The 55,858-nt window shown below is 62.6% G+C and carries 54 protein-coding genes and 2 tRNA genes (2 of these 56 only partly in view); 33 read left to right on the top strand and 23 right to left on the bottom strand.

The window, feature by feature from the left end:
• Positions 1-1,369 carry the 5' portion of a GumC family protein gene (locus tag AC1DVW_RS08965; RefSeq protein WP_477322466.1) on the bottom strand. Its footprint begins 1,061 nt before the window's first position, so only the first 1,369 of its 2,430 coding nucleotides appear in the window; its start codon is at positions 1,367-1,369; its stop codon lies beyond the left edge, outside the window.
• A 200-nt stretch (positions 1,370-1,569) separates the two neighbouring features.
• On the opposite strand from AC1DVW_RS08965, the gene AC1DVW_RS08960 reads away from it, so the two are divergent.
• Positions 1,570-2,865 carry a lipopolysaccharide biosynthesis protein gene (locus AC1DVW_RS08960; RefSeq protein ID WP_477322464.1) on the top strand — a complete coding sequence of 432 codons (1,296 nt, stop codon included), beginning with the start codon at positions 1,570-1,572 and terminating at the stop codon, positions 2,863-2,865.
• Positions 2,866-2,869: 4 nt separating this feature from the next.
• Here AC1DVW_RS08960 and AC1DVW_RS08955 read toward each other — a convergent pair whose 3' ends face one another.
• The 3 genes from AC1DVW_RS08955 to AC1DVW_RS08945 are packed head-to-tail and all read right to left on the bottom strand — an operon-like array spanning position 2,870 to position 5,756.
• Positions 2,870-3,796: a DUF6492 family protein gene (locus tag AC1DVW_RS08955; RefSeq protein WP_477322462.1), complete on the bottom strand. Its 927-nt coding sequence runs from the start codon at positions 3,794-3,796 to the stop codon at positions 2,870-2,872.
• Positions 3,793-4,587 (bottom strand): WecB/TagA/CpsF family glycosyltransferase, encoded by a 795-nt coding sequence (locus tag AC1DVW_RS08950; protein WP_477322460.1) that lies wholly within the window; start codon positions 4,585-4,587, stop codon positions 3,793-3,795. Before AC1DVW_RS08950 ends, AC1DVW_RS08955 begins: the two co-directional genes overlap by 4 nt.
• Complete coding sequence (locus AC1DVW_RS08945) at positions 4,584-5,756, bottom strand: glycosyltransferase (RefSeq protein WP_477322458.1); 1,173 nt, start codon at positions 5,754-5,756, stop codon at positions 4,584-4,586. The genes AC1DVW_RS08950 and AC1DVW_RS08945 overlap by 4 nt, the downstream gene beginning before the upstream one ends.
• A gap of 174 nt (positions 5,757-5,930) precedes the next feature.
• Between AC1DVW_RS08945 and AC1DVW_RS08940 the strand changes: the two genes are divergently transcribed.
• The 3 genes from AC1DVW_RS08940 (at position 5,931) to proC (ending at position 9,194) form a co-directional block, all read left to right on the top strand.
• A complete protein-coding gene (locus tag AC1DVW_RS08940) occupies positions 5,931-6,929 on the top strand; it encodes a glycosyltransferase family 2 protein (protein ID WP_477322457.1) in 999 nt (332 codons plus the stop codon).
• The gene (locus AC1DVW_RS08935) at positions 6,898-8,223 is read left to right on the top strand and encodes an O-antigen ligase family protein (protein WP_477322455.1); all 1,326 of its coding nucleotides are present in this window, start codon (positions 6,898-6,900) and stop codon (positions 8,221-8,223) included. The genes AC1DVW_RS08940 and AC1DVW_RS08935 overlap by 32 nt, the downstream gene beginning before the upstream one ends.
• Positions 8,224-8,378: 155 nt before the next feature.
• Positions 8,379-9,194, top strand: coding sequence for a pyrroline-5-carboxylate reductase (proC, locus tag AC1DVW_RS08930; protein WP_477322453.1), 816 nt, complete (start codon positions 8,379-8,381; stop codon positions 9,192-9,194).
• Position 9,195: 1 nt separating this feature from the next.
• Here proC and AC1DVW_RS08925 read toward each other — a convergent pair whose 3' ends face one another.
• From AC1DVW_RS08925 to AC1DVW_RS08910, 4 genes are all read right to left on the bottom strand, one after another.
• Positions 9,196-9,588, bottom strand: coding sequence for a type II toxin-antitoxin system VapC family toxin (locus tag AC1DVW_RS08925; RefSeq protein WP_477322451.1), 393 nt, complete (start codon positions 9,586-9,588; stop codon positions 9,196-9,198).
• On the bottom strand, positions 9,588-9,830 hold the full coding sequence (locus AC1DVW_RS08920) for a type II toxin-antitoxin system VapB family antitoxin (protein ID WP_477322449.1): 243 nt from the start codon (positions 9,828-9,830) through the stop codon (positions 9,588-9,590). Before AC1DVW_RS08920 ends, AC1DVW_RS08925 begins: the two co-directional genes overlap by 1 nt.
• An 82-nt stretch (positions 9,831-9,912) precedes the next feature.
• On the bottom strand, positions 9,913-11,226 hold the full coding sequence (locus AC1DVW_RS08915; protein ID WP_477322447.1) for an NAD(P)H-dependent oxidoreductase: 1,314 nt from the start codon (positions 11,224-11,226) through the stop codon (positions 9,913-9,915).
• 97 nt (positions 11,227-11,323) lie between these two features.
• Complete coding sequence (locus AC1DVW_RS08910) at positions 11,324-11,467, bottom strand: hypothetical protein (protein WP_477322445.1); 144 nt, start codon at positions 11,465-11,467, stop codon at positions 11,324-11,326.
• 122 nt (positions 11,468-11,589) lie between these two features.
• Here AC1DVW_RS08910 and AC1DVW_RS08905 point away from each other — a divergent pair, with 122 nt between their 5' ends.
• Positions 11,590-12,363: an SDR family NAD(P)-dependent oxidoreductase gene (locus tag AC1DVW_RS08905; protein WP_477322443.1), complete on the top strand. Its 774-nt coding sequence runs from the start codon at positions 11,590-11,592 to the stop codon at positions 12,361-12,363.
• A gap of 119 nt (positions 12,364-12,482) precedes the next feature.
• Positions 12,483-12,692, top strand: a complete 210-nt coding sequence (locus AC1DVW_RS08900) for a hypothetical protein (protein WP_477322441.1) — start codon at positions 12,483-12,485, stop codon at positions 12,690-12,692.
• A gap of 232 nt (positions 12,693-12,924) precedes the next feature.
• Here the strand turns inward: AC1DVW_RS08900 and AC1DVW_RS08895 are convergent, their stop codons facing one another.
• The 7 genes from AC1DVW_RS08895 to AC1DVW_RS08865 form a co-directional block, all read right to left on the bottom strand.
• The gene (locus tag AC1DVW_RS08895; RefSeq protein ID WP_477322439.1) at positions 12,925-14,769 is read right to left on the bottom strand and encodes an adenylate/guanylate cyclase domain-containing protein; all 1,845 of its coding nucleotides are present in this window, start codon (positions 14,767-14,769) and stop codon (positions 12,925-12,927) included.
• Between the two features lie 379 nt (positions 14,770-15,148).
• On the bottom strand, positions 15,149-16,027 hold the full coding sequence (locus tag AC1DVW_RS08890) for a hypothetical protein (protein ID WP_477322437.1): 879 nt from the start codon (positions 16,025-16,027) through the stop codon (positions 15,149-15,151).
• 56 nt (positions 16,028-16,083) lie between these two features.
• Positions 16,084-17,295, bottom strand: a complete 1,212-nt coding sequence (locus AC1DVW_RS08885) for a gluzincin family metallopeptidase (protein ID WP_477322435.1) — start codon at positions 17,293-17,295, stop codon at positions 16,084-16,086.
• A gap of 255 nt (positions 17,296-17,550) precedes the next feature.
• Positions 17,551-18,849: a TfuA-like protein gene (locus AC1DVW_RS08880; RefSeq protein WP_477248902.1), complete on the bottom strand. Its 1,299-nt coding sequence runs from the start codon at positions 18,847-18,849 to the stop codon at positions 17,551-17,553.
• A complete protein-coding gene (locus AC1DVW_RS08875; RefSeq protein WP_477248903.1) occupies positions 18,846-20,099 on the bottom strand; it encodes a YcaO-like family protein in 1,254 nt (417 codons plus the stop codon). The genes AC1DVW_RS08880 and AC1DVW_RS08875 overlap by 4 nt, the downstream gene beginning before the upstream one ends.
• A 52-nt stretch (positions 20,100-20,151) precedes the next feature.
• Positions 20,152-20,280: a hypothetical protein gene (locus AC1DVW_RS08870; protein WP_477322433.1), complete on the bottom strand. Its 129-nt coding sequence runs from the start codon at positions 20,278-20,280 to the stop codon at positions 20,152-20,154.
• 327 nt (positions 20,281-20,607) lie between these two features.
• A tRNA-Thr gene (locus AC1DVW_RS08865) sits at positions 20,608-20,682 on the bottom strand.
• Between the two features lie 153 nt (positions 20,683-20,835).
• On the opposite strand from AC1DVW_RS08865, the gene AC1DVW_RS08860 reads away from it, so the two are divergent.
• The 16 genes from AC1DVW_RS08860 to AC1DVW_RS08785 all read left to right on the top strand — a co-directional run bounded on the left by AC1DVW_RS08860 (position 20,836) and on the right by AC1DVW_RS08785 (position 32,569).
• Entirely contained in the window at positions 20,836-21,012 is a 177-nt protein-coding gene (locus AC1DVW_RS08860) for a hypothetical protein (RefSeq protein ID WP_477248905.1), read from the top strand.
• Positions 21,013-21,140: 128 nt separating this feature from the next.
• A complete protein-coding gene (gene murA, locus AC1DVW_RS08855) occupies positions 21,141-22,433 on the top strand; it encodes a UDP-N-acetylglucosamine 1-carboxyvinyltransferase (RefSeq protein WP_477322431.1) in 1,293 nt (430 codons plus the stop codon).
• Positions 22,434-22,796: 363 nt separating this feature from the next.
• Positions 22,797-23,231, top strand: a complete 435-nt coding sequence (locus AC1DVW_RS08850) for a DUF2948 family protein (protein WP_477322429.1) — start codon at positions 22,797-22,799, stop codon at positions 23,229-23,231.
• Between the two features lie 10 nt (positions 23,232-23,241).
• Positions 23,242-24,534 carry a histidinol dehydrogenase gene (hisD, locus tag AC1DVW_RS08845; RefSeq protein WP_477322427.1) on the top strand — a complete coding sequence of 431 codons (1,293 nt, stop codon included), beginning with the start codon at positions 23,242-23,244 and terminating at the stop codon, positions 24,532-24,534.
• A gap of 6 nt (positions 24,535-24,540) precedes the next feature.
• Positions 24,541-25,026 (top strand): UPF0262 family protein, encoded by a 486-nt coding sequence (locus tag AC1DVW_RS08840; protein WP_477248909.1) that lies wholly within the window; start codon positions 24,541-24,543, stop codon positions 25,024-25,026.
• Complete coding sequence (locus tag AC1DVW_RS08835) at positions 25,014-25,481, top strand: arsenate-mycothiol transferase ArsC (protein ID WP_477248931.1); 468 nt, start codon at positions 25,014-25,016, stop codon at positions 25,479-25,481. Before AC1DVW_RS08840 ends, AC1DVW_RS08835 begins: the two co-directional genes overlap by 13 nt.
• A 151-nt stretch (positions 25,482-25,632) precedes the next feature.
• Positions 25,633-25,851 carry a translation initiation factor IF-1 gene (infA, locus tag AC1DVW_RS08830; protein WP_006200926.1) on the top strand — a complete coding sequence of 73 codons (219 nt, stop codon included), beginning with the start codon at positions 25,633-25,635 and terminating at the stop codon, positions 25,849-25,851.
• 25 nt (positions 25,852-25,876) lie between these two features.
• Entirely contained in the window at positions 25,877-26,503 is a 627-nt protein-coding gene (locus AC1DVW_RS08825) for a Maf-like protein (RefSeq protein ID WP_477322425.1), read from the top strand.
• Positions 26,500-26,697 carry a DNA gyrase inhibitor YacG gene (yacG, locus tag AC1DVW_RS08820; protein WP_477248911.1) on the top strand — a complete coding sequence of 66 codons (198 nt, stop codon included), beginning with the start codon at positions 26,500-26,502 and terminating at the stop codon, positions 26,695-26,697. The genes AC1DVW_RS08825 and yacG overlap by 4 nt, the downstream gene beginning before the upstream one ends.
• A gap of 195 nt (positions 26,698-26,892) precedes the next feature.
• Positions 26,893-26,968, top strand: a tRNA-Phe gene (locus AC1DVW_RS08815).
• A gap of 361 nt (positions 26,969-27,329) precedes the next feature.
• Positions 27,330-28,343, top strand: coding sequence for a glycosyltransferase family 2 protein (locus AC1DVW_RS08810; protein WP_477322423.1), 1,014 nt, complete (start codon positions 27,330-27,332; stop codon positions 28,341-28,343).
• Positions 28,340-29,293, top strand: coding sequence for a glycosyltransferase family 4 protein (locus tag AC1DVW_RS08805; RefSeq protein ID WP_477322421.1), 954 nt, complete (start codon positions 28,340-28,342; stop codon positions 29,291-29,293). Before AC1DVW_RS08810 ends, AC1DVW_RS08805 begins: the two co-directional genes overlap by 4 nt.
• Positions 29,294-29,587: 294 nt before the next feature.
• Entirely contained in the window at positions 29,588-30,025 is a 438-nt protein-coding gene (locus tag AC1DVW_RS08800; RefSeq protein WP_477322419.1) for a hypothetical protein, read from the top strand.
• Between the two features lie 225 nt (positions 30,026-30,250).
• The gene (locus tag AC1DVW_RS08795; protein WP_477322417.1) at positions 30,251-30,529 is read left to right on the top strand and encodes a PilZ domain-containing protein; all 279 of its coding nucleotides are present in this window, start codon (positions 30,251-30,253) and stop codon (positions 30,527-30,529) included.
• A gap of 143 nt (positions 30,530-30,672) precedes the next feature.
• Positions 30,673-31,743, top strand: coding sequence for a DUF4432 family protein (locus AC1DVW_RS08790; protein ID WP_477322415.1), 1,071 nt, complete (start codon positions 30,673-30,675; stop codon positions 31,741-31,743).
• 73 nt (positions 31,744-31,816) lie between these two features.
• Positions 31,817-32,569 carry a pseudouridine synthase gene (locus tag AC1DVW_RS08785; RefSeq protein WP_477322413.1) on the top strand — a complete coding sequence of 251 codons (753 nt, stop codon included), beginning with the start codon at positions 31,817-31,819 and terminating at the stop codon, positions 32,567-32,569.
• A gap of 6 nt (positions 32,570-32,575) precedes the next feature.
• Here AC1DVW_RS08785 and AC1DVW_RS08780 read toward each other — a convergent pair whose 3' ends face one another.
• Together AC1DVW_RS08780 and AC1DVW_RS08775 are read right to left on the bottom strand one after the other, a co-directional pair.
• Entirely contained in the window at positions 32,576-33,151 is a 576-nt protein-coding gene (locus AC1DVW_RS08780) for a histidine phosphatase family protein (protein WP_477322411.1), read from the bottom strand.
• Positions 33,152-33,316: 165 nt separating this feature from the next.
• The gene (locus AC1DVW_RS08775) at positions 33,317-34,651 is read right to left on the bottom strand and encodes a dicarboxylate/amino acid:cation symporter (protein ID WP_477249594.1); all 1,335 of its coding nucleotides are present in this window, start codon (positions 34,649-34,651) and stop codon (positions 33,317-33,319) included.
• A gap of 238 nt (positions 34,652-34,889) precedes the next feature.
• Here AC1DVW_RS08775 and AC1DVW_RS08770 point away from each other — a divergent pair, with 238 nt between their 5' ends.
• The 3 genes from AC1DVW_RS08770 (at position 34,890) to AC1DVW_RS08760 (ending at position 38,596) form a co-directional block, all read left to right on the top strand.
• On the top strand, positions 34,890-36,749 hold the full coding sequence (locus AC1DVW_RS08770; RefSeq protein ID WP_477322409.1) for a sensor histidine kinase: 1,860 nt from the start codon (positions 34,890-34,892) through the stop codon (positions 36,747-36,749).
• A complete protein-coding gene (locus AC1DVW_RS08765; RefSeq protein WP_477322408.1) occupies positions 36,746-38,101 on the top strand; it encodes a sigma-54-dependent transcriptional regulator in 1,356 nt (451 codons plus the stop codon). Before AC1DVW_RS08770 ends, AC1DVW_RS08765 begins: the two co-directional genes overlap by 4 nt.
• 150 nt (positions 38,102-38,251) lie before the next feature.
• Positions 38,252-38,596 (top strand): hypothetical protein, encoded by a 345-nt coding sequence (locus tag AC1DVW_RS08760; RefSeq protein WP_477249589.1) that lies wholly within the window; start codon positions 38,252-38,254, stop codon positions 38,594-38,596.
• A 10-nt stretch (positions 38,597-38,606) separates the two neighbouring features.
• On the opposite strand, the gene ggt is transcribed toward AC1DVW_RS08760, so the two are convergent.
• The 3 genes from ggt to AC1DVW_RS08745 form a co-directional block, all read right to left on the bottom strand.
• Positions 38,607-40,346: a gamma-glutamyltransferase gene (gene ggt, locus AC1DVW_RS08755; protein ID WP_477322407.1), complete on the bottom strand. Its 1,740-nt coding sequence runs from the start codon at positions 40,344-40,346 to the stop codon at positions 38,607-38,609.
• A 141-nt stretch (positions 40,347-40,487) separates the two neighbouring features.
• Positions 40,488-41,780, bottom strand: coding sequence for an L-rhamnose catabolism isomerase (gene rhaI, locus AC1DVW_RS08750; RefSeq protein WP_477322405.1), 1,293 nt, complete (start codon positions 41,778-41,780; stop codon positions 40,488-40,490).
• 149 nt (positions 41,781-41,929) lie between these two features.
• Complete coding sequence (locus tag AC1DVW_RS08745) at positions 41,930-44,032, bottom strand: bifunctional rhamnulose-1-phosphate aldolase/short-chain dehydrogenase (RefSeq protein ID WP_477322404.1); 2,103 nt, start codon at positions 44,030-44,032, stop codon at positions 41,930-41,932.
• 187 nt (positions 44,033-44,219) lie between these two features.
• Between AC1DVW_RS08745 and AC1DVW_RS08740 the strand changes: the two genes are divergently transcribed.
• The 7 genes from AC1DVW_RS08740 (at position 44,220) to AC1DVW_RS08710 (ending at position 51,368) form a co-directional block, all read left to right on the top strand.
• Positions 44,220-45,029, top strand: a complete 810-nt coding sequence (locus tag AC1DVW_RS08740) for a DeoR/GlpR family DNA-binding transcription regulator (protein WP_258604708.1) — start codon at positions 44,220-44,222, stop codon at positions 45,027-45,029.
• Positions 45,030-45,084: 55 nt separating this feature from the next.
• Positions 45,085-46,080: a rhamnose ABC transporter substrate-binding protein gene (gene rhaS, locus AC1DVW_RS08735; RefSeq protein ID WP_477241818.1), complete on the top strand. Its 996-nt coding sequence runs from the start codon at positions 45,085-45,087 to the stop codon at positions 46,078-46,080.
• An 84-nt stretch (positions 46,081-46,164) separates the two neighbouring features.
• A complete protein-coding gene (locus AC1DVW_RS08730; RefSeq protein ID WP_477322402.1) occupies positions 46,165-47,706 on the top strand; it encodes a sugar ABC transporter ATP-binding protein in 1,542 nt (513 codons plus the stop codon).
• Positions 47,703-48,680 (top strand): ABC transporter permease, encoded by a 978-nt coding sequence (locus AC1DVW_RS08725; RefSeq protein WP_477322400.1) that lies wholly within the window; start codon positions 47,703-47,705, stop codon positions 48,678-48,680. Before AC1DVW_RS08730 ends, AC1DVW_RS08725 begins: the two co-directional genes overlap by 4 nt.
• Entirely contained in the window at positions 48,677-49,678 is a 1,002-nt protein-coding gene (locus AC1DVW_RS08720; RefSeq protein ID WP_477322398.1) for an ABC transporter permease, read from the top strand. The genes AC1DVW_RS08725 and AC1DVW_RS08720 overlap by 4 nt, the downstream gene beginning before the upstream one ends.
• The gene (gene rhaM / locus AC1DVW_RS08715) at positions 49,678-49,995 is read left to right on the top strand and encodes an L-rhamnose mutarotase (protein ID WP_477274942.1); all 318 of its coding nucleotides are present in this window, start codon (positions 49,678-49,680) and stop codon (positions 49,993-49,995) included. The genes AC1DVW_RS08720 and rhaM overlap by 1 nt, the downstream gene beginning before the upstream one ends.
• A complete protein-coding gene (locus AC1DVW_RS08710; protein ID WP_477322396.1) occupies positions 49,992-51,368 on the top strand; it encodes an FGGY-family carbohydrate kinase in 1,377 nt (458 codons plus the stop codon). The genes rhaM and AC1DVW_RS08710 overlap by 4 nt, the downstream gene beginning before the upstream one ends.
• Here the strand turns inward: AC1DVW_RS08710 and AC1DVW_RS08705 are convergent, their stop codons facing one another.
• The 3 genes from AC1DVW_RS08705 to galE all read right to left on the bottom strand — a co-directional run bounded on the left by AC1DVW_RS08705 (position 51,369) and on the right by galE (position 55,555).
• Positions 51,369-53,195 carry an alanine racemase gene (locus AC1DVW_RS08705; protein ID WP_477274946.1) on the bottom strand — a complete coding sequence of 609 codons (1,827 nt, stop codon included), beginning with the start codon at positions 53,193-53,195 and terminating at the stop codon, positions 51,369-51,371.
• A gap of 3 nt (positions 53,196-53,198) precedes the next feature.
• Complete coding sequence (locus AC1DVW_RS08700) at positions 53,199-54,449, bottom strand: D-amino acid dehydrogenase (protein ID WP_477322395.1); 1,251 nt, start codon at positions 54,447-54,449, stop codon at positions 53,199-53,201.
• 110 nt (positions 54,450-54,559) lie between these two features.
• The gene (galE, locus tag AC1DVW_RS08695; protein WP_477322393.1) at positions 54,560-55,555 is read right to left on the bottom strand and encodes a UDP-glucose 4-epimerase GalE; all 996 of its coding nucleotides are present in this window, start codon (positions 55,553-55,555) and stop codon (positions 54,560-54,562) included.
• 279 nt (positions 55,556-55,834) lie between these two features.
• Between galE and hemA the strand changes: the two genes are divergently transcribed.
• On the top strand, positions 55,835-55,858 hold the 5' portion of the coding sequence (gene hemA / locus AC1DVW_RS08690) for a 5-aminolevulinate synthase (protein ID WP_477322391.1). The gene runs 1,254 nt beyond the window's last position; 24 of the gene's 1,278 nt are visible here — the first part of the coding sequence; it begins with the start codon at positions 55,835-55,837; the stop codon falls past the right edge of the window.

Below are 55,858 nucleotides of genomic sequence, written 5' to 3'. Positions count from 1 at the left end.
GACGCGGCCCGAGCCGCACCGCGGCGCGGTCGGCCTCCTGCTTCAACGCCGCATATTGCGAGCGCAATTCGCTCATGGTGTTGGAGTTGATCTCCTCCGGCAAGGTGCCGTTGAGAACCGAATTGACATCGAGCGAGCGCGCCGACGCCGCCCGCGCGTTGAGTTCCAGCGTGCGGGCGCGGGCGATGGCGAGCTGCTCGTTGAGCTTCAGCATCTCATCGTCGCTGATCAAATGGCCCTGCGCGTCGACAAGGTCATGCGTCGCCCTGAAATCCTCGACCTTGCGTTCGGCCGTCTCGACGCCCTTGCGCAATTCATCGAGCCTGGCCGTCAGTTCGTCGGTGGCGCGGCCGGCAGTGTCGGACTGCATGTCGCGGGAAGCCTCGATGAAGACCCTCGTCACCGTGGTTACGATATCAGCCGACTTCTGGGGATCCTGCGTCGTCGCGCCAACGGTGATGACGAAGGTCTTGCCGCCGCGCTCGACAGACAGGCTTTCGGCCAGATTGCTGATGGCGAGCGACTTGCGGCGCGCCAGGTCGACCGCGCCGCCCTTGCTGTTTGAGAACAAAGAGTGGATCAGCGAGCGGATCGAGAGCCCACCCGAGCCCTGGCCATTGAATTCGGGATCGTTGACGAGATCGAGTTTGGGGTCGTCGACGACCTTGCTCAGAACGTTGCCGGAGGTCAGCAGACGCGCCTTGTTTTCGATCAGTGCCAGCGTAGCATCGGAGGCAACGACCGACTGGGTGAGATCGCGCTCGGTGAGCTTGAGGTCGCGCGGATCGACGACAATTTCGGTGGAAGATTCGTACTTCTTTGGCGTCGACAAAGCGATCGCAATGCCGAGTGCTGCGCCCAGTATCGTCGTCGTGACGATCAGCATCTTCGACCTGGCAATGCCGCCGATCACCTTCATCGGATCGATCAGCGGCTTCCATTCCTGGTTGTCGGCATCGTCGCGGGAAGACCAATGCTCGCCACCAGCGTAGCGGGGCTCATATGCGGCAGCACGAGGACGGTAGGCCTCGGAGACGCCGGCAGGCTCGTCGCGCAGCCTGGCTTGCGGGTAGCCTCCTCGAATGGCCTTGTCTGCCTCCAGCCGTGCCTCAGCCTCCGAAACGGGGCCACTGCCAGTTTGAACTTGGGATGTCTCCGCGGTCCAAGTGGGCGGCGGATTGGCGCGCGCCTCGCGTTGCGAGCGGGCGACGCGATGGCGCGTGGCAGCATCCTCGCGCCATGACGCGTCTGTGCGGTCGCCGAGCGAAACCAGCGAAGCGTCGGTCTCGTCCTCGCCGCGCACAGCCTGGCCAAGCGCGAGCAAGGAGCGCTCACGCTTCCAGTCTTCACGGTTTTGCCTGTCGACCATTGTCTTGGAGCTTACTCTCTGGCGGCTTGGAAGCGGCAGTCGGCCAATCGTTAAGCCACGCTAAACAGGCATAGAAAACAAAAGGTTAATTTTGGCGATTTGAGGACGCAGTTTCTCTCTTCGGTTGTATGTTTTCGGAGGCCAATCCGAAGGCTCAGAACCGCACGTTAAGCTTTCCGCGCTAAGGCTTTGCGCGAGATATGACGCAGGCCAATCACATACCGCAAAGGCGGCCCCTCGCCCGGATCGGCAGCTTTCTGGCCGAAAGACGGGGGCTGGTTCGCGACTATCTTTCAGCCATCAGCGGCGCTGGCGGACGACTGGTGTTTTCGCTCGCCTATTTCATCGCGCTGGCCAACACGCTGTCCATCGCCGAGTTCGGCATGTTCGCCACCGCATCGGCGGCCGGCGTCATGCTGTCGCGTATCCTCGCCTTCGGCTTCATCTCGGCGCTTTACCGCACCGCCACCATCCGCCCCAACCTGATCGGCACTTTCACCGCCGGCTTCCTGCTGCTTGGCGTCATCTCACTGCCGCTGCTGGCCGCTGCCTCATATGGCGTCTACCTGATCTTCTTTGCCAGCAATGTGCCGTTGGCGGTCTTTGCGGCGATCGTCTTTGCCGAAGCACTTTTGTGGCGGCCGGTCGAGGTGGTGCTCATCGTCAACAACGGGCTCGGCAAATTCGGCCGCGCCGCCGTGCTGGCAATCGTGACGACGGCCTTCCGCGCACTCGGCGCGGTGCTGTTCATGCTTTCGGGACAGCACAGCGTCTGGGTCTGGTCGTGGTTCTACATCGGCGCCAATGCCGCCTCGCTGCTGCTCGCCTTCGGCTTCTACTATCCACGCCAGCGGCTCAGGCTGCGCATCGAGCTCTATCTCAGGCGCCTCGCCGATTCGATCTATGTCGCCGGCGCCGAAGTGCTGTTCTACCTGCAGTCGGAATTCGACAAGCTGCTGGTGCTGGCGATCGGCGGGCCGCATCTGGCCGGCATCTATGCCATCATCATGCGGCTGGTCGACCTGACGGCGATCCCGATCCGCACCTTCTCGATGATGCTGGTGCAGCGCATGATGCGGGCGCCGGAACTGCTGTCGCGCCTGGTGGTCAAGAGCGGCATCGAAGGCGGCGTCTTCCTGGTCTCGACACTGGCACTGGCGACGCTTGGCGTCGTGCTGCATTTCTTCCCCAACGCGCTGGGCAAGAATGTCGCGGAGGCAGCCCCCTTGGTGGCACTGGCGATCTGCGTGCCGGGACTGCGCAATCTGGTCGAATACCAGGCCGAGCTTCTGTTCGCGCGCGGCCAGACTCTGGTGCGGGCGCTCAATCTCGGCCTGCTGGCCGGGCTGAAGGCGGTGCTCTTGACCTATGTGCTGACCACGATCGCCGACACGCCCAATCTGGTGCTGTCGCTCAACGTCGTCTTCCTGCTGCTCTATCTCGCCTCGGCGCTGCTCACCTATTCGGCGATGCGCAAACCGGCAAAGCCGGTCTAAGCCTCTAAACGTCCAGTCCAATCAGGCGGCGAATGCGGCCGATATCGGTGCCGATGAAGGACTGCATGCCGATCGCCACCTGTTCCGGCGCCATGGCGGCGACGAAACGGCGGAACTCGTCATCCGACAGCGCTTCGCCGGTCCAATGGACCCGGCAGAACTCTTCCGAACCGTGGAAATGGCCGGCACCCTCCAGCACATCGTCGACATAGCGGCCGTAGATCATGCATTCGGAGAATTTACGTGCCGAGCCGATGACCTGAACCCAGTTGCGGCCATGCACCTTCTCGACCTGGGCGCACATCGCCGTCACGGTTTGGCGGCGCCACGCAATCTGCGTCGAAATATAGTCGTGGGTCGAGACCCTGGATGCATCGATGCCGAGCGCCGAGCCCGCATTGCGCGACCAGATGCGATGCTCGTCATGACCGTCATTGGCGAGCACGCCGTCACGCCGGAACAGCCGCACCTTGCCGTCGCGCCAAAAAGCGTTTGTGTCGAACGGCTTGAGGAAGACGACGTCGGAATCGCAAAAGATCAGCACGTCTTCTACTGCGTGTTCGGCGATGGCGATGCGGCGCAGCTGCTGCACATGCCAGCCGCGCAACGGCATGGTCTTCAGGCTGAGCCAGATGCGGCGGCGAAACAGGCTGAGCGGGTCGTCAAACACATGCAGCCAGCGCGGCAGCAGATCGCGCTCGTCGACGATGCTGCGGCGGCTGTTTTCCAGCTGGCGAAACAGCCCGATATCGCGATGTTCGACGAGGATATAGTGATGTGCCACACCGGAAACGTGGCGGTCGAGGGTTTCGCACAACAGGCGGCAGCGCTCGAAATCCGGTGCGTAGCTGGCCGTCACCACCGCCGCTGTCGGTGTCTGCCGAAGGGTGTCGATTTCGCTAGCAGGGCTCGGTACGAACCGGTTGTTCACCGGATCTCTCCGGCAGGTTCGGGCTTGCGCGACAGTTTCTGCCTGATGACGCGCAACAGGAACAGCGGGTTGCCGACGACATAGCGGCGCCAGAGGCGGCCGGGTTCGACCCACAGGCGAAACAGCCATTCGAGGCGCAACTGGCGCATCCACAAAGGCGCCCGCGGCACCGTGCCGCTTAGGAAATCAAGCAGCGCGCCGACCGCGATCGGCAGCGTGCAATGGCGCGCATCGATATGGCGCGCAATCCACAGTTCCTGACGCGGCACGCCCATGGCGACAAGCAGGACATCGGGTCGCAGCTTTTCGATCCGATCGACGATGCCCTGTTCCTCGGCGGCGGAGAAATAGCCGTCATGGATGACCACGAAATTGTGCTGGACGGCGAGCGCCGCCAGCTTGACCGACGCGGCTTCGGCGTTGACGCGCGTTGCCCCGAGCAGCCCCACGGTCAGCGGCCGGGTCGATGCCTGCAGGAAGGCAGGGACGAAATCGGTGCCGTTGAGATTGTCGGGGAACGGTGCGCCATAGAGCAGTTTTGCCGCGACATCGACACCGACGCCGTCAGGCAGCACGAGAAAATCGTCGAGCGCTTCGGCAAAGACCGGATCCGAATGGGCGATGTTGGCATTATGGGCGTTGAGAAAGCTGACCTTGGTGAAGCGGCGCTCGGCCACCAGCCGGACCAGAAGGGCGATCGCATCGTCCCAGCCGATGGCCAGCACCGAAATGCCGAGGATCATCTTCAACGTGTCGAGACCCAACGCGGCGCGGGCGGAATGCATATTCATGCAGCCACCTCCTGCCTGACCGGGCCGAGCCCTTCCAGGCCAAGCTTGATCGCGGCATCAAGCGCCTTGACCTGCCGGCGGTGGAAGGCGCTGCCATCGACGTCCCTGACATCGGCAGCCGCCGCCTCGAGCGCGCCGGCGAATTCGGCCGCGTCGTCGGTCACGACGCAATTGACCGGGCGATGGTCTATGCCGCGAAGCGAGCGGCTGGTGGCGACCGAGGGCAGGCCGAGCTCGAAGGTTTCGATGGTTTTCAGCTGCACGCCGCTGCCGGCGGTGCTGATCAGCGGAATGACGGCGCCGCCGCGCACAAAGGCCTGCGCGTCCGGCACGCGGCCGACGAATTCGACGCCCGGATGCGTCGAGGTGACGCCCGACGGCATGTTGCCGGCGATCCTGATGCGGAAATTCCGCCTGAGATGCGGCACGACTTTTTCCAGGAACCAGTCGAGGCCGATGCGGTTCGGCTGCCAGGTCCAGGTGCCGATCAACGCTGCGTCGCAATCGATGCGGCGCGGGCCCTTGTTCGTCGGGGCTGAGGTGCGGGTCACCAGGGGCAGCACTGCCGAGCGGTCATCGGAGGCAACGCCGAGCGCCGAGCGATCTTCCTCGGCGAGCGTAAAGACGAAGCGTGCCCGGCGGCAGAGCCGTTCTTCCATGGTCTTGAGCAGCCTCGCCTCGCGACGAAACAGCAGACGCTGGAAGAACCCGCCGGCGGCAGCGGCGTTCTCCTGCGCCGAGCGATGTTCGACATTGTGGGCGACGAAGATCGATGGCCGATCGTCGAAAAGGTTTTCGAAGGCGCCGGCGAACTGCACCGAGTTCAGGATATAGCCGTCGAAGGGGCCGGCACGCTCGATGGCAGCGCGGATGTCGTTGTCGGAAAGCACTCGCAATTTGACCGAGGCGAAGGTGAGGCCGGACAGCATCGCCTTGGCGACCCAGACGAGTTTGCGCAGCGGCGAGGCATTTTCCGTGCGCACATCGATGGCGCCAAGCACGATTGTGTTTTCAGGATCGCTGGCCGCCTTGCCGGGCCAGATAAAGCCGGCCACGGTGACGCGCGCGCCAGCGCGCCGCAAGGCGTCAATGATGGCGGCGTTGGCAATTTCGTAGCCCGAAGCGAGAGCGCCGTCGGGCACGATCGATGTGGCGAACAGCAGATGCATCTCACCCTAATCCTGTGGCCAACCGGATAGCAAAGCGGGGTGAAGCCTTGATTAAATGGCGGCAATCGGCGGTTGAGAGCCGCGCATTTGGCGGAGTCTCCGCGAAAGGTGATTAACGAAACGTTATCATCGCGATGCTATCGAGAAGCCAAACTCACCTGCGGCTGGACACGGATGATCCCTTTGCCATCGGACGGTTCGGTATCGATCGTGGGACGGTCTGCGGGGCTTGCCGCCGAGACCGCCGAAGCGGTCGTCACACTGCCGACCTTCAAACGGCCTGAGCAGGTGCTGGAAACGCTGGCATCGCTCAAGGCACAGAAGACCGGCAGGCGCTTCGCCGTCATCGTCATGGAGAACGAGGCCGAGGCGCGCGCCGGCGCCAAAGCGGCGCTGCCGCTATTCGAGCGCGGCGACCTTGCCGGCATGGTCATCGTCGCCCATCAGCGCGGCAATTGCAGCGCCTACAATGCCGGCTGGCAAACGGCGATCCTGCATTTCCCCAATTTCAAACACCTGCTGGTCATCGACGATGACGAGATCGCCGACCCGGATTGGCTCGAGCGCATGTGCAAGGCGGCCGAGACGCTCGGCGCCGACATCGTCGGCGGCCCGCAAGTGCCGGTCTTTGCCGATTCGGCGCATGCGAAATGGGCGCAACACCCAGTCTTTGCGCCGCCTTACCGCGAGACCGGGCATGTACCGGCGCTCTATTCGTCCGGCAACCTTCTGGTGGGACGAAACGTGCTGACCGCCATGGGGCCGCCCTTCCTCGATCTCAAATTCAATTTCATGGGCGGCGGCGATTCCGACTTTCTCAGCCGATCGGCGCAAAGAGGCTTTGTGCTCGGCTGGTGCGCCGAGGGTCAAGTCCATGAAACGGTTCCGGCCCGGCGCGTCGAGGCCGACTGGATCCGCGCCCGCAGCCTGCGCAACGGCGTCATCTCGACGCTGGTCGAAAAGAAAAAGCGCGCCGGAACACCCTTTGCCGGTACCAAGGTGTTCCTGAAAAGCCTGGCGCTGCTTGCCGTCTCGCCGCTTCGCGGGATCGTCAGGCTGGCGCAAACAGGATCACCGGCAACCGCCTTGTATCCCGTCCATGTCGCGGTCGGCCGCGTGCTTGCCGAATTCGGATATGCCAATGAGCAGTATCGACAGCCTGAGAAAAACTGAGCAGGCGCCGCTCAGCGCGGCGTTCACGCGCGACGGCGTTGCGACCGCAATCGCGGCGCTGTTGTTCACCGCCATCCTGATATCCTTCCGGCCGTTCCAGCCAGCCGGCGCCGAAGTGATCGGCGATGGCGGCGACATCGTCAACCAGCTCGGCTTCGGCTCGCTCGGCGCCATCTCGATCTTCTCGCTGATGGCTTTCGCCAATCCCAAGGTGGTGCGCTCGCTGCTCAGCCCCTCCTGGCTGCTGATGCTGGGCTTCTTCATGCTCTCGGTGGTGATGGCCAGCGACCCGCCGTCGGCGGCGCGCGCCGCCTCGTTCACGCTGATCGGCATTTTGACGATGGCGACGATCCTGGCACTGCCACGCGACGCGGATGCGTTCTCGAAGGTCATCATCTTCACCATCGTTGTCGTCATGGGCCTGTCCTACATCGGACTGATCGTCTTTCCGCATGAGGCCCTGCACACAGCCGACTCGCAGGAGCCGGAGCATGCCGGCCTGTGGCGCGGCGTCTTCACCCACAAGAACATCGCCGGCCCGATCATGGCCTGCTTCAGCTTTGCCGGCCTTTATCTCTATCGGCGCGGACAGCGGCTGTGGGGCGCCGGCATCTTCTGTGCAGCGATGATCTTCATGTTCCACACCGGCTCCAAGACGACAGCTGGACTGGTGCCGTTTTCGATCCTGATTGTGGTTCTGCCAAGCCTCATCGGCATGCGGCTTGGCACGCCGATCCTGTTTGCGCTGGCAATCATCGCGACCGCGGTCGGCACGCTTGGCATCGTCTTCCTGCCGCCGGTAAAGCACCTGGCGGCGATCTATTTCCCCGACATGACCTATACGGGACGCACGACACTGTGGGAGTTCTCCGGCAGCATGCTGGCGCAGCGACCATGGACCGGCTACGGCTACGAGAGCTTCTGGGGCACGCCGCTGCTGCTCAACCAGGATCAACCCTTCGACCGGGCCTGGGACATCCGAACCATCGTGCACGGCCATGACGGCTATCTCGACATTGCCGTGCTGATGGGCATTCCGGCGCTCTGCGTGGCGGTCTACACCTTCCTCATCGCGCCATTGCGCGACTACATGCGCATACCGGCCCGCAAGGAAAACATCTATCTCGGCGATTTCTTCATGATGGTGGTGCTGTTCACCGGGTTGAACGCCTTCCTCGAAAGCTTCTTCTTCCACCGCGCCGATCCGGTGTGGATGTTTTTCGTGCTGGGTGTGCTGGGCCTCAGGCAAGTCTCGCTGCGGCCGATCCCGGTGCGCGATCCCCATCGGTCCTGACAGGACTTTCCCACCCAGCCCAGAGCGACCAGAGCCTGCTCCATCCCGTCGGGATGGAGCTCTGGTTTTTTGTTTGAGCATGATCTTTTCCGAAAACCGGTTTCCACTTTTCGGGATCATGCTCTATGGGAGAGCCATCTTCTGGAGGGCTTTCAATGACGATCAGGCTTGTTCTCGCTGGCTGCGGCAATATGGGTTACGCCATGCTCTCGGGCTGGCTGAAATCGGGCAAGCTTGCCCCGGCGGCGGTTTTCGTGGTCGAGCCCAATGCCGATTTGCGCCAGCGCGCCGAAGCGCTGGGCTGCGGCGCGGCGGCGGATGCCGGCGGCATTCCAGCTGACACTGTCCCGGCGCTCGTCGTCATCGCCGTCAAGCCGCAAGTGATCAGCGACGTGACTTCAGCCTACAAGCGCTTCGGCGATGGCCGCACCACCTTCGTCAGCATCGCCGCGGGAACACCCGTCGCCACCTTCGAGGCGATCCTGGGCAACCGCGCGCCGATCGCGCGCTGCATGCCCAACACGCCGGCGGCGATCGGCAAAGGCATGATGGTGGTGTTTTCCAACCGGCTGGTTTCCGACGACAGCAAGCGTTTCGTCGCCGACCTGCTTTCGGCAAGCGGTGAAGTGGCAACCATCGACGACGAGGGCCTGATGGATGCGGTGACGGCAGTGTCCGGATCGGGACCGGCCTATATCTTCCATTTCATCGAGGCGCTGACCGTGGCCGCCGAGAAGGCCGGCCTGCCAAGCAAGACCGCCAAGCTGCTGGCCATGCAGACCGTCTATGGCGCGGCCTCGCTCGCCGCTGAAAGTGGCGAGGAGCCGGGCGTGCTGCGCCAGCAAGTGACCAGCCCCAACGGCACCACGGCCGCCGCGTTGGCCGTGCTGATGGGCGAGGACCGGCTGACGCATCTGCTGACCGAGGCGGTGGAAGCAGCACGGCTGCGGTCGGTCGAGCTGGGGAAGTAACTCAGGCCAGATCGGTGTGGGAAAAATCTTGCCCTTTGTAGAGCAAGGGCATGCCACGGCTTTTTGCCGAAGCATATGACAGGCAGTCGGCAAGATTGAGCTGAGCCGGGTGGCCGCGACCCTTGCCATATTCCGAAAAGGCCTGGATCGCTAGCTTGGCATCTCCGATTTCGATCGGAACGACTTCGATCGCAGCTTCCCGAAGGAAGGCTTCTATCGTTGTTTCCACGACGAGCGGCTCCACCAAAAGAATCGAGGAAAGCCGCATCGCCGCTTCAAGCACAACCAGTGGGGACGTTGTCCGTATCGGGGCCTGCCCTATCCGACGGCTCCATTCAGCAGCGTCTTCCTCGCCCGCGAGGATCGCGATCACCACGGAGGTGTCGACAAACATCAGGGATGCCCCCACATCTCGTCGATCTCATCCTTGCTCAAATCCCTGCCGCCGCTTCTCGCTTTGGCTCTTAAGTCATTCGAGAGGACGGCCAGCCGTTCAGCCAAGGGAATCTGGTCGCGTTCGCGCTGTAGCTCGGATTCGAGCGCTTCGATCACCGCCTCGGTCATTGAAATATTTCGCCTTTCAGCAAGCTGACGGGCAAGGTCACGGGCGCGCGGGTCTCTGATCTGGAGATTCATTTTAGAAGCCTCCGTTTCGTTGCAACTACAATATAGTGAATTTGTCATGACAAGGCCAGCCTGCCTGGCCTGTCATGGAATCTCAGCTCCCGTACAGCATCTCATCCTGCAACCGGCGCAAGGCGAACAGCCTCGTCGTCTGGTCGGGAGCTGCGTTGCCGGTGGTCAACAATTCGCCCTTCCTGACCGGTTTCAGCACCTTGCCGCCTTCGAGCAGGCCGACCGGCACAGCTCTGATAGCGCGGGCCTCTTCGACGGTCATCGTCCAGGAGCGGTAGCAGGTCTCGCCGATGGCATCGAATGTTTCGCCGGCGGCCAGATCGCGCTTGGCCACCGCGCAGACTTCGGCGACCGGCCGCGGCAACGGCACCATGTCGGGCCGGCCGTAGAGCACGATGCGGGCGGCGGTCAGCGGCACTTCCAGCGACGTCAAATGGTAGGGCCGGAAGAAGCTGTAATAGGGACCGTGGCCGATATGCAGGTCGTCCATGCGCTCGATGATGCGCGGATGCGTCGCCTCGACGATGACGAAAACGCCGGGCGCCACTCCCTTGCCGATCGTGTAGTCGACGACACCCTTCTTCGACAGGATGCCGCCGTCGGCGCGCGGGATCAGCACCTTGGCCAATTCATCGCGGTCGGCCTTGGGACCGTGCATGCCGGGAACGTCCGGCACCAGCCCGGTGGCGTTGGCGATGGCGCACATCTCGACCATGGTCTTGGAGCCGTCGACGAACTCGACCAGCATGCGCGGGTTCATGTTGCGGCGGAGCGCTTCCTCGCGATAGTCGTCGGGAACGGCGTCGTGGTTGAGCGGATTGTTCTTGCCCTTGCCGGCCGAGACGATGGTGTAGCCGAGTGCCGAGGCGAACTCGATCAGCTCCATGCAGCTCGACGGCTCGTCGCCGGCGCCGACCGAATAGACGACGCCGAGCCGGTCGGCCTGCTGCTTGAGATAGCAGCCGATGGTCACGTCGGCCTCGACATTCATCATCACCAGATGCTTGCCATGCTCCATCGCCTTGAGGTCGAAATCGGCGGCGACGCCCGGCTTGCCGGTGGCGTCGATGACGACGTCGATCAGCGGGTTGGTGACCAGCATCTCGTTCGAGGTGATGGCGATCTTGCCGCTCTCGATCGCGCCGGTGACTTTCGCGGCGCTGTCGGCCTCCACCGCCATCGCCTCGTCGCCATAGGCGATGCGGATGGCGTCGCGAGCGGTGTGCGGACGGCGTGTCGAGACGGCGCACACCGCAATGCCCGGCATCAGCATGCCTTGCGTCACCAGATCGGTGCCCATCTCGCCCGAGCCGATGACGCCGATGCGCACCGGGCGGCCTTCGCTGGCGCGCTTGGCGAGATCGCGGGCAAGCCCGGTCAGGGCGACATTGGTCATGCAGAAACGTCCACTGCTTTTTGGTTTGAAGCGGGAATAGCAGGGAACCGCCCCGGTTTGCCAACGAAACCGGCGACCGGCGGCAATTTCTCGCGTTCTAGTGCAAAGCAGCCAAGAGCGCCCGCGCCTCGGCAAGGTTCTTTTCGGAACCGGCAGCGAGGTCGTCCATCTTGCGATCCCTGAAGATGACGAGCAGGGACATGGCATCATGATGGCCGACGCGTGGCAAGTCTTCGCACAAGCGGTGTTCCTATGATGGAGCCTTGCGGAGCCGGCAAGCGGCTGGCTTTCACGCCGGGACCGGTTAGTGTTCCAGCCTGTCGCGACCGTTGCGGCCCGGCGGGGCTTTGGAGGGAGATTTCAATGACAACGGACTTCACGCCGAAATTCGATCTGGCCGGCAAGGTGGTGCTGGTCACCGGCGCCACGCGCGGCATCGGCCGCGCCTGCGCACTCGCCTGCGCCGGCTCCGGCGCCGACATGGTCGTCGGCGTGCGCAGCAAGGCCGACGGGGCGGAACTTGTCGCCGAGATCGAGCGCATCGGCCGGCGGGCGCTGGCGGTGCAGATGGATTTGACCGATCTCGCCACCGTGCGAAAAGCTGTCACCGAGGCGCATGCCGCCTTCGGCCGCCTCGACGTGCTGGTCAACAATGTCGGGCTCGGGCCGGAAAACCTGGCGGAAAACGTGACCGAGGCGGATTTCGACCTCACTGTGAACGTCAACCTCAAGGGCACGTTCTTTACCACCCAGGCGGTGGCAAAGCTGATGATCGCGCAGAAATCCGGACGCATCATCAACATCAGCTCGCAGGCCGGTACGGTGACGCTGAAGGGCGAGGCGATCTACTGCATGTCGAAGGCGGCGATCAACCATCTGACGCGCTGCCTGGCCGCCGAATGGGCGCAGCACAAGATCACCGTCAACAGCGTGGCGCCGACCTTCATCTGGACCGACGGCACGCGACCCTCGCTCGCCGATCCGGAGTTTCACGCGCATGTGCTGGGCCACATTCCGCTCGGCCGCATCGGCGACCCGATCGATGTCGCGGGAACCGTGGTGTTCCTGGCCTCGCCGGCGGCGTCGATGATTACCGGCGCCAACATACTGGTCGATGGCGGGTGGTCGGTGGCGTGAGCGGGCGGGAATTCGCTTATCGCAATCTCAAAGGGCGGAAATTGAGAATGTAGCTCGTTCAGTCGCCCATCACCGCTTCACGCCAGATGGGCATATACTTCCTGGAGAGGGAGGCGGGAATGTCCATCAATCGCAAGATCAAAGAGGCGAGCAACTTCACGCCGTCCGAGGTGAGGTTTCTTGGACGCGTCTTCGAGCAGGCAAAGCGCGAAGGTGACTCTGACGCCAACCGAGAGGCGCTGGCCTCTCGTATCATCGCCAACTATATGGCCGGAATCACCGACGAGGCCGAACTTCTCGCCTTATCACGACAGCCGCTTGGTCGGTGAGGCAGCATCGTTATCTCAAGGAGATAGGCTGGTGCTGCGAGAGAGGATTGAACTCTCCACAAATCCAATGATTTCAATCACTTACTTATCATTTTGTAACATTGTGACGGACCACAGAATGAGCAGCAAATGGCCTACTGGGCCGCGGGCAGCTTAGTGCATTGGTGCCACAACCGCGCATCGCACGCATTCATTGAAACGGTGACCTTCTCCAGGGCCCCCTGTGACGGTGCTACCTTACCCCGGCTTTGCGCAGACCCTCGATAAGTAATTCAGTGTCCTCCGGATATTTGTGCGGAGGAACCTTGCGCCACTGCGCGGTAGTGAAATTTGGGTGCACCTCCAATAGCGCATGGGCATGCCTGTCCGCTTCTCGGGCGTTCCCGAGATACGCATAGCTCGCTGCCATAAGCCGATGGCCCTCGGAGTCATCCCGCATCTTTTGCAATGTCTCTATCGTTTTTTCATATTCGCCGAGCTGGAAATAGGCATCGCCGAGATACCAGAGATAGGAATCCGGATAGTAAGGGTTGAGCCGCATCGCCCTCTCTATCAGCTTCACGGACCGCTCCGCTTGACGAACGTAGACAAGGCAATCACCCATTTCGGCTAACAGGTCGGCGTCGTTGGGATTGAGATGAAGAGCACGCTCGTAGGCGGCGATCGCAGGATCGTGCTCCTTCTTGTAGAGGCGGGCCAGGCCCATTTCGGAATAACCGCGTGCATCGAGGTCGTCATGCTGGACCGCCAGATTCGCCAGGTTTAACGCCTCGTTCAGCGCGCCCTCCGGATCGTTGGTCCATGCATAGCGCCATTCAACGTTGAACGTCCGCGACATGGCCGCATAGCTGCGCGCATATTGAGGATCGAGTTCCTGCGCCTGTCTATAAAGTCGCCTGGCATGCCCGTTGCTCTCCGGGCGGAAGCGGAAACTGAGATCCTGTCCTCGCAAGATCAGTCCATAGGCATGGACGTTGGGGTGGTTTTGAGCCGTAAAGCGGCGTTTTTCCGCCACGTCGATTTGGACAGCCAAGCGCGAGGCTGTGGTGGCAGTCACGTCGTCCTGGAAGGCAAATATATCCTCGATCCCGCCATCGTAGTGTTCGGACCAGATCGTATTCTCAGTCTGCGCCTCGATCAGGTCGACGGCGATCCGCAGCTTGTTTCCAGCGCGCCTCAGGCGTCCCGACAGGAGGTATCGAACGCCGAGCTGATTGGCAATCTCGCGCAGCGACCGCGTCTGGGCGGTCGCAGCAAAGGTCGAATGACGAGCAATCACCATCAGGTTGCGGAACCGGCACAGATTGGAAATCAGGTCCGCAGCAACACCCTGGCACAGATGCAGATCTGCAGGATCGCCCGAGACGTTCTCGAGCGGCAGGACGGCTAGCGAGCTGTTCGGGACGGAACGCTGGGGTGCCGGCGCAAACGGCAGCGCCGACACTTTGGGCTCGACATTTGCCCGACTGAAGTCGACGGCGAGGACTTCGACCTCGTCAGCTATGTTCTTCAGCTTCTGTTTTCCGAGCGACCGGAACGAGCATTCCGGCTCATTGCGGACAAACTGGTGAACCGATTCGGCAATACATATGCCGCCAGGCGACGCCAGCGCCTGAATGCGTGCGGCCATGTTGATGCCGTGACCGTAGACGCCACTGTCGCCGACGATCGTGTCGCCTATGGTGATGCCGATCCGGTAGGCGATAGGCTCCTGGCCACCGGACCACACCGCGGCGTTGGACATCTCCCGCTGCATTTCGACGGCAAAATCCAGGGCTACGGTCGCGCTTGGAAACAGGGCGACCAGTCCGTCGCCCGCGGTATCGACAACCGACCCGCCGTAGTCGCCGACGAGGCTTCTGATGAGACTCAGAGAGCGTATCAAACGGACGACCGTCCCCTCCTCGTCCTTATCCACCAGGCGGCTGTAGCCGTGGACGTCTGCGTAGAGGATCGCTGACAGCTTGCGATTGAGTTTCTCGGATCGCGCGATGACCATGGCCCCCTTCACCCCATTGTTCGCAGCCGCAATACAAACCACCGTGCGATCCAGCTTAGCACACAAATGGCCGCTCATGCAGAAGCCGGCGAGTTGGAACGAGGGGGAATGCCGGGGCGGCGGTGCGCCGTTCCTTCAAGGCTGAAACTCCAGCATCATCATTCTCGACGGGCGCGACATAGGGGGATCGAGGTTACCCGGGGCGCGACACCGCCTACAATCGCGCGCAGTTGCCGTTGCTAGACGACTATTGCGGGCTCGGCATGGCACGCGGCTGATCAGGGGCCCGCTCGACACGGCGGCGCGAGGAGAAGACCGTCTCCCTGTCGGTCATTTGCATACGTGCGATCAGTCTCTAGGAGCGGTTCGGCTTCCGCATCGTCGATCCCAAGCGTCGCCAATCCTCGGCATGGTGGGACGAAGCGCAAGCCCGCGTCGGGGACGCACTCCTTTCCGGTCAATCGTTGTTGTTGCCGCCTCGGGAGCCGCGCGCACTCATTCCCCGTGCACTCATCCCACGCGCGCTCATCCCCCTTGCACTCATCCCGCGCGCGCTCATGCCGGCAGCATCCATGCCGCCCGATCCGCTGCCTAGGACAGCCTCAAGCAGCACGTCCTCGAACATGCCCGTCTCGACGTCCATGCGAATCGTGTAATCTGCCTTGTCGTAAGACCAGACCATCAACTCATCAGCAAACTGAAAGTCCGCTGCGCCTAATCCTGTCAGTGAAGGATCGCCGGGAGCGCGCGCGGGTCTTGGCTTACCATTTCCTCCCATCTTAGCCTCGGACGCCGGAATCCCGCCGCCATGAACAAGAAACACGATTGGTCGCGGAAGCTCATAATAGTATCCTTCAAAGCTAAACGCATAAATTCTTGCCAATCGCGGGTCCCGGGTCGCCAATAGTTGGCCTTCCGTTTGGCCAGGCAAACCAGCCCGGGGTTGAGCAAACGGTCCATGCCGATCATCTCCAACAAAGGCTGTTACCGCTCCAGCAGACGTTACCTGGAACATTTTCCCCGTATTCACTGTGCCGGACCCCACTCGCACGAAATAGGGGTCGTAGTCTGGTTCATACTTCGTAAAACCCCCAGCATCCTGCTTGACATATATCCCATTTTCAGAAGCAGTAGTTTGATCTTTCAATAAGATGCGCTTACCATTTCTGACAACAACGCCATCTATAGAAGTTGGCCAAGATGCCATGGTAATATTTGCTGTAGAAGCGTGACGCACTCGCTCCGTCGTTGGCGCTTCAGGCAATGTTATTTTGAGGTCCTCCATTTCTCTTCCGAATAGCAAAACATTAGAAAAGCTTAGTAATGTCTCTGCCATTTTTTCCCCCTTTTTGATTCAATATTGCTGAACTTTCAATTGAGATTCCATTTTTCTTATGTTTGTTCGTAGTGATATCTTTCTCGATAGGTAAGTCGGGTTCCGTTGCAACAGCCGTTCGGCCCCTCTGGCACAAACACCCTCGGGAGATCGAAGTGACTTCTAGGCCCGGGCGGCTTGAGTCTCGGCCCCGCGCTTGCAAAACCGATGGCTCGGCGTCCGAGATTTACTTCGAGAATCCTGCGCCAACGTCCGCCGGTGATGATGCGGTCGACGGCGCGCAGCGTGTTGCCGACGGCCGCATAGCTCAGATCGTCAGGGGCGAGCCGGCGCCAAGTTTCGGCGAGCAGCATGCCGAGCTCGTCGCGCGAGGCGACCAGCGCCTCGCGAAAATCTGCCGGCGCTGCGGCATAGGCCTCGTCGAAGATCGGCTGAATGACACGGAAATAGTCCGGGCTGTCCTCGAGCCTGTCGGAAAGGTCTTCCTGTCCTTGGCTGATCAGCCCGCGCGCCACGAGCTCCTCGTGGAACAGGTCGACGAAGACGTCGAACATCGCGCCGGTGAGTGGCTGGGCGAGCGCGTGCTCGTCGTGCCAGCCGCGCACAAAATCGAGCATGGACAGAGGGTTGGCGGCGAGCCTAATCTGGTCGTTGCTGGATAATTCGGCGATGCGGTTGACGAGATTGCGGGTGTAGAGATTTCCGTGGCTCTCCTCCAGCAGCTCGTCGATGACGGAATCGAAATGCAGGGCGGCGACCAGCGCGGTCAGGTCGGCGGCAGATTCATGGAAGCCGTAATATTCGGCGGACGCCGTTCCCGGATCGGGCACGCCGATGACCGAATAGATGATGCAGTGCCCGACCTCGTGCGCGATGACGTCGAAGTTCAGGCTGAAGGGCTCGATGCCGCCGTCTTCGCTCTCATGGATGCCGACCTCCAGGAAGCCGTAGCCCATGAAGGCGTTTTCCAGAAGATTGCGCTGGATGACCAGTTCCAGCCGGTCGAGGTCACGCCGGAAATGCCAGGCGATTGGATGGCCGAAATATTTCTCCCATACGTCGAGCGTGCGGCGCACCGAGCCGAACAGATGCGCAGCCTCGAACTCAGGATCCTCCGGCGCGATGTGGTCGAAATGTCCCTCGCGATCGGGGAGCGCCGGCGGAAAGATATCGCCCGGCCATGGCGGCAGCAGATAGAGCTGGTCACCGCGCAGGTTTTTCACTAGTCCGTAAGCGAGCGGCTTGCCGATGGGATCGACGACATACATGCGATCATCACCAGGCCCTGGTCCTATAGACCCGGCAGGCGACGATACGATAACAGTTTCAGGTTTGCGGAAAGGTAGCAGAAACGGCGCCTGGGCAAACAGCCTGAAGCGCGTTCCGTTTTTGACTGCGTAGCCTTCCCCTCCAAATGCCATGCTAGTCGCACCCTGTGGACAGAGGCATTCACGTCTTATTGGCCGCGGCATCGTCGGCCGCAGCAAAGTCATGCTAACGAACTTTCGCCCGGGGTGCCAGAGTCATTCCCCCAACGTGCGTTGGGTCGCGAAAGTATAGTCACTGGCCAAAAGCTCGTAGAACTTGTCCACGCTGACAAGCCCGATTGAGGCGGCATGGTCGGCAAGGTCTTCTGGAACTGCCTGGCCGAGGCATTTCTCGAAATACCAAACTGCCAACAGGGCACGCGGCACCGGCGCAGATGTCGACGCCCATCGCCGCCTGGCCAGAGCCTGGTCGCGGTAGCCGCTGTAGAGATCGAGTTCGCGCAGCCGGTCCAGCATGCCCTGATGAAGTGCGACATCGCGATCTCGCGCGAGCGCCTCGATACGGGCATTGTCCTCCAGTATAAGCTCCACTCCCGCGAGATCCGTGCCGTTCTCTCCTGCCCAGCGGATTACGTCCGTTTGCCGCATGAAGCCGCGCCGCGAGCGGAACTCACCGGTCGCGCGCTTTACGGCTTGGCGATCGGGCGCTATATCGCCGTCACTCCGAGCCAGCAGTCGAAGCAGGGCATCGCGACGCACTTGCGCGTAGTCGCCCCGCAACCGAAGTTCGTCCAGGATGGCTTCGTCTTCGACCGTGGTCGCTTTATCGTTCCTCAGAGTTTCGCTGCGCCAGTGTGCGTTGTGCCAGTTTTCGGTCCACTCGAAATGGAAGGTTGGTGGCTCGGGTTGCGCGCCGCTACGGATGAACGCGTCCATCTGGCTCAACAGTTCGAGCGCGTCGTCGCGCTTACAATCAACCTTTCCTGTTCGCAACCACTCGGAAAGCGCCTGCATCTGCTCCGGATCGCCAATATCCTCCAGTAGACTGCGCCAGGTTCTCAATTGATAAAAGCGTGCTTTCGCCCCGGCGGCGAGACGTATTCCGGTGGCTTGGTCGATGATTCGTCCTTCGATCGCCTTTTCGAGCGTCGCGCGGATGTTGACCATCGGTTCGCTGAGGCGGATGTAACCAGTTTCCGGCGGGCCATGGATGAGCGCCACCTCATCGTCATCGGTGAGCTCGCCGTCCCGATACGCTTCGAAGATGCGGCCGACGCCGCGCATGCCGAAAGGATGCAGCTCCGCGGCCCGCAGCGCTCCCATGCTGGATGCACCGAACACGGCGATCCTGTGTGCAAGCGCCCATAGTATTTCCTTATGCAGCACAGCCGCCTGTCCGTCGAAATAGCCGTCGATGATGCCAATGGCTCTGGGACTCCGGCAGGCTGCTGCATAGAACTCGCCCTGACGCACCGGCGGCCTGAACTCGAAGCTGTCATAACCTGCTACATCTTCTGCTTTCACACTGGGGCCGCAGAAGACGACCGCGTTCACAGAGCGGCTCCCAGGGTACGGCGGGCCCGTTCGCCCGGCACGTAGCCGCCGTGATCGTCCGGTCCTTCGAGGCCGGGTATCACCACTTTGACAACCGGCAAGCCGATGTCATCCTTACTGAGGTCGACGGCGACAACCTCCGTGACTCTCGCCGCTTGCAACCTATTGATCAACCAACCCAGATTCGACACTATCCCGACCGTCGAGTCTTTTTCGGCGACGGCAATCCGCCTGTCAGGAGAATGCTCGGATAAAAGTCTTTCAGCGAGCCGGTGGCGGTTCTCCCGATACGCTTCGCGATATTCCTCGGGCTGCAGATCATCACGCGCCCCGGAAACGTAAGTCGTTCGAACCTGCGCGGCCTCGATTAGCGCCTTGAGCAATGCGAGTTCCGGCACCGGATGCGCTGCAGCGCCGATGCCGTGATGGCTGTTTCGATCGCGTTGATCGGCGATCAGGCAAAAGAACGCTGGCACACCGATGTCCGAAGTCGTTTCCCACCCCGCGACGCGGAAGTCGGCGCGTTTCAGTTTTTCAAGCACGTCTCGGCAAGGACCGTCCGGCGCGCTGCCAAGATCGACCCCGGTGCTCCTTCGTTGGGGAGACGGCAGGCGGTTCCAAAGGGCGGTCGCATCGCGTTCGACAACCTCGCAGATTGCGTGATGGATCGCCTCGTCGTAGCTGCCGCCCGAGGCTAGCCCATTGCTGCTGCAATCAAAATAGCCGCTCCCCGGCGGCGCAGGCACCGTGAAGTTTGCACGGACGCACTCGAACGGCAGCCACCTCCCTTCGTGCGAAATCAAATCCGTGCCCTCTATCCAAAGCGTCACGAGATCGCGGGTAAACTGTTCGCCGGCAACTCGCGGCAGACGATCAATTTCAGCAAAGCTGTGTGAATGCGAGAGTTCCGCCATGCTGCCGAGCTTTAGTGGGAGCTCTATGTGTTCGGCGTGGTAAAGTTCCACACTTTCCATCAAGCCAGACGCGATCGCGGCATCCATATCGGTGCCTTTGCCTTGCGATACCGCAAGCGACCGGGCATTCGGCCGGCACACCATCACGACAGGTATGCCAATACGATCGAGCCCGGTCAGGTTGGCGACCCGAGTAATCCCCATACGGGCCCAATGCGGTTTTACCCGCGCAATAGTTTTGGCTGCATCTCCTCCATATTGAGGAGTCTTTGATGAAACTAAAGGCGTGCCATCCACGGCTAACACTTCGAGCTCTGACCTAACCACCACGAACATCGTGTGCTTAGGAGGCAGCCTAACGACTTTGATAGGTTCGTAACAGGGAGATTCACAGGCAACGCGGGTCGGCCCAAAAGAGGCAAACATTAATCAGGCCGATTTCTTGCTGCTTAGTGGCCCGTTTCGAGCGGTTGGTTTTCGTCGCAGCTTCCACCGCAACGCGCATGTCGTCGATCATCGCATGCGTATATTTTTCCGGTCGTCGCGAGATGCGGGGGGGTGATCGAGCATCGCCAGGACCAAAGGTGCCCCTTGTTGGGTCAATACATCTGGCACCGCAATTGGCAAGGCTTCGTATTTTTGATGTGGCCCTGCATCATATACGGTGGATAATACCACTCGAGAGCTTTGGCTTCCTCTTGCGCGTCATCGGGCGAAACTCCCATGAGTCCGCTCTCGCGATGCAGCGTCGCCAAACGGGCCTGCCCGCTGCGTTGATGTCTTGATGCCAGCCAGTAAAACGCAACGGAGGCAACAGCGCTTGAATGATTTCAAGGAGATGGGCTGGTGCTGCGAGAGAGGATTGAACTCTCGACCTCTCCCTTACCAAGGGAGTGCTCTACCACTGAGCTACCGCAGCCGCTGATGGCGGGGCTTCTGCCATATCGAACCGGCAAGCGCAAGGCCAAGTGCGTGGATGTGCGAAAGGCCGCACCGGACGGCTTTTGATGACATGGCGGCGCCACAATGTTGGCTATCCCTTGATATCAGGTTGGCCGGTCGGGACGGAGCCATGAACGACAAGACACTTCCGTTGAAAAAGGGCGGCGCGACCCGCAAGGACCGGCTCGCCGAGCAGTTGCGCGCCAACCTGCAGAAGCGCAAGGCGCAGTCGCGCTCGCGGCGAACCGGAGATGCGGACCAGCGGCCTGACGGGCTAGGCGCGGCCAAGGACACGCAAAAAGATTAACTCAACCAGCCACCCTTGGCCCAAATGCCAAGAAATCCTATTTCTTGAACCAAGCCGGCCAATGGTCTAGACGGACCGATACTCAAACGATTGAAAACCGGCCTTTCGGGCCGAGGGGACGTTTTTCCATGGATCGCATCAGAATTGTCGGCGGCAACAAGCTTGTCGGAAGCATCCCGATCTCGGGCGCGAAAAATGCGGCGCTGCCACTGATGATCGCCTCGCTGCTGACCGACGACACGCTGACCTTGGAAAACGTGCCGCATCTGGCCGATGTCGAGCAGTTGATCCGCATCCTCGGCAACCACGGCGTCGACTATTCGGTCAATGGCCGCCGCGAAAAGCAGAATGAGGGCTATTCGCGCACCATCAATTTCTCGGCCCGCAACATCGTCGACACGACAGCGCCTTACGAGCTGGTGTCAAAGATGCGGGCGTCGTTCTGGGTGATCGGCCCGCTGCTGGCCCGCATGGGCGAGGCGAAAGTGTCGCTGCCGGGCGGTTGCGCCATCGGCACGCGCCCGGTCGATCTGTTCCTCGAAGGCCTGCAGGCGCTGGGCGCCGATATCGACGTCGACACCGGCTATGTCCTCGCCAAGACCAAAAATGGCCGCCTTGTCGGCAACCGCTATGTGTTCCCGAAAGTGTCGGTCGGCGCCACCCATGTGCTGATGATGGCGGCGGCGCTGGCCAAGGGCGAGACGGTGCTGGAAAACGCCGCTTGCGAGCCCGAGATCGTCAACCTGGCCGACTGCCTCAACGCCATGGGAGCAAAGATTTCCGGCGCCGGCACGCCGACCATCACCATCGACGGTGTAGAATCACTGTCGGGCGCCCGCGTCCGAGTCATCCCCGATCGCATCGAGACCGGCACCTATGCGATGGCGGTTGCCATGACCGGCGGCGATGTCGTGCTTGAAGGCGCGCGGCCGGAGCTGCTGCAGACCGCACTCGACGTCATTGCCCAGACCGGCGCCGAGATCACGCCGACCAATTCCGGCATCCGCGTCAAGCGCAACGGCGCCGGCATTGCGCCGGTCGACGTGACGACAGCGCCGTTCCCGGCCTTCCCAACCGATCTGCAGGCGCAGTTCATGGGCCTGATGACGATGGCCAAGGGCAAGTCGCGCATCACCGAGACGATTTTTGAGAACCGCTTCATGCATGTGCAGGAACTGGCTCGGCTCGGCGCCCACATCACGCTGTCGGGCCAGACGGCGATCGTCGACGGTGTGTCGAAGCTGAAGGGCGCGCCTGTGATGGCCACCGACCTGCGCGCCTCGGTGTCGCTGGTCATTGCCGGTCTCGCCGCCGAAGGCGAAACCACGGTCAACCGCGTCTACCACCTCGACCGCGGCTTCGAGCGGCTGGAAGAAAAGCTGTCCAATTGCGGCGCGGTGATCGAGCGGATTTCGGCGTAAACGCATCGGCAGTTACCGGCCTCCGAGTTGGCGCCGCCGTCCTTTCCTTCTCCCCTTGTGGGAGAAGGTGGATTGGCGCGCAGCGCCAAGACGGTTGAGGGGTGTCGGAAGGATCACGGTTGGTGCCAAGCCGGAGCACCCCTCATCCGACCGAGCTTCGCTCGGCCACCTTCTCCCACAAGGGGAGAAGGGAGAGCCGCACGTGGCCGCAACGCTGAGGCAGCGCAAATTGGGGTGGTTGCACCGATCGCCAAGACCGCCAAATTCCCGTTTGGCATGATCTTTTCCGAAAACCGGTTTCCACTTTTCGGGATCATGCTCTAACAGAAGGCTGAACAGTCAACTTTCAGGTGCGGAATCCGTATGGACGTTCTCAAGCTCATCGCGCTCGACGACCAGGATCTGGCCATCGTCTCGGCCCATGTCCAGGACGCCGTGATGAAGGTCGCGGACCTCGAATTCCTGCCCGCGGCCAAGCGTTTCGTACTGACCATGAACCGCTTTGTCTGGGAGGCGAAGTCCGGCCTGTTCAGCCAGCACAATGAGCGGCGGCAGGCGGTGCTGCATTTCGACCGCGTGCTCGGCGCCAAGACCAACGGCATCGCCCGCGACAGGCCGGCCGAGGTTCTGTCGCTGCTGGCGATCAGCTTCGTCGAGATCAGCAAGCCCGCCGGCATTGTCGAGCTGATTTTTTCGGGCGGCGGCACGATCATGCTCGATGTCGAGTGCATCGAGGCGCGGCTTGCCGATATAGGCGGCGCCTGGGGCGCCACGTCGCGCCCCGTCCACAGGGCCTGAGCGTTATCCGATGGCCATCACGCTTGCCCAATCCGACGCCGATTTCGAACAGCGTTTCGCCGCCTTCCTGCTGACCAAGCGGGAGGCGTCCGAGGACGTCGATGCCGCCGTGCGCGCCATCATCGCGCGGGTGCGCGCCGAGGGCGATGCGGCGTTGATCGACTACACGCAAAAGTTCGACCATGCCGATTTGAAAAGCCTCGGCATCGCCGTCTCCGGGGACGATATCGCCAAGGCCTACAAAGCCGCCGACCCGCAGACGATCGAAGCGCTGAAATTCGCGCGCGAGCGCATCCGCGCCCATCACGAGCGGCAGCGGCCAAAGGACGACCGCTACACCGACGCCATCGGCGTCGAACTCGGGTCGCGCTGGACGGCGATCGAGGCGGTTGGCCTCTATGTGCCGGGCGGCACGGCGAGCTATCCAAGCTCGGTGCTGATGAACGCGGTTCCGGCGGTCGTCGCCGGCGTCGAGCGCATCGTCATGGTGGTGCCGGCGCCGCAAGGCATCATCAACCCGCTGGTGCTGGTGGCGGCCGATATATCTGATGTGTCGGAGATCTACCGTGTCGGCGGCGCGCACGCGATTGCAGCCCTGGCCTATGGAACCGAGACCATCAAGCCGGTGGCCAAGATCGTCGGCCCCGGCAATGCCTATGTCGCGGCGGCCAAGCGCCAGGTGTTCGGCACTGTCGGCATCGACATGATCGCCGGGCCGTCGGAAGTGCTGGTGGTGGCCGACGGCAGCAACGATCCGGACTGGATCGCCGCCGACCTGTTGGCGCAGGCCGAGCATGACGTGTCGGCGCAGTCGATCCTGATCACCGACGATCCAGCCTTCGGCAAAGCGGTCGAGCAGGCGGTCGAGCGGCAGTTGCAAAAGGTGTCGCGCGCCGAGACGGCAGCCGCAAGCTGGCGCGATTTCGGCGCCGTCATCCTGGTGCCGACGATCGAAAGCTCGCTGCCGCTGGTCGATCGCATCGCCGCCGAACATGTCGAGCTCGCGATCGACGATCCGGAAGCCTTTCTGGCCAGGATGCGCAATGCCGGCGCGGTGTTTCTCGGCCGCCACACGCCGGAGGTCATCGGCGACTATGTCGGCGGCTCCAACCATGTGCTGCCGACGGCGCGCTCGGCGCGTTTTTCGTCGGGCCTGTCGGTGCTCGACTTCGTCAAGCGCACTTCGATCCTGAAGCTGGGCTCCGAGCAGTTGCGGGCGCTGGCGCCGGCGGCCATCGCGCTGGCCAAGGCAGAAGGCCTCGATGCGCATGGCCGCTCCGTCGCCATACGGCTGAACATGTAGGCCACCATGTCGGACGACGATCGAACCCGCGCCAAGCTGATCGACGTCGAACTCGACGAATCGATCGGCCGTTCGACGCCCGATGTCGAACATGAGCGCGCGGTGGCGATCTTCGACCTGATCGAGGAGAACAGCTTCCAGCCGGTCAATGACGATGGCGCCGGGCCCTACCGGCTGAAATTGTCGCTGGCCGAATCGCGCCTGGTGTTTGCCGTGACGCGCGAGGACGGTGCGGCCGTGGTCACCCACATCCTGTCGCTGACGCCGCTCAGGCGCATCGTCAAGGACTATTACATGATCTGCGAGAGCTATTACGACGCCATCCGCTCGTCGACGCCGAGCCATATCGAGGCCATCGACATGGGCCGGCGCGGCCTGCACAATGAGGGCTCGCAGACGCTGATGGACCGGCTCTCCGGCAAGATCGACATCGACTTCGACACGGCGCGACGGCTGTTCACGCTGGTCTGCGTGCTGCACTGGCGGGGTTAGTTCTGCCCGCCCCTTTGCCCCGCTCGATCCTGTTCCTGTGCGGCATGAATGCCGTGCGATCGCCGATGGCCGAGCTTTTGGCGCGCCGGATGCTGCCGCCCGCCACCTTCGTCGCCTCGGCCGGCGTGCACCGCGGCGAGCGCGATCCGTTCGTCGACGCGGTGCTGGCCGAAGACGACCTGTCGCTGGGCGAGCGCCAGCCACGGACGATGGACGATCTGGAAGACGATTATTTCGACCTGATCGTCACGCTGGCGCCGGAAGCGCATCACGCCGCGCTCGAACTGACCCGCTCGCTTGCCGTCGACGTCGAATACTGGCCGATGCCCGACCCGACCGATGTCGGCGGCCGACGAGAACAGATCCTGGCCGCCTATCGCGACGTGCGCGAGCGGCTGAAGGCGCGAATCAGCCGACGTTTCTTGCTTCCAGACGCAAAAAACGCGACGGATTAAGCGTGTTCACAAGCGCACGATTATCATATAGGTTCCGCCGAAATTCCGGCTCGAGTCAAACAAGCAGAGCATGATGTCGTCCGAAAACCGCTTCACACGTTTCGGCATCATGCTCTAAGCGCCGGAACTGCAATCCAAGCAAAGGTATCGAATGCCGAAGGAAGAAGTCCTCGAGTTTCCGGGTGTCGTGACGGAATTGTTGCCCAACGCGATGTTCAGGGTGAAGCTCGAAAACGAACACGAAATCATCGCCCACACGGCCGGCCGCATGCGCAAGAACCGCATCCGCGTGCTGACCGGCGACAAGGTCCTGGTCGAGATGACGCCCTACGACCTGACCAAGGGCCGCATCACCTATCGTTTCAAGTAAGATTTAGAACCGGCCTGGTCCCGCGATGAGCATTTTGCAAAAGCTCGTGCTTGCTTCGGGTTCGCCGCGCCGGATCGAACTGTTGCAGCAGGCCGGCATCGAGCCGGACCGCGTGCTGCCGGCCGATGTCGACGAGACGCCGCTGCGCGCCGAGCATCCGCGCTCGCTGGCCAAGCGCCTGTCGCAGGAAAAGGCCGAGAAGGCGCTGGCGTCGCTCAAGACCGAGGACGACTACACGCCGAGCTTCGTGCTGGCCGCCGACACGGTGGTTGCCGTCGGGCGGCGCATCCTGCCCAAGGCCGAGACGCTCGACGACGCCGCCAACTGCCTCGGCCTGCTGTCTGGCCGTTCGCACCGGGTCTATTCCAGCATCTGCCTGATCACGCCGGGCGGCAAGCAGCGTTTGCGGCTGGTCGAGACCAGGGTGCGCTTCAAGCGCCTGCCGCGCGAGGAGATCGACGCCTATGTCGCCTCGGGCGAATGGCGCGGCAAGGCCGGCGGCTATGCCGTCCAGGGCCTGGCCGGCTCCTTCGTCGTCAAGCTTGTGGGCTCCTACACCAACATCGTCGGCCTGCCGCTGTACGAGACGGTGGCGCTGCTCTCCGGCGAAGGCTTCAAGGTGCACGCCAGCTGGCTGGGCGCGCGGCCATGAGTGCCGACGCCAAGGTGACGCCGCTGCGCCCCAGGCGCCCCTGCCCCGAATGCGGCAAGCCGACGGCGCGCGATACCTATCCGTTCTGCTCGACGCGCTGCAAGGACGTCGACCTCAACCGCTGGCTCAAGGGCGCTTATGTCATATCAGCCCGCGATGACGAGGAAGAAACGGATCCTGACGGACCCAAATGAGGCCGTTGGGGACGGGTTTGCGTCAACAACCGTGGCATATGAATCGGCCCTGCGGACCCAGTCTCGTTTCCTGCGGGAAATCAACGCTTAGGCGCTGGACAGGCCGGATTCCCGTGCTATAACCCACGCGCTTTCAAGGGGCGCCGCACGGCGCTTTCGTGAAATCCGGTCAGCGAGATTTCGTTTGCCGGCGAGGCCCAGATAGCTCAGTTGGTAGAGCAGCGGACTGAAAATCCGCGTGTCGGTGGTTCGAATCCGCCTCTGGGCACCATCATTTCCCTCAAGAAAATCACCCTCTTGCGCTACCTTGGGCGGGCGACCCACCCGAGGTTCCATGTCGCGCGATGACGCTGGATTCGACAAGAAAAGTCTGGTTCTCGGCGCCGCGGTTGAACTTTTCATCGATGCTACGGCGGAACTCCGGCGTCACCGCTATCGACAGCGCGACATGGTGGGGTAGGTGCGAAGCCCGGTGAGCAGTACTTCGAACCTTCGCAGCGGGCGCTTTGGGGGCGGCCTTTTGGCCGAGACCGATAGGCCTTTACCAGCTTCGACCGTTGGGCGGCATAGCTTGGTGCCACAAGCGGCCGTTGGCCTGTTTCCGAAGACTTGCGATCGCGACGGGAACCGCTATGAGCGTGTCGCACATCGGGTGGGAAGGTGATGGCACCTTGGCATGGCCGTTCCGATTCTTTGGACTTGTCATTTCGGCCAAGTTCATTAATTGCGCCATATCAGTTGATCGGCCAGCATGGCATCTGGAAGCACACAACGAAGGATTGAGGGACTTGGTCGATCTCAACAACCACATTGCGAATGCTGCGCATGACCGGAAGTCCCCGCGAGTCGTCGCGGTCCTTACAACACGGAACGAAGAACGGTTCGTCGCCGGATGTCTCGAGAACCTCTTTCGTCAAGGCATACAGGTCTACATCTGCGACAATCAGTCGACGGACCGAACGCTTGAGATTGCCCAGCGCTACTGCGGGGCCGGATTGATAGGATTCGAAAGCATCCCGCATAGCGGCTGGTATTGCTGGGAGCACCTTCTTCGTCGCAAAGAGGAACTATTTCAGTCGCTCGACGCAGACTGGTTCATGCATGTTGACGCTGACGAGATCCACCTTCCGCCGACTTCGTACCCATCGTTGGTCTCCGCCATTGCGGCAGCCGAAGCACTCGGCTTCAACGCGATCGAGTCTTCCGAGTTCACGTTCATTCCTACCAGGGAAGCCCCCGATCACGACAATCCCAATTATCAACACACGCTGCGCACCTATTACCCGTTCCGGCCGCGCTCCCCACACTGCGTCCGTGCGTACAAGAAACAGGACGGTCCCATGGAGATTGCGTGGTCAGGCGGCCATCGCGTACGCTTCGGGGGTCCGGTGAGGCTCTCCCCCGAGCGTTTTCGCATGAAGCATTATCTGTTCCTGAGCGCAGAGCACGCCGCGAGCAAGTATGCTGGCCGCCGGTACCTGAGCGAGGAGGTCATTGGTCTTCGCTGGCACGGATGGCGACCCCGCTTGCGGCCAGCGGATATCCGGCTGCCGGCCGCTACCCAGGTGCGCGCCACTGCGACGGACAACGATCTGGACGAGGCCAATCCATGGTCGTCGCACTGGCTTGAGCGGTACGCCTCGTGAGCGATGTACGCCTCCCCCGCATCCTGGCGATCGCGGACCGACCCGGCTGGGCGATCGATAGAAAGACCCAAAATCTCCGGCGCGTGCTGGAAAGAAGGTTCGAGATCGTCGAACGATTTCAGCATGATGTGACTGAGTCCGACGTGAACGCGGCGGACATCGTGCTCATCTTCTATTGGTTCCAAATCGCGAAGCTGCCCTTTCCGGAATCGGTCCTCGCCCGACGGTCTGACAGGCTGGTCATCGGGATCTGCAGCCACAGAGAGTTGGAGGGCGAGTTCCGCGAGCCCGGGCTCGCTGCCCTGCAGCGGCTGGCGCGCGCTGTCTTTGTCAATAATCGGCAGCTCGAGCACGAATACGGCCCTCTACTGCGTGTTCCGGTCCACTACACGCCCAATGGAGTCGACACGACATTCTTTTGCCCCCCACAAGAGCCACAACCCTATTCTGGCGAACTCCGCGTCGGATGGGCGGGAAGTCTCACCAACCATGGTCCGGCACATCGCGGCTTCCACGACGTCATCGAGCCTGCGGTCGCTGCCGTGCCGGGCGTGCGACTACTGGCTGCGATTCGGGAGCAACGCTGGCGCAACGGTGACGAGATGCTCGACTTCTATCGGGATCTCGACGTTTATGTCTGCGCCAGTCGCAGCGAAGGCGCTCCCAATCCTTGCTTGGAGGCGGCGGCGTGCGGTGTCCCCTTGGTGACGACCCGTGTGGGAAACATGCCCGAGCTGATTCGGGATGGCGACAACGGGCTGTTCTTCGATGGAACTGCGGAAGGGCTTGCGAACAAGCTCGCCCTGTTGCGGGACACGCCATCGCTCGGGCCGCGGATGGCCGTCCGCATGCTCGGGACGATCCGAGAATGGGATTGGGGCGTGCTGGCGGAGAACTACGCGCACATGTTTTCTTCTTTGCTTGATGCAGGCGAGCGGTCGGGGCCGTGAGATGTGCGACGAGGCGGCGCTGCGCAAGCGGCGCAAGGTTCTGTGTCACGCTACTGTGTTACAATCTCTCGACGCGGCGTCGAATTCTTACAAGAACCAACAAAGAGGCGGGCTCCGAGCGCAATCCGCCTCTGGGCACCATATTTTCAATGTCCGTATCGGCGTCGCCTGCCCCTGAGCTGCGCGATATCGCTGCCGAAATCACTTTGCTCTCATCAGCCAAATCGCGGATTCGATCTGCTTGGTGATCCCCCAACCTTAGGGCAAACTTCTGCCGGGGCTGCAGGAGGAGCAATGCGAGCACGCGCAGCTACGATCGGCGATCTCGAAGGCGTTTTCCGGGATCTGTCCACGCGGATGTCGGACGAATACGTGGCGGCCGGCAAGGACAGCAAAGTTGCCTATGACAATCTGATGATGAATTTGAAGGAAGGCCGCGCTCATGCGCTGGTCGAGGGCGACAGGACGGTGGCGATCATCGCCTGGCATGAGAACAGCGACGCCGCCGACACGCTGTTTGCCGCGCAGGAGGGTTTCTTCAGCGCCGCGACCATCCGCTTCTGCAGGCGGCACATCCGCCACATCCAGGCGCTGGCGGGCAACCTCCCCATCCACTCGCGCAGTTGGCTGCAGCGAGCCGACGTCGCCAGATGGTTCCGCATCATCGGCTATGTCGAGCGCGGCCAGGAGAACGGCGCCAATCTGTTCGAGCTGCCGCCGGCTCAGGGATAGACAATCACGGTATGTCGCAAGACGCTGCGAACAAGTATCGGCAGTCGGATGGCGAGCTGACGTTCACCTGCCATGCCGCGGACGCTGCCTGCACCCGCGGTTGACCGTCACCGCATGCAATGGAAAATGAAATCGCCACGGGCTTTGGTCTGTCTTTGCAGACTGAGCCATGCAAGGTAAGTTCGCGGCACATTCGGCACGGGGCCGACTCGGTGGAACCAGACAGTGGAAGAAGAACCCAAGCCGGAGCGCCGCCTTCTCAGCCGCCCGAATGTGTTGAAGCAGGCAATCATCCTGGCGGGGGGTTCTGAAATACCGTGCTCGGTGAGGAATCAGCACAAAAGCGGCGCCGAGTTGCGCGTGGCTGCCGATGCATCCGTACCGGATCGATTCTTCCTGGATGTGCCCGATGATGGCGTTGTCTATCAAACCGTCGTTAGGTGGCGGAGGAACGAGCGGCTTGGCGTGCAGTTCTACGGGATGCAAGAACCAAGGCTGAAATGAGAAAGGCACTGGTGCTTCATTCATCGCTCGAAGCTGGATGAATTTGACCGTTGCCGTCGCCCCAAAAACTCTAGGAAACAGGCGTTCGCGTACGGCAGACCGAGGTCGAAAGAGTGCATCCGGATCACGTTCTCATCGACTTGATGCCAGAGCAATTTGGCTCATCAGAAACGATCGTCGCCCGATACGCCGGCCTCGTCGCCACCGCATTCCGTTACCGGTCCGGCGTCGCAGGCCTGCGGATCAGCAACGCAAAAGGCGAGATCATCATGCTGCCGTTCCAGGGGCAGCAGATCTGGGACGCAACATTTCTCGGCCGCTCGTTGACCATGCGCTCGATGTTCGATGAGCCGGTTGCGACGCGGGACTATCTCTCCAACTATGGCGCGTTCTTCATTCATTGCGGCGCCACTGCTATGGGAAACCCAGGAGCGAATGACCGCCATCCATTGCATGGCGACTTGCCGAATGCGCCTTACAGGGATGTGCAGTTGATCGTTGGCGACAACGCGGAAGGGTCATTCATGGCGCTGACCGGCCGCTGCCGTCAGACCGTCGCCTTCAGCCACGACTATGTGGCGCAGCCCATCGTGCGGCTGCAGCGCGACGCGACCGGCGTCGCCGTCGACCTTACCATCGAGAACCTGAAACGTTCACCGATGGAGCTGATGTATCTGGCGCACATCAATTTCAGGCCGGCGGATGACGGCCGTCTCGTCGACAGCGTGGCCGACGATCGCACCGACATCGTCGTGCGCCAGGTGCTGCCACCGTTTTTCACGCCGAGCGACCGCTATCTTGCCTACCGCAATGCCATCGTCGCCGATCCCTCGCGCCATCGCACGCTGACTAAGGGCCAGCCGATCGACCCCGAACTCGTGCTGACGATGAATGCGAAGGCGGATGCCGAGGGCTGGGCGCACGCCTTGCAGATCCATCCGGACCAAACTGCCGATTTCGTCAGCTTTCGGCCCGAGAAGCTCAACTATGCCGTGCGCTGGATCACGCGCGGCGCCGACCAGGACGCGCTTGGCCTGGTGCTGCCGGCGACCGCCGAGCCCGACGGTTATCTCGCGGCCAAGGAAAGGGGACGGCTGGTTGTTGTCGCTCCAGGGGAAGCATTCCGCTGTGCCCTGCGCTTCGGCGCGATGACAGCGGAGGAGGCAGCAAGGCAAGAACAGGCCATTGCCAGGACAAAGGCCGCAGGCATCTAGAGATGCCCATGCGGGTTGCGGAGCCATTGCGGGGCATGGCATCTGTCACCCTCCATTCCGGGACCGCCAGACCATGACACGGCCACCAGCCATCGCCCGACGACCACCCGCCTCTGCCGGGGTCAGCCTTTGCCGTGCGCTGTCGAAACTCGGCCTCTGTTCACGCAAGCAGGCGGAACTTCTGGTTGCCGAAGGACGCGTTCGTGTGGGCGGCAAGGTGGTGCGCAACGGGTCAATGCGCGTCGACCTCAATCGCGACCGCATCACGGTCGACGACGAGCGTGTGGTTGCCGAGGCCAAGGTCTATCTGATGGTCAACAAGCCGCGTGGGCTGGTCACCACCCGCGACGACCCGCAGGGGCGCGGCACCGTCTATGACTGTCTGACGGGGCTCGACGTGCCGTTCGTGTCACCGGTCGGCCGCCTCGACAAGGCCAGCGAAGGTCTGCTTTTGATGACCAACGACACGCGCTGGGCCAATGGCCTGCTCGATCCCGCCTCGCATGTCGCAAAAACCTATCACGTGCAGATCGGCACGCCGCCGGACGAGGCGATGCTGGCGCGGTTGCGCGAGGGTGCGGTCGTCGACGGCGAGCTGTCGAGCGCGCGCTCGATCGAAATCCTGCGCAGCGGCGGCCGCACGGCATGGCTGGAGATCGTGCTCGACGAGGGCCGCAACCGCCAGATCCGCCGGCTGCTCGGCGCCTTTGACGTCGAGGTGCTGAGGCTGGTGCGGGTGGCGATCGGCTCGCTTCTGCTCGGCGATCTCGCCAAGGGCAAGGCGCGGCACCTTACATCAGAAGAACTGACGCTGCTGGCGGCCTGACGCTAACTATCTCTGGTTCCATTTGCGGATGACCGGTTCGGTCAAATCGTGCTCGTAGCCGAGTATGCTCAGGCTTGCGGTGTCGAGAACCAGCAGCGCGCCGTCTTCTGGCGGCAGGCCGAGCCAGCGCGCCGCCAGCACTCTGAGGAAATGGGCGCTCGAAAACACCAACACGCTGCCTTTGATTTCACGCAACTGACTGATGATCGCATCGGCTCGTGCGCCGACATCCGCCGCCATCTCGCCGCCCGGACAGCCGTCGCGAAAGACGTTCCAGCCCGGCCGATCAACAAGGATCTGCTTGGTGGTCAGCCCCTCATAGGCGCCATAGTCCCACTCTTGCAGATCATCCTTCTTGACGCCGGAGAACCCGGCCAGCGTACAGGTGTTGAAAGCGCGTTGCGAGGGGCTCGACCAGACAGCGGAAAACGACTGGCCCTTGAGGCGGTCGGCCACGCCGCGGGCAGCGGCCTCGCCCTTCGCCGTCAACGGGATGTCGGTGCGGCCGGTGTGTTTTCCCGACGCGCTCCATTCCGTCTCGCCATGGCGAACCAAAAAGATTTCGGGAAACTGGCTGCTCATTGGCGGGCCTTTCGATTTTCTTGCGCGGCCTGCACCCTAGCCGGGAAGACCCGGCCGGCACCAGCCGGGTGTGCACCTCGGTTGGCGACAAGAAGCAGGCCGCAACCGGGGCACCGGCTGCGGCCTGAACAGTCTTGGGGTCGAACGTCTCGTTCTGCTCTGCGATCAGGCGGCCTGCAGATCGCCCGACAGCGCCAGATCGGCCTCCTCGGACAATGTGCCGGCCATCGCTGCGGCGAACTTCGTCTGGTCGAGTTCGCCTTCCCAGCGCGCGACGACAACCGTCGCAACCGCGTTGCCGACGAAATTGGTCAGCGCCCGGCACTCCGACATGAAGCGGTCGACGCCGAGGATCAGCGCCATGCCGGCTACCGGCACCGTAGGCACCACCGAGAGCGTTGCGGCCAGCGTGATGAAGCCGGCACCGGTGATGCCGGCGGCACCCTTGGAGCTCAGCATGGCGACAGCCAGCAACAGGATCTGGTCGCCATAGGTGAGCGGCGTGTCGGTCGCCTGGGCGATGAACAAAGCGGCCAGCGTCATGTAGATGTTGGTGCCGTCGAGGTTGAAGGAGTAGCCGGTCGGGATGACCAGGCCGACCACCGAACGGTTGCAGCCGGCGCGCTCCATCTTGGCCATCAGGCCTGGCAAGGCCGCTTCCGAGGACGAGGTGCCGAGCACCAGCAGAAGCTCTTCCTTGATATAGCGGATCAAGGCGAGGATCGAGAAGCCGTTGTACCATGCAACAGCGCCAAGCACGACCAGCACGAAGAGCAGCGACGTCAAATAGAACGTGCCGATCAGAAAGGCGAGGTTGGCGATCGCGCCAATGCCGTATTTGCCGACGGTGAAGGCCATGGCGCCGAAAGCGCCGATGGGGGCGGCCTTCATCAGGATGGCGACGAGGCGGAAGATCGGCGAGGTCAGCGCCTGCAGGAAATCGACGACCGGGCGGCCACGCTCGCCGACCAGAGCGAGAGAAATGCCGAACAGCACCGAGAAGAACAGCACCTGCAGGATATCGCCCTGGGCAAAAGCGCCGGTGATGGTGTCGGGGATGATGTTGAGGAGGAAGCCGACGATGGTCGTGTCATGCGCCTTCTCGGTGAAGGTCGCCACCTTGGTGGGGTCGAGCGTCGCCGCATTGATGTGCATGCCGGCGCCCGGCTGGACGACGTTGGAGACGACCAGGCCGACGACTAGCGCCAGTGTCGAGAACACCAGGAAATAGATCATCGCCTTGCCGGCGACGCGGCCGACTTTTTTCAGGTCGGAGACACCGGCGATACCGGTCGTCACCGTCAGGAAGATGACCGGCGCGATCACCATCTTGACCAGCTTGATGAAGGCATCGCCGAGCGGCTTCAGCGAAGCACCGAGTTCGGGATAGAAGTGACCGAGCAGCACGCCGGCGGCGATCGCCGTCAGGACCTGCACGTAGAGATGCCGGTATAAGGGAACCTTGCCGCGCGGTTCGGCGGCAGCGAATGCTGGCTGCATGACGTCCTCCATTGGCGCCCCGATCGAAAGCTCGACCTCCCGGGGCAATTGTTGTGACCTCCGCAGCCTCGCGACTGCTGGATTGGTGTTTGCAACTGCCGTGCCAGACTGCGCCGATCGGCCTATTCCTTGATTTTGTTGGGTATTTTCGAATCGGCGACCGCTTCTCACACACAGGTAGTGCGAACATCCGCATGGTCTGAATTGCCCTTTGTGCGAAATCATGCACAAATGAGCGATGCTGCAACGCGCTGCCGCTGCCTTGTCTTCGACGCCTGAGCAACTGCGCAGGCGGGCGCGCCGCGCATGGTTGCTGTTTGCGGCGGTCGCTTTTGCGATCACAGCGGCAGCCCTCTACGGCGCCGGCCTCTACGGCCGCACCGCCGAAGTCGCGACCCTGGCGGCGCAAGGGCGCACCGATGCCAATCTGAAAGTGGCGCTGCTGCGCGCCGTGCTGGAGAGTCCGCGCGCCCTGCCCTTGCTGCTGGCGGAGGACCAGCAGGTGCATGATGCGCTGACGCAAGGCGGTGCCGCGGCGATCGATCTGCTGAACCGCAAGCTCGAAGGCCTGGTCTCCGGCACCAAGGCTTCGGTGCTCTATGTCACCGGCACCGACGGGCTGGCGATTGCGTCCAGCAACTGGCGCGAGCCGATCAGCTTCGTCGGCAACGATTACGGGTTCCGCGCCTATTTCTCCGGGGCAATGCAGAACGGAACCGCGGAATACTTCGCGCTCGGCAATGTCAGCAAGCGGCCAGGCCTCTACATCTCGCGGCGGGTCGGCAATGCTGCCGCGCCGCTCGGCGTCGTCGTCGTCAAGATGGAGTTCGACCAACTCGAGGCCGACTGGCACGAGGCGAACCGCCCGGCCTATGTCAGCGACGACCATGGCGTCGTGCTGATCACCAGCGTGCCGTCATGGCGCTTCATGACAACCGCGCCGCTGGCCGGACCGACGATTGCCGCCATCCGCGACAGCCAGCAATTCGGCGACGCGCCACTGGTGCCGTTGCCGATCACGCGCCCCGAAACCTTGAGCCCGGACGTGGCGATCGTCCATGCGATCACACCGGGCGGCAGCGACGCGGAATATTTGCGCCTCTCCACGCTGGTCCCCTCGACGCCCTGGCGGCTCGACTATCTCGTGCCGGCGGAGGCGCCGATCGCCGCCGCGGCCCGCGAGATGCGGCTTCTGGCGCTCGGCGTCGTCATCCCGCTGCTTGGTCTCGCCGCCTATCTTTTGTGGCGCCGGCAGTCAGCGCAGATGCGGATCGCCGCCGAACAGGCAGCGCGCACCGAACTCGAACGCCGTGTCGTCGAACGCACCGAGGATCTGAGCCGCGCCCGCGACCGGCTGCAGGCCGAGATAACGGGGCACCGCAGCACGGAAGCCAAGCTGCAGGTGGTGCAGCAGGAGCTGGTGCAAGCCAACCGTCTCGCCATCCTCGGCCAGGTCGCCGCCGGCGTCGCCCATGAGATCAACCAGCCGGTCGCCACCATCCGCGCCTATGCCGACAATGCCCGCGTCTTCCTCGACCGCAGGCAGACCTCGCCGGCCGTGGAGAATCTCGGCGCCATCGCAGCACTGACCGAACGCATCGGCACCATCACCGAGGAATTGAAGGCCTTTGCCCGCAAGGGCCGCACCGCTGCCGAACCGGTCGAATTGCGCGGCGTCATCGAGGGCGCCGTGGTGCTGCTTAGAAGCCGCTTTGCCGGCCGGCTGGAGGCGCTTGATATCGCATTGCCGCCGCCAAGCCTCAAGGTGATGGGCAACCGCGTCCGGCTCGAACAGGTGCTGATCAACCTGTTCCAGAACGCGCTGGAGGCGCTGGAGGGCCGCGACGACGCCAGGGTGCAGGTTTCGGTGGAAGAGACGGCGGACGGGGTGACGGTCAGCGTGTCCGACAACGGACCGGGCATTCCGCCCGATATCCTCAAATCGCTGTTCACGCCGTTCAACACATCAAAGGAAAAGGGCCTCGGCCTCGGGCTTGTCATCTCGAAGGACATCGTCGCCGACTATGGCGGCCGTGTCGAGGTTGCGAGTGGCGACAGCGGCACCCGCTTCATCATCCATCTTTCGAGAGCAGCATGATGGAAAACGGCGCGGCGCCTGTCATCCTGATCGACGACGACAGCGATCTCTTGAAAGCCACCGCGCAGACGCTTGAGCTTGCCGGGTTTTCGGTGTCGGCCTTTGCGGTGGCGGCCGAGGCGCTGGCCCGGCTCGACACCGGTTTTGCCGGCGTGGTGGTGTCCGACATCCGCATGCCGGAGATCGACGGGCTGCAGCTTTTCGATCGCATCCTGCGTCTCGACCCTGACATTCCGGTCATCCTCGTCACCGGGCATGGCGACATCGCGGTTGCCGTCAAGGCGATCAAGGATGGCGTCTACGATTTCATCACCAAGCCGTTCGCCGCCGACCGGCTGGTGCAGAGCGTGCACCGGGCGGCGGAAAAGCGGCGCCTGGTGATGGAGAACCGGGCCTTGCGCGAGGGAGCCGAGCAGGCGCAGGACGGCCTGCCGCTGATCGGCCAGACGCCGGCGATGGAGCGGCTGCGCCGAACCTTGCGGCAGATCGCCGACACCGATGTCGACGTGCTGGTGACCGGCGAGACCGGCTCCGGCAAGGAGGTGGTGGCGAGCCTTCTGCATCGCTGGAGCCGCCGCGCCAAGGGCAATTTCGTGGCGCTGAATTGCGGCACGCTGCCCGAAACGGTCATCGAGAGCGAGTTGTTCGGCCATGAGGCGGGCGCCTTCACCGGGGCGCAGAAGAAGCGGATCGGCCGCATCGAGCATGCCAGCGGCGGCACGCTGTTTCTCGACGAAATCGAAAGCATGCCGCCATCGACCCAGGTGCAGATGCTGCGGGTGCTGGAAATGCGCGAGGTGACACCTCTCGGCACCAACGAATTGCGGCCGGTGGATCTGCGCGTCGTCGCCGCGGCCAAGGTCGATCTCGGCGATCCGCGCCAGCGCGGTAGCTTCCGCGAGGATCTCTATTATCGGCTCAATGTGGTGACGATCTCGATCCCGCCGCTGCGCGAGCGCCGCGACGATGTTGCCCTGCTGTTTTTCTACTTTGCCGAGCGCGCCGCCGCGCGGTTCCGGCGGTCGATGCCAGCCGTGCCGGCAACCGTCCACCGCCATCTCAGGGAGCATGACTGGCCGGGCAATGTGCGCGAGCTGGCACATTTTGCCGAGCGCTTCGTGCTGGGCCTGGAAGAGGCAGCGCAAGCGCCGCCGCCTGCCCCGGCTTCGCCGAATGGCGCCATGCCATTGCCGGAACGTCTGGACCGCTACGAGGCCGACATCATCCGCGAGACACTTGGCCGCAATGACGGCGACGTCCGGCGCACGATCGAAGCACTGGGGATTCCGCGCAAGACCTTCTACGACAAGCTGCAGCGGCACGGCATCGTGCGCAGCGATTTTTCCAGATAGGTTGAGGTATGGCTGCGGCCAGCTCCAAAAAACAGTGGCGAGTCAGCATCAGAAGGTGTTGAAGACCGTATCGGCCGCCTTCAATGAAGCGTGATCCGGTTGCGCTTGGCAAGCCTTGATGGTTTGTTGCCGGTTAGCGGAGAATGAGTGATGCAAGAACCTGCCGGTCAAGATGAGTATGGGTCGACCAGTCCGTTCGATCCGGACGATCTGCCAAACTTGAACGCGATCGGCCCAGGCATGGGTGGCGGCAACGACTTCGAGAAATACGCCGTCGCCGTGATCATCGTGTTCGGCGCGGTGATTATTGGCGGACTGATGGCAGCCGGCTTGACCTTGGGTCACCGCAACGGCTTCCTGTTCGCGCTTGGCGGCGCCACGTCGGCCTGGATTTCCGGCAATGCGCTGCTGCTCGACCGGCCGCGCATCTATGCGCTGTTCGTCGGCATCGCCGCCCTGATGCTGGTTGCGTCGACCATTACGCTGGTCGTTTAGGCGGGTGCGTTCAGTAGCCTAACGCCTCGCCGGACGCGGCGCGGCTGTCGATGGCGCCGTTGTAGCGGGCGCCGCCGCCTTTTTCGATTTCCGAGAGGCTCTTGCCACCGACCAGTATGCCGGCCGCCTGGCCCCAGGTCGTATCGCCAAGATCGAGGTGATAGCCCATGCCGGCAAGCAGTCTTTCGGTATCCGGCGACAGACCAAACGGCTCGACATAGACCGTGTCGGGCAGCCACTGATGGTGGATGCGCGGCGCGTCGATCGCCTCCTGGATGTTCATGCCGTGGTCGATGACGTTGACGATCGCCTCCAGCGTGATGGTGATGATGCGCGAGCCGCCGGGGCTGCCGATGACCATGAACGGCTTGCCGTCCTTGGCCACCACGGTCGGGCTCATCGATGACAGCGGCGTCTTTCTCGGCTGGATGGCGTTGGCTTCGCCCTGGACCAGGCCATAGAGATTGGGCACGCCCGGTTTCTGGGTGAAATCGTCCATCTCGTTGTTGAGCAGGATGCCGGTGCCGTCGGCGACGACGCCGGCACCGAAGGAGCCGTTCAGCGTGTAGGTCACCGCCACCGCGTTGCCGTCATTGTCGATGATCGAATAGTGCGTCGTCTCCTTGCTCTCGCCAAAGCCCTTCGGCATCAAATCCTGCGATACGCCGGCCCGGAACGGATCGATCTTATCGCGGATGTCCTTGGCATAGTTTTTGTCCAGCAGTTTGGTCACCGGGTTGTCGACGAAGTCGGGATCGCCGAGTGCCGAATTGCGGTCGACATAGGCATGGCGCATGGCTTCGACCATGACGTGGACGGTCTCCGCCGAACCGGAGCCGAGATAGGATAGCGGGTAGAATTCCAGCACGTTGAGGATTTCGCAGATGATGACGCCGCCTGAACTGGGTGGCGGCGAGGAGGTGATCTCGTAGCCGCGGTAGTTGCAGGTGATCGGCTTGAGTTCACGGACTGTGTAATTCTCGAAATCGGCCTTGGCCAGAATGCCACCCTTGGCGCCACTCGCCTTGACGATGGCGTCCGCGATCGGGCCCTTGTAGAAGGCGTCCGCGCCTTGCTGCGAAATGGCCGAGAGCGAGGTGGCCAGATCGGTCTGGATGAGGTGTTCCCCCACGGCGTACGGTTTGCCGTCCGGCTTTAGGAAAATGGCGGCTGCCGCGGGATCCTTTGCCAATCGCTTGGCGCCGCTCTCCAGGGAGGCAACATCGCCCTGCTCCAACGCGAAGCCGTCCTTTGCATAGCGGATGGCTGGCGCCATCAGGTCCTGTCTGGACAAGGTGCCGTATTTCTCCCGCGCCATCTCGAAACCAGCCACCGAGCCCGGCACGCCGACGGCGAGATAGCCGTCGAGGCTGGCGCCCTTCACCGGCTTGCCGTCCTTGTCGAGATACATGGTCTTGGTCGCGGCCAGCGGCGCGCGCTCGCGGAAATCGAGGAAAGTCGAGCGGCCGTCCTTGAAGCGGATGGTCATGAAGCCGCCGCCGCCGATATTGCCGGCATTGGGATAGACGACAGCCAGCGCATAGCCGACGGCGACCGCGGCATCGACGGCATTGCCGCCGTTCTTCAGCACCTCGACGCCGACTTCCGAGGCCAGATGCTGGGCTGACACCACCATGCCATGCTCGCCCTTCGCCGGCTGCGGCGAGGCGGCATAGATGGCTGCGGATGGTGTCAGCGCTATTGCGAGCGAAAGGGTGACGCCAATCAGCGTCCGGCGGGTCAAGGGCATGGCGGTGCTCCAAGTGCAGTGTGCCTAGAAGAGCTACTTGGAGCGGCTGAGTCCATCATCAATATGAGCGAACACATATTGGTGTTCGCCTGCTGGCCGAGGCCAGCCAATCTCCCCCCTCGTGGGGGAGATTAGCCAACCTCAAACGATGCCGCCGCTGCCGCCGGCCACCGCTGGCCTCTCTGCCGCAACCTTGGCCCGATAGCCCGCGGCCCGATAGGCGGCAACCGGATCGATGGCGCCGCCGGTCTTCAACCGCGCCATGGCCAGGATCGGCTCGACATCGGTGCGGTAGGCCACTTTCAGCGTCTGCGTCGCCATCAGCGCGTCATTGGCGTCCTGAAACCCTTCCAGCGCCTTGCGGTCGACCAGCAGCGCCTGCGCATAAGCGCGCTGCACCTCGACCGCCGACAGCATAAGGCTCTCGATCGGGTCGGTGACGTTGTGGCTCTGGTCGAGCATATGGGCCGGGTCGAAACCCTCGGCGCCGGACAGCTCGGCATCGACCAGTTCGTTGAAGACGAGGAACAGCCGGTAGGGATCGATCGAGCCGGCGTCGAGATCGTCATCACCGTATTTCGAATCGTTGAAATGGAAGCCGCCTAGTTTCCTGAACTGGATCAGCCTCGACACGATCATCTCGATGTTGACGTTGGGCGCATGATGGCCAAGGTCGACCAGGCAGAACGCCTTGTCGCCCAGCTCCTTTGAGATCATGTAGTTGGTGCCCCAATCCTGCACGACGGTCGAATAGAAGGCCGGCTCGTACATCTTGTGCTCGGTGAACAGCTTCCAGTCATCCGGCAGCCCGGCGTAAATCTCCTTCATGGCATCGAGATAGCGCTCGAACGCTCTCGCGAAATTGACCTGGCCGGGGAAATTCGAGCCGTCGCCGATCCACACCGTCAGCGCCTTGGATCCGAGCGTCTTGCCGATCTCGATGCATTCGAGATTGTGCTCGACAGCTTGCCGGCGCGTGCCGGCATCGGCGTGCGAGAGCGAGCCGAACTTGTAGGAAAGCTTCTGGTCCCTTGCGTCGGAGAAGGTGTTGGAGTTCATGGCATCAAAACCGAGGCCGAAGCGAGAGGCCGCCTGCTTCAGCCGGTTCGGGTCGGCCTTGTCCCACGGAATGTGCAGCGAAACGGTCGGCGTCGCCTGCGTCAATTGCCGGATGACGGCGCAGTCCTCGATCTTGTCAAAAATGTCGCGCGGCTCGCCGGCGCCGGGAAAACGGGCAAAGCGGGTGCCGCCGGTGCCGACGCCCCAGGACGGGATCGCCACGGCGAATTTTTCGACCTTGTCGCGGATGGCGTCGATGGCGATGCCGCGACGGTCAAGGCGTTCGCCAAGCGAGGCGTAGTCGCGCTCGAGGTTGGGTTGGCGCGCCGCATTGTCCTTGTCGACGACATCGGCGGAGATAATGGATTCGGACACTGCTATTCCTCCCAAAATGCGTTCGGGCAGCGCTGCCCCTCATCCGCCTGCCGGCTTTCGTCGTTCGAAAAGCCAAGCAATTGGTTTTTCGTCCGCTACGCGGACCACTCCTCAACTCCCCGTATAGAGACGGGGAGAAGGACGAGCGACTATCGCGTAAAGCTCTGTGCGTTGCCCGCGTCGACATTGATGATGTTGCCGGTCGATTTGGCCGACATGTCGGAGGCGAAGAAATAGATCGCCTCGGCGATGTCTTCGGGGAACACCGAACGCTTCAGCATCGAGCGCGAACGGTAGTGTTCCTCGAGATCGTCGGTCGACATCTTGTAGGCGGCGGCGCGCTGTTCCTTCCACTCGCCGGTCCAGATTTTCGAGCCGCGCAGCACGGCGTCGGGATTGACGACATTGACCCGGATCTGCGCTTCTGCGCCCTCCAGCGCCAGGCAACGCGCGAGATGAATCTCGGCCGCCTTGGCGGTGCAATAGGCGGCGGCGTTGGGCGATGCGGCAAGGCCATTCTTGGAGGCGACGAAGACGACGTTGCCGCCGATTTTTTGCGCACGGAACAGCCGGAAGGCTTCGCGTGACACGAGGAAATAGCCGGTCGACAGGATGTCCATGTTCTTGTTCCACAGCGCCAGCGTGGTTTCCTCGATCGGCGCCGAGGAGGCCAGGCCAGCGTTCGACACCAGAATATCGATGCCGCCGAACTCGACCGACGTCTCGGCAAAACCGGAGACGACCTGGTCCTCCGATGTAACGTTGATCAGCACCGGCCGGACGAAATCCTTGCCATAGGCCTTGGCCAGCTCGTCGTTGGCGCTGGCGAGAGCCGTCTCGTCGATGTCGGCCAGCACGACGCAGGCGCCTTCGCGCAGCAGCCGGCTGGCCGTTGCCCGGCCGATGCCGCCGGCGCCGCCGGTGACGACCGCGATCTGGCCGGCAAGCGACTTCGGCCTCGGCATGCGCTGTAGCTTCAGATCCTCGAGCAGCCAGTATTCTATGTTGAAGGCTTCCTGTGCGGGCAGGCCGACATAGGACGAAACGGTCGAGGCACCGCGCATGACATTGATAGCGTTGACGTAGAACTCGGCCGAAATGCGCGCCGTCGCCTTGTCGCCGGCGAAGGTGAACATGCCGACGCCGGGCATCAGATAGACCACGGCATTGGGATCGCGGATGGCAGGCGAATCCGCATGCTTGCAGCTGTCGTAGTAAGCCTGATAGCCGGCGCGATAGGTGGCAACATCGTCGGCAAGACGGGCGATGACGGCATCGACATCCGGCTTGGCGGGATCGAACTCGATGACCAGCGGCCGGATCTTGGTGCGCAGGAAATGGTCGGGGCAGGATGTGCCGAGTGCCGCCAATGGCCGCAAATCCTTCGAATTGACGAATTCGAGCACGGCGGCGGAATCATCGAAATGGCCGAGCTTGTGGCTCTTTTCCGAGATCAAGCCACGGATCCTCGGCATCAGTTTTGCGGCGACGGCGCGGCGCGCCGGCGTATCGAGCGATTTGACCACTTCGCCGCCGAAGATCGCCACGCCATCGGAGCGGCGCTCGAACCACTCGATCGCCTGGTTGATCACCGAGATCGTCGTTTCGTAGCATTCCTTAGGGGTGTCGCCCCAGCTGAACAGACCGTGGCTTTCCAGGATGACGCCCTTGGCCCCAGGGTTCTCGAGGCAGAACTTTTCCAGCCACAGGCCAAGCTCGAAGCCTGGGCGCTTCCACGGCAACCAGCCGATGGCGTCGCCGAAGATTTCCTTGGTCAGCGCCTTGGAATCCTTGGCAGCGGCGATGGCGATGATGGCGTCGGGGTGCATGTGGTCGACAAAGGGCTTCGGCACGTAGGCGTGCAGCGGTGTGTCGATGGAGGCGGCGCGTGGATTGAGGTTGAAGGTGCAGTGCGGCAAGAAGCCGACCATCTCGTCTTCATGCTCGACGCCGCGATAGAGACCCTTCAGCGCGCGCAATTTGTCCATGTAGAGCGTGGCGAAGCCGTCGAGCTTGATCGAGGCGCTGTCGCCGCCCGAACCTTTCACCCACAGCACTTCGACGCTCTGCCCGGTAAGCGGATCGGTCTGCCAGATCTTGGAGGAGGTGTTACCGCCGCCATAGTTGGTGACGCGCTTGTCGGAGCCGAGCACATTCGAGCGATAGACGAGACGCTCCGGCTCACTCATCGCCTGGGCTTTTGCCTCGTCCCACAGGTTTGCGAGGCGCGTGCCGGAGCGCTTGTCGAGCATTGGAATATCCTCCCGTAAGACGCGCAGACTGTGCCGTCGATTTTGGCTGAATGTCCATGGAAGCGTTCGACTTGTCAATCACAAACGATCAATATCGATCATATTGCACTGCACAATGAAATTATATGATCGGAAATGATTGACACTGCGCGTTTTGGGTGCCTAGATGGTCAGGCAGGGAGGAACCATGCACGAGAAAGAGCGCCACAGGATCATTCTGTCCGCCGTCCAGGAAAAACCTGTGGTGACGGTGCAGGAGATGGTCGACCTGACGGACTCGTCCGAGGCGACGATCCGGCGCGACATTGCCGCGCTGCACGTACAAAAGCGGCTGCGCCGCGTGCGTGGCGGCGCCGAGGCGATCTCGCCGCCGCAATTCATCGGCCTTGCCGGCCGGCCCTTTTCCGTCAACGAGACGCTGAACGCCTCGCAGAAGCGGGCAATCGCCCGGGAAGCGGTGGAATTGTGCAAGGATGGCGAGCCGATCATCATCAATGGCGGCACCACCACCTTCCAGATGGTGCATTTCCTGACCGGCCGCCGCATGCCGATCTTCACCAATTCCTTCCCGATCGCCGAGCACCTGCTCAAGCATTCCAAGAACACCGTGATGCTGTCGGGCGGCACCATTTACCGCGAGCAGAACATCATCCTGTCGCCCTTCGACAACGATGTGACGCGCAATTTCTATGCACGCCGCATGTTCATGGGCGCGCAAGGGCTCGGGCCGCTCGGCCTGATGGAAGGCGACCCGCTGCTGATCCAGGCCGAGCAGAAACTGATCGACCAGGCCGACGAGCTGGTGGTGCTGGTCGACTCCTCGAAGTTCCGCAAACGCTCCAGCCTGATCCTGTGCGGCCTGTCGCGCATCGCCACCGTCATCACCGATGACGGCATCGAGGACCGGGAAGCCAAAATGTTGGAGACCGCAGGCGTGACGCTGATCGTCGCCAGCAAACAGACTAGCAACAAGGAAGAATCTTCACTGCAGGCCTGAGACAAACTCACGCCAGCAGCGGCGATGGAATGCAACGCTCAAGGGAGGATATTCGATGAGCTTTCTTAGGAAACTGATGGTTACGGCGGCGTTTTCTGCCGCCATGTTCGTGAACGCCGCCTATGCCGAGAACGTCAAGATCGCACTGGTGGTGAAGTCGCTCGGCAACGGCTTCTTCGACGCCGCCAACAAGGGCGCCGAAGAGGCGGCCAAGGAACTCGGTGATGTCGACATCATCTACACCGGCCCGACCAAGGCGACCGCCGAAGCGCAGATCGAAGTGGTCAACGCGCTGATCGCGCAGAAGGTCAACGCCATCGCCATTTCGGCCAATGATGCCGACGCTCTGGTGCCGGCGCTGAAGAAGGCGATGGAACGCGGCATCACCGTCATCTCGTGGGATTCGGGCGTTGCTCCGGCAGGCCGGCAGCTCCACCTCAACCCGTCCGACACCGGCCTGATCGGCGAGACCATCATCAAGCTTGCCGCCGACTACCTGCCGGAAGGCGGCGAGGTCGCCATCCTGTCGGCATCGTCGACCGCGACCAACCAGAATGCCTGGATCGATGCGGCCAAGAAAATCCTGCCGGAGAAGTTCCCCAAGATCAAACTCGTCGCCACCGTCTATGGCGATGACGACTCGGCCAAGAGCACCGACGAAGCCAAGGGCCTGTTGAAGTCCTATCCGAACCTCAAGGCGATCATCGCACCGACCACGGTCGGCGTCGTTGCCGCTGCCCAGGTGGTGACCGACGCAGGCCTGATCGGCAAGGTCAACGTCACCGGGCTGGCGCTGCCGTCGGAGTTCAAGAAGTTCATCGACAATGGTTCCAGCCAGGCGGTCGCGCTGTGGAACCCGATCGACCTCGGCTACTCCGCCGTCTACCTTGCCCATGATCTGGCGGTGAAGAAGGAAGAGGCCAAGCCAGGCGCCACGCTGTCGATCGGCCGCGTCGGCAAGGTGACGCTCGACGACACCAACTCGGCTGCGATGGCTCCGCCCTTCCAGTTCGACAAGACCAACATCGAAAAGTTCTCCAAGATCTATTGATCTCGGGCAGCCTTCGACCTGGCGCGGCGGGACCAGATCCCGCCGCGGCTTTAAACGGACCTAGTTTCAGGGCTTGATACGGATATGGACACGACAGCCCAACACGAATTGGCAAAGCAAGCGCCTTTGCCTTCCGGCCCGCGGCTGACGCTGTCCGGCATCTCGAAGAGTTTTCCCGGCGTACGCGCACTGCACGATGTCAGCCTGTCGCTTTATGCCGGTGAGGTGACCGCGCTGATCGGCGAAAACGGCGCCGGCAAGTCGACGCTGGTCAAGATCATGACCGGCATTTACCAGCCTGACGCGGGCACCATCAGCATCGACGGCGAGGCTGTCACTCTGTCCAGCGCGCACGCGGCTTTCGGCCACGGCATCACCGCCATCCACCAGGAAACCGTGCTGTTCGACGACCTCAGCGTCGCCGAAAACATCTTTCTCGGCCACGCGCCGCGCACGCGCTTCGGCACCATCGACTGGCGCACCATGCGCAAGAACGCCAAGGAAGTGCTCGACACCATGCGTGCCGGCCATATCGACGCCGACGCGCGGCTGAAGGATCTCGGCATCGCCAACAAGCATCTGGTTGCCGTTGCCCGCGCGATGTCGATCGATGCGCAGATCGTCATCATGGACGAGCCGACCGCGGCGCTATCGATGAAGGAGATCGAGGAACTCTTTTTGCTGATCGAATTCCTCAAGAGCGAAGGCAAGGCGATCCTGTTCATCAGCCACAAATTCGATGAGATCTACCGCATCGCCGACCGCTATACGGTGTTTCGCGACGGCGAGATGGTCGGCGAAGGGTTAATTAGGGATGCCGGCCAGAGCCAGATCGTGCGCATGATGGTCGGCCGCTCCGTCGACCACATCTTTCCGCAGCGCAAGGCCGAGATCGGCGCGCCGGTGCTCTCGGTCTCTGGCCTGTCGCACCCCACGGAATTCGACGACATCGGCTTCGAACTGCACAAGGGCGAAATCCTCGGCTTCTACGGCCTCGTCGGCGCCGGGCGCAGCGAGGTGATGCAGGCGATTTCAGGCATCACCCGCACCTCGGCCGGGACGATCACGCTGGAAGGCGAAACAATCGCGCCGAAATCGGCAGCGGATTCGATCGATGCCGGCATCGTCTACGTGCCGGAGGAGCGCGGCAAGCAGGGCGTGGTGATCGGCCTGCCGATCTTCCAGAATGTCTCTCTGCCCTCGCTCAAGCGCACCTCCAAATCCGGCCTGCTGCGGCTGGCGGAGGAGTTCGATCTGGCCCGCTCCTATACCGAGCGGCTCGACCTGCGCGCCTCCTCGCTCAGCCAGGATGTCGGCACGCTGTCGGGCGGCAACCAGCAGAAGATCGTGATTGCCAAATGGCTGGCGACGGCACCCAAGGTGATCATCTTGGACGAGCCGACCAAAGGCATCGACATCGGCTCCAAGGCCGCCGTGCACGGCTTCATGGCCGAGCTCGTCGCGCAGGGCCTCTCGGTGATCATGGTGTCGTCCGAACTGCCGGAAATCCTCGGCATGTCCGATCGGGTCGTCGTCATGCGCGAGGGCCGCATCGCTGCGGTCTACGACAACAAGGAGCTCGACGCTGAGACGCTGGTCAGGACAGCAGCGGGGATCGCGGCATGAAAACTCTTCTCAAATACCGCGAAGTCTGGCTGCTCGCGGCAATCATCGTGCTGATCGGGCTGATCTCGACGCGCTTTCCGGCCTTTGCCGATCCCGCCAATCTGCGACAGGTGTTCAACGACACCTCGATCCTGATGATCCTGGCGCTCGGTCAGATGGCAATTATCCTGACCCGCTCGATCGACCTGTCGATGGCCTCGAACCTGTGCTTCACCGGCATGGTGGTGGCGATGCTGAACGCTGCGCATCCGGCCATTCCGATCCCGCTGCTGATCGTCATCGCCCTTCTCGTCGGCTTGGTGCTCGGCGCCATCAACGGGCTTTTGGTGTGGCGGCTGAACATCCCCTCGATCGTGGTGACACTGGGCACGCTGACCATCTATCGCGGCGCGACTTTCGTCATATCCGGCGGCGCCTGGGTCAATGCCGACAAGATGAGCCCTGAGTTCATCGGCTTCCAGCGCGCCGCCTTCCTCGGCATTCCGGTGCTGTCGTGGATCGCCATCCTGGTCATCGCTTTGTTCTTCCTGCTGATGACACGCACCGCACTTGGCCGCTCGATCTATGCCATCGGCGTCAACCCGACCGCGTCGGTCTATGCCGGCATCGATGTCGGCCGGACCAAATTCATCGTCTTCTGCCTCTCCGGCATGATCGGTGGTCTCTCAGGCTATCTCTGGATCTCGCGCTACGTCATTGCGTCGGTCGAAGTCGCCAATGGCTATGAGCTCAACATCATCGCCGCCTGCGTCATCGGCGGCATCTCGATTGCCGGCGGCATCGGCTCGGTCGGCGGCGCGGTGCTGGGTGCGCTGTTCCTCGGCATCATCTCCAACGCATTGCCGGTGATCAATATCTCGCCGTTCTGGCAGATGGCGATTTCGGGTAGCGCCATCATCCTGGCCGTCGTGCTCAACGCACGCGGCGAACGCCGGCAAGGCCGCATCATTCTCAGAAAGGCGGAAGCGGCATGACCGACATCTCTGCCCCGCGCCACATCCCCAACCGGCTCGACAAGCCGCTCACTTCGGCTGTCTTTTCCTGGGAGGCGCTGCTGGTCGTGGTCGCGGTGGCGATCTTTGCCATCAACAGCTTCGCCTCGCCCTATTTCCTCGACCCGTATTCGCTGTCGGATCTCACCTTCAATTTCACCGAGAAGGGCCTGATCGCCTTTGCCATGGCGCTGCTGATCATTTCGGGCGAGATCGACCTGTCGGTGGCCGCCATCATCGCACTGGCATCGACCATGATGGGCATGGCCGTGCAGGCCGGCGCCGACACACCAGTGCTGGTGGCGATCGGCATCGTCGTCGGGCTCGGCTGCGGCGCCTTCAACGGACTGCTGGTGACAAAGCTCGGCCTGCCGTCCATCGTCGTCACCATCGGCACGATGAGCCTGTTTCGCGGCATCGCCTTCATCATTCTGGGCGACCAGGCCTACAAAGGCTATCCCGATAGCTTTGCCTTCTTCGGCCAGGGCTATGTCTGGTGGGTGGTGTCGTTCGAACTGGTGCTGTTCCTCGTCGCGGCCGTCATCTACTGGTTCCTGCTGCATCGGACGAGTTTCGGCCGCCGAGTGTTTGCCATCGGCAACAACCCTGTCGCGGCGCAATTTTCCGGCGTGCGCGTCGGCCGCATCAAATTCATCCTGTTTTGCCTGACCGGGCTGATGGCGGGCATCGCCTCGGTGCTGATCACCTCGCGGCTCGGCTCGACCCGACCTTCGATCGCGCAAGGCTATGAGCTGGAAGTCATCACCATGGTGGTGCTCGGCGGCGTCAGCATCCTCGGCGGCGCCGGCAGCATATTGGGCGTCGTGCTTGCAGCCTTCATCATGGGGCTGGTGACCTTCGGCCTTGGCCTGCTCAACGTGCCCGGCATCGTCATGTCGATCTTCATCGGCCTGCTGTTGATCATCGTCATCGCGCTGCCCATCGTCTGGCGGCGGCTGCGGCGGGAGCGTTTTGCCTGATGCCTCAGAAATACGCGTTCAAGATGCAGCTCAAGCCAGGCATGAAGGCCGAGTACAAGAAGCGCCATGACGAGATCTGGCCATCGCTGGTGGCGCTTTTGAAACAAGCCGGCGTTTCCGACTATTCGATCCATCTCGATGCGGAAACCAACACGCTGTTCGGCGTGCTGTGGCGACGCGACGATCACAGCATGGCCGACCTGCCCAATCATCCGGTGATGCAGCGCTGGTGGGCTCACATGGCCGACATCATGGAGACCAGGCCGGACAACGAGCCGGTGGCGGTGCCGCTGGAAACCGTGTTCCATATGGAATGACTGATATCAGACACATCGCCGTCATCGATATCGGCAAGACCAATGCCAAGGTGGCGCTGGTCGATCTCTCTACATTGAGCGAGATCGCGCTGCGCCGCATGGCGAACGCGCCCGCCAGGGACGGCCCCTACCCGCACCATGATGTCGAACGGTTGTGGAGCTTCATTCTCGGCAGCCTTGCCGAAATCAATCGCGAGCAGCGCATCGACGCAATATCGATCACCACGCATGGCGCGACGGGCGTGCTGGTCGATGCATCCGGCGCACTGGCGCTTCCGGTCCTCGACTATGAATTCGATGGCCCGGACAGCCTTGCGGCGGAGTATGATGCGATCCGTCCGCCCTTCGACCAGACGGGCACGCCGCGCCTGCCGATCGGTCTCAATCTCGGCGCGCAATTCTTCTGGCAGCAGAGGCGCTTTCCCACGGAGTTCGCCAAGGCAGCAGCGATGCTGATGTATCCGCAATATTGGGCCCTCCGCCTGACCGGTGTCGCCGCCAACGAGGCGACGTCGCTCGGCTGCCACACTGATCTGTGGAACCCGTGGAAAGCCGATTTCTCGTCGCTGGTCGACACAATGGACTGGCGTCGGCTGATGGCACCGGTGCGACCGGCCAAGGACCGCCTCGGCGCGATCCTGCCGGCTCTCGCCGCGCGGACCGCTCTTGATCCGAAGGCGCCGGTATTCTCAGGCCTGCATGATTCCAACGCGTCGCTGCTGCCGCATCTCCTGTCCGACACGCCGCCTTTCTCCGTGGTCTCGACCGGCACCTGGGTGGTGTCGATGGCGGTCAGCGGCAGACCGGTCACGCTCGACCCGGCGCGCGACACGCTGGTCAATGTCAACGCGCTCGGCGATCCGGTGCCTTCGGCCCGCTTCATGGGCGGCCGGGAATTTTCGGTGCTGACGCAAGGCCAGCCGGAAGACTGGAGCGAAGGTGATATCGCGGCCGTACTGGCGCGAGGGACATTGCTGCTGCCCTCGACCCAGCAAGGCTCGGGGCCGTTTGCGCATCACGCCTCCGCATGGCTCAATGCCGATGGCATCAGCACCGGCCAGCGCTTTGCCGCAATCTCGTTCTATCTGGCGCTGATGACGTCGACATGCCTCGACCTGATCGGCGGCGACGGGCCGACCATTGTCGAAGGCCCCTTCGCCCGCAACCGGCTTTTCGTCAGCATGCTGGCGGCGGCAACGGGGCGCGCGGTCATTGCGTCCGAGGCCGCCACCGGCACCAGCATCGGCGCCGCGCTGCTGGCGTCGGATCAGGCAACGCCCCAAGGCAAAGGCCAAAAAACCGAACCGCCGGCCGATTCGGCCTGGGCGAGCTACGCACGCGCATGGCGTGCGACAGTCGACGCTCGTGGTTGACTACAAGATCCGCTTGCCGAAGGCCGACATGACGAAGTTGACCACATCGGTGCCAATCCGAGGTTCAAGATCCGCGGTCAGCCCCGAAACATCCATGGACAACAATCCGCCGGAGAGCGCGATCGCCTCCATGGCCTGATGAGTTTCGCGCACGGTGAGGCCGCCGGAGCCGGCCGGCCAGCCGGCGAATTCGGTGACCTCAGGCGAATAGCTGACATGGAAGCCTTGCGTACCCGAGGTGGCGATGCGGATCGCTTCATGCATCAGGTCGCGCATGCCCATGGCGTCGATATCGGTCATGGTGAAGGCCGATACGCGCGAATCCTTCAGCACCCGCGCCTCGGCCGGATCGGCATGGCGCAAGCCGACGATGACGACGTTTTCCGGCGACAGCTGCGGCTGCAGCGCGCCGGGCTTGTGATCGAGGCCGAGCGTGCGCGCCAGCACCGAGCCCTCAGCCAGGTCGATGCCTTCCTCGTCTTCCGGCATCAGCGCGGCGATGGAATCGATCCAGATCAGGCCAAAGGAGTGGGTCGCCCGCGCGGTCGTCGTCAGCGCCTTGTGGGCGATGCGGCGATCGCCGCCGGCGGTCAGCCGGATCAGGCCGGAGGGCGGCCGTTCGACATCGGCGAGTTCGACGACATCAAAATTCATCGCCTCCAGCCGCGCGCCGGTCGCCTCGCGGGCCAGAATGCCTACCGCAGCCTGTTCGGCCGATATCTGCACCATCTTGCGGCCGGAAAAATCCTCGACATCGTGCATCGGGGCCTTTTCGACATATTCCGAGGTCATCGCCAGCAGCATGGCGCCATAGCTCATGCGGAAGGCGACGCGATCGCCGACGGCGGGCGGTGGGTTGGCGTCGTTGACGTCCAGCAACAGGTGGTCGCTGGAGGCGCCGAGCACCCGCACCCCCTTGGCAATCGGCGTCAGCCCTTCGATCAGCACGTCCTCGCGGCCGATATTGGCAATGGCGCGCAGCCGGTCGCCCTCGTCGGGAAACACCGGCTGGTTGCCGAACGCGTCGTAGCCGGATTGCCCGATCGGCCGTGACGGCTTCAGCTTGACCTCGATGATGTCGCAGGTCAGGCGGCAGGCATCGGGTTCGAGTTCAGCCCAGGGCGTGTCGCGGAAGGTCTCGACGCCGCCTTGCAGGATCGCTTCGCCGACGCGCAGATTGTTGATGCCGGCGGGCAATTTGCCTTCGAGCAGCAGCGTCAACGACGAGGATGCCCCGCCGGAAATCAAGTCAAGCCGTGCGCCGGCCAGGCGTTCGGTCTTGTAGGCATGGGCGACGAGTTGTCCGAGATTTTCCGGCGTCGGCATGATGGCGCCGAAGCAGCCGAGATTGGTGCCGATGCCGGCGATGCGCACGCCCTTGAGCGTCAGGATCTGCTCGACCGTCGGCACCAGGTCGTTCGGCCAGATGCCTTCTCTGAGGTCGCCGAGATCGATCATCAGCATGATGTCGTGGACGCGGCCCATGCGCTCGGCGATACGCGACAGTTCGCGGATGGTGGCGAGTTCGGATTGCAGGCTGATGTCGACGGTGCGCACCATCTCCTCGATGCGCGCCATAGGCGGGCTGCGCAGCAGCATGATCGGCGCGTTGATGCCGCTGTCGCGCAAGCGCCGGATGTTTTCGAAGCGCGATTCGGCGATGCCGGCAACGCCGCCGCGCAGCATGGCGCGCGCCACCTGCGGCATGCCGCAAGTCCCCTTGGTGACGCCGAAAACCTTGATGCCCGACAGCGCGCAGCGGTCGACGATGGTGCGCGCATTGCGCTCGATGCGGCCAAGGTCGATGGCGACTTGCGGTCCCGACATGGCCTAGCCCCCGTAGACCAGCCCTTGCGGGTCGATCTCCGGTTTGCGGCCGGCGACCAGATCGGCGAGGAATTTTCCCGAGCCGCAAGCCATGGTCCAGCCGACATGGCCGTGGCCGGTGTCGAGGTAGAGGTTTTTGTAGCGCGCCTGGCCGATGACCGGAACCGAGTTCGGCATCATCGGCCGCAGGCCCGCCCAGAGAACGGCCTTCTTCTCGTCGAAGGCACCGGGGAAAAGATCCTTGCCGGTCCTGAACATGGTGGCGAAATCGCTTGGTTTGTGAGTGCGGTCGAAGCCGGTGAACTCGGCGGTGGAGGCGAGCCGCAGCCGGTTGCCGAGCCTGGAATAGCCGATCAGCTGGTCCTCGTCGGCGCCGCCCATGGTCGGCCCCTTGCTCTCGTCCTCCAAGGGAATGGTCGCGGTGTAACCCTTGACGGGGTAGACGGGCAGGTCGATGCCGTAGCGGCGGCCGAGCAGACCGCTCTCCGGCCCCATCGCGATCACCACCGCGTCGCCCGCTATCGGTCCGGCCGAGGTGATCACCGCGCGTACCCGGTCGCCCTCTATGTCGAGGCCCTCAACCGTGGTGTCGTAGAGAAATTTCACGTCGAGCTTTTCGGCGGCGTAAGCGGCGAGATTTTGCGTGAACTGGCTGGAATCGCCGGTCTGGTCGATCGGCGAATAGACGCCACCGGCGATCTTGTCTTTCACACCGGCAAGACCGGGTTCGATCTCGATCAGCCGGTCGCGGCCGACGATCTCGATCGGCAGGCCGTGTTCGGCAAGAAAGCGGTAATTGTCGGTGCCGGTGTCGAGACTGTGCTGCGAACGGAAGAAATAGAGAATGCCCTTCTTGCGCTCGTCATAGTGGATGCCGGCGTCGGACGAGATGGCATTGATGCAGTCGCGGGAATAGAGCGCCAGGCGCAACTTGACCCGGCTGTTGGCGCGCAGGCGCTCTTTCGTGCACTGGCGCAGGAAGCGCAGGCTCCAGGCGATGAAATACGGATCGAAGCGCAGCCGCACCTTGATGCCGAGATCATGGTTATAGAGCGCGCGCAGGAACGTCTTCAGAGCGGCGGGAGAGGCCCAGGCGGTGGCGTCGCCGGGCGAGACCAGGCCGGCATTCGACTGGCTGGTGCCGCGTGCCGCCGCCGGATGGCGCTCGATCACGGTCACCTCGTGGCCGTCGCTGGCCAGGTAGTAGGCCGCCGCCGTACCGACCACGCCGGCTCCGAGCACCAATATTTTCATGCGGCCCCCCAAAAGGATCAATTCGGCCGAAGCGCCTCCACGCTTCGCCGCGAAGCCCTTCAATAGCGCTTAAGCGGCCAGCCGACGAGCCCTTGGATGAAGAACTGTCCTCAGCCCTGCGCGGAATTCTTGCTGGTCAGGATGCGTTCCCAGGCCAGCGCGTCGGCCACGATCAGGTCGAGGTCGTCGCGCTGCGGCGTCCAGCCGAGTTCGCCGCGCGCCAGCTCCGAATTGGCGACCACGGCGGCGGCGTCGCCAGGGCGGCGATCGCCCATCTTCACCTCGAAATCATGGCCGAAGGCGCGGCGCACGCTGTCGATCACCTCTAGCACCGAATAGCCATGGCTGTAGCCGCAATTGGCGACCAGGCTGGTGCCACCGGCGCGCAGCCGCTGCAGGGCCAGCCGATGCGCCGCCGCCAGGTCGCTGACATGGATATAATCGCGCATGCAGGTGCCGTCCGGCGTCGAATAGTCGGTGCCGAACACCTGCATGAAGGGGCGCTTGCCGAGCGCGGTCTCGCAGGCGACCTTGATCAGGTGGGTGGCGCCCGGCGTCGACTGGCCGGTGCGGCCTTTTGGATCGGCGCCGGCGACGTTGAAGTAGCGCAGCGCGGTATAGCGCAGCCCGTGGGCAATAGCGGCATCGCGCAGCATCCATTCGCTCATCAGCTTGGACAGGCCGTAGGGCGATTCGGGGGCCAGGCGGGCATCCTCGCGCACCGGCTCCAGCCCGGCGGCGCCATAGACGGCAGCTGTCGAGGAAAAAATGAAATGGGGCACGCCTTCGCGCACCGCGGTCTCGATCAGCGTGCGCGTCTTTGAAGTGTTGTTCTCGTAGTAGCCAAGCGGATCGGAGACCGATTCGGGAACAACGATCGACCCGGCGAAATGGATGATAGCGTCGACCTTGTTGTCGCGGATGACCCCGCCGACCAGCTCCTTGTCGGCGACATCGCCGACGACGAGCTTGGCCTCGGGCGCCACTGCCCACTCAAAACCGGTCGAAAGCCGGTCGAGAACGACGACGCTCTCGCCCGCATCCAGCAATTCCCAGACCATATGGCTGCCGATATAGCCGGCGCCGCCCGTTACCAAAACCGTCATCCGCGTCCTCTTTTACTCATGATTTATCGGAAACTGTCTCAACGACCGCCTTACTGGAAAGCCTGTGGCAAGGCCATTAGAAACGCCTGAACGTTAAATCTGTAACAGTCTCACCGGCCTGTGGCATCGTACGGAAACAAAATTGATCCACATCAAGGGAATAGGCCACGATCTGGGATCGTTAGGAACAGGCTTGGGGCGTGGCATTTTGACCAAAAAGGTCCGGTGGACGCCGAATGGGGCAATGATTATGATCCCGCGCAAAATTGGAAAGTCGACATGAATTATCAGCGGTTCTTCGAG

This window comes from Mesorhizobium sp. P3_B5, from assembly GCF_056402815.1.
Note: the sequence above shows the minus strand (reverse complement) of the source record. Positions and strands in the feature narration are given on the sequence as shown.

What these genes read in the sequence shown, in the direction of transcription:
- AC1DVW_RS08940 (WP_477322457.1), top strand. Translation starts at nt 5,931, where the DNA reads ATGATCCCTTTGCCATCGGACGGTTCGGTATCGATCGTGGGACGGTCT.
- AC1DVW_RS08810 (WP_477322423.1), top strand. Translation starts at nt 27,330, where the DNA reads ATGAGCGTGTCGCACATCGGGTGGGAAGGTGATGGCACCTTGGCATGG.
- infA (WP_006200926.1), top strand. Translation starts at nt 25,633, where the DNA reads ATGCCGAAGGAAGAAGTCCTCGAGTTTCCGGGTGTCGTGACGGAATTG.
- AC1DVW_RS08775 (WP_477249594.1), bottom strand. Translation starts at nt 34,651, where the DNA reads ATGCAGCCAGCATTCGCTGCCGCCGAACCGCGCGGCAAGGTTCCCTTA.
- AC1DVW_RS08760 (WP_477249589.1), top strand. Translation starts at nt 38,252, where the DNA reads ATGCAAGAACCTGCCGGTCAAGATGAGTATGGGTCGACCAGTCCGTTC.
- rhaS (WP_477241818.1), top strand. Translation starts at nt 45,085, where the DNA reads ATGAGCTTTCTTAGGAAACTGATGGTTACGGCGGCGTTTTCTGCCGCC.
- AC1DVW_RS08730 (WP_477322402.1), top strand. Translation starts at nt 46,165, where the DNA reads ATGGACACGACAGCCCAACACGAATTGGCAAAGCAAGCGCCTTTGCCT.
- AC1DVW_RS08785 (WP_477322413.1), top strand. Translation starts at nt 31,817, where the DNA reads ATGACACGGCCACCAGCCATCGCCCGACGACCACCCGCCTCTGCCGGG.
- galE (WP_477322393.1), bottom strand. Translation starts at nt 55,555, where the DNA reads ATGACGGTTTTGGTAACGGGCGGCGCCGGCTATATCGGCAGCCATATG.
- AC1DVW_RS08920 (WP_477322449.1), bottom strand. Translation starts at nt 9,830, where the DNA reads ATGAATCTCCAGATCAGAGACCCGCGCGCCCGTGACCTTGCCCGTCAG.
- AC1DVW_RS08960 (WP_477322464.1), top strand. Translation starts at nt 1,570, where the DNA reads ATGACGCAGGCCAATCACATACCGCAAAGGCGGCCCCTCGCCCGGATC.
- AC1DVW_RS08915 (WP_477322447.1), bottom strand. Translation starts at nt 11,226, where the DNA reads ATGACCAATGTCGCCCTGACCGGGCTTGCCCGCGATCTCGCCAAGCGC.
- AC1DVW_RS08935 (WP_477322455.1), top strand. Translation starts at nt 6,898, where the DNA reads ATGAGCAGTATCGACAGCCTGAGAAAAACTGAGCAGGCGCCGCTCAGC.
- AC1DVW_RS08925 (WP_477322451.1), bottom strand. Translation starts at nt 9,588, where the DNA reads ATGTTTGTCGACACCTCCGTGGTGATCGCGATCCTCGCGGGCGAGGAA.
- yacG (WP_477248911.1), top strand. Translation starts at nt 26,500, where the DNA reads ATGAGTGCCGACGCCAAGGTGACGCCGCTGCGCCCCAGGCGCCCCTGC.
- AC1DVW_RS08840 (WP_477248909.1), top strand. Translation starts at nt 24,541, where the DNA reads ATGTCGGACGACGATCGAACCCGCGCCAAGCTGATCGACGTCGAACTC.
- AC1DVW_RS08895 (WP_477322439.1), bottom strand. Translation starts at nt 14,769, where the DNA reads ATGAGCGGCCATTTGTGTGCTAAGCTGGATCGCACGGTGGTTTGTATT.
- AC1DVW_RS08710 (WP_477322396.1), top strand. Translation starts at nt 49,992, where the DNA reads ATGACTGATATCAGACACATCGCCGTCATCGATATCGGCAAGACCAAT.
- AC1DVW_RS08950 (WP_477322460.1), bottom strand. Translation starts at nt 4,587, where the DNA reads ATGAATATGCATTCCGCCCGCGCCGCGTTGGGTCTCGACACGTTGAAG.
- AC1DVW_RS08720 (WP_477322398.1), top strand. Translation starts at nt 48,677, where the DNA reads ATGACCGACATCTCTGCCCCGCGCCACATCCCCAACCGGCTCGACAAG.
- hisD (WP_477322427.1), top strand. Translation starts at nt 23,242, where the DNA reads ATGGCCATCACGCTTGCCCAATCCGACGCCGATTTCGAACAGCGTTTC.
- AC1DVW_RS08765 (WP_477322408.1), top strand. Translation starts at nt 36,746, where the DNA reads ATGATGGAAAACGGCGCGGCGCCTGTCATCCTGATCGACGACGACAGC.
- AC1DVW_RS08850 (WP_477322429.1), top strand. Translation starts at nt 22,797, where the DNA reads ATGGACGTTCTCAAGCTCATCGCGCTCGACGACCAGGATCTGGCCATC.
- AC1DVW_RS08745 (WP_477322404.1), bottom strand. Translation starts at nt 44,032, where the DNA reads ATGCTCGACAAGCGCTCCGGCACGCGCCTCGCAAACCTGTGGGACGAG.
- rhaM (WP_477274942.1), top strand. Translation starts at nt 49,678, where the DNA reads ATGCCTCAGAAATACGCGTTCAAGATGCAGCTCAAGCCAGGCATGAAG.
- AC1DVW_RS08890 (WP_477322437.1), bottom strand. Translation starts at nt 16,027, where the DNA reads ATGGCAGAGACATTACTAAGCTTTTCTAATGTTTTGCTATTCGGAAGA.
- AC1DVW_RS08870 (WP_477322433.1), bottom strand. Translation starts at nt 20,280, where the DNA reads ATGATCGACGACATGCGCGTTGCGGTGGAAGCTGCGACGAAAACCAAC.
- AC1DVW_RS08725 (WP_477322400.1), top strand. Translation starts at nt 47,703, where the DNA reads ATGAAAACTCTTCTCAAATACCGCGAAGTCTGGCTGCTCGCGGCAATC.
- AC1DVW_RS08770 (WP_477322409.1), top strand. Translation starts at nt 34,890, where the DNA reads ATGCTGCAACGCGCTGCCGCTGCCTTGTCTTCGACGCCTGAGCAACTG.
- AC1DVW_RS08700 (WP_477322395.1), bottom strand. Translation starts at nt 54,449, where the DNA reads ATGAAAATATTGGTGCTCGGAGCCGGCGTGGTCGGTACGGCGGCGGCC.
- AC1DVW_RS08705 (WP_477274946.1), bottom strand. Translation starts at nt 53,195, where the DNA reads ATGTCGGGACCGCAAGTCGCCATCGACCTTGGCCGCATCGAGCGCAAT.
- AC1DVW_RS08825 (WP_477322425.1), top strand. Translation starts at nt 25,877, where the DNA reads ATGAGCATTTTGCAAAAGCTCGTGCTTGCTTCGGGTTCGCCGCGCCGG.
- AC1DVW_RS08875 (WP_477248903.1), bottom strand. Translation starts at nt 20,099, where the DNA reads ATGTTCGTGGTGGTTAGGTCAGAGCTCGAAGTGTTAGCCGTGGATGGC.
- AC1DVW_RS08800 (WP_477322419.1), top strand. Translation starts at nt 29,588, where the DNA reads ATGCGAGCACGCGCAGCTACGATCGGCGATCTCGAAGGCGTTTTCCGG.
- AC1DVW_RS08740 (WP_258604708.1), top strand. Translation starts at nt 44,220, where the DNA reads ATGCACGAGAAAGAGCGCCACAGGATCATTCTGTCCGCCGTCCAGGAA.
- murA (WP_477322431.1), top strand. Translation starts at nt 21,141, where the DNA reads ATGGATCGCATCAGAATTGTCGGCGGCAACAAGCTTGTCGGAAGCATC.
- AC1DVW_RS08900 (WP_477322441.1), top strand. Translation starts at nt 12,483, where the DNA reads ATGTCCATCAATCGCAAGATCAAAGAGGCGAGCAACTTCACGCCGTCC.
- AC1DVW_RS08860 (WP_477248905.1), top strand. Translation starts at nt 20,836, where the DNA reads ATGAACGACAAGACACTTCCGTTGAAAAAGGGCGGCGCGACCCGCAAG.
- AC1DVW_RS08790 (WP_477322415.1), top strand. Translation starts at nt 30,673, where the DNA reads ATGCCAGAGCAATTTGGCTCATCAGAAACGATCGTCGCCCGATACGCC.
- proC (WP_477322453.1), top strand. Translation starts at nt 8,379, where the DNA reads ATGACGATCAGGCTTGTTCTCGCTGGCTGCGGCAATATGGGTTACGCC.
- AC1DVW_RS08905 (WP_477322443.1), top strand. Translation starts at nt 11,590, where the DNA reads ATGACAACGGACTTCACGCCGAAATTCGATCTGGCCGGCAAGGTGGTG.
- AC1DVW_RS08945 (WP_477322458.1), bottom strand. Translation starts at nt 5,756, where the DNA reads ATGCATCTGCTGTTCGCCACATCGATCGTGCCCGACGGCGCTCTCGCT.
- ggt (WP_477322407.1), bottom strand. Translation starts at nt 40,346, where the DNA reads ATGCCCTTGACCCGCCGGACGCTGATTGGCGTCACCCTTTCGCTCGCA.
- AC1DVW_RS08885 (WP_477322435.1), bottom strand. Translation starts at nt 17,295, where the DNA reads ATGTATGTCGTCGATCCCATCGGCAAGCCGCTCGCTTACGGACTAGTG.
- AC1DVW_RS08780 (WP_477322411.1), bottom strand. Translation starts at nt 33,151, where the DNA reads ATGAGCAGCCAGTTTCCCGAAATCTTTTTGGTTCGCCATGGCGAGACG.